The sequence below is a fragment of the Pseudomonas sp. TE31087 genome (assembly GCF_057284075.1).
In genome coordinates, this window is record NZ_JBXVNN010000001.1 from 115,344 (window position 1) to 171,990 (window position 56,647).

General features: G+C 63.1%; 52 protein-coding genes (2 of these 52 only partly in view). 28 read left to right on the plus strand and 24 right to left on the minus strand.

The genetic code is table 11. The features are described 5' to 3' along the window. The 3 genes from ACZ899_RS00505 to fliK all read right to left on the minus strand — a co-directional run. Window positions 1-1,165 carry the 5' portion of a dermonecrotic toxin domain-containing protein gene (locus ACZ899_RS00505; RefSeq protein WP_234560353.1) on the minus strand. The gene continues 1,544 nt to the left of window position 1, outside the view, so the window shows 1,165 of its 2,709 coding nt (coding positions 1-1,165); it begins with the start codon at window positions 1,163-1,165; the stop codon falls past the left edge of the window. 123 nt (window positions 1,166-1,288) lie between these two features. Next, window positions 1,289-1,633, minus strand: a complete 345-nt coding sequence (locus ACZ899_RS00510; RefSeq protein WP_203651676.1) for an EscU/YscU/HrcU family type III secretion system export apparatus switch protein — start codon at window positions 1,631-1,633, stop codon at window positions 1,289-1,291. After that, window positions 1,630-3,192, minus strand: coding sequence for a flagellar hook-length control protein FliK (gene fliK / locus ACZ899_RS00515; RefSeq protein ID WP_234560325.1), 1,563 nt, complete (start codon window positions 3,190-3,192; stop codon window positions 1,630-1,632). The genes ACZ899_RS00510 and fliK overlap by 4 nt, the downstream gene beginning before the upstream one ends. Before the next feature lie 267 nt (window positions 3,193-3,459). Here fliK and ccmA point away from each other — a divergent pair, with 267 nt between their 5' ends. From ccmA to ACZ899_RS00575, 12 genes are all read left to right on the plus strand, one after another. Next, window positions 3,460-4,092 (plus strand): cytochrome c biogenesis heme-transporting ATPase CcmA, encoded by a 633-nt coding sequence (gene ccmA, locus ACZ899_RS00520; RefSeq protein WP_232856544.1) that lies wholly within the window; start codon window positions 3,460-3,462, stop codon window positions 4,090-4,092. Beyond that, a complete protein-coding gene (gene ccmB / locus ACZ899_RS00525; protein ID WP_028691018.1) occupies window positions 4,089-4,757 on the plus strand; it encodes a heme exporter protein CcmB in 669 nt (222 codons plus the stop codon). Before ccmA ends, ccmB begins: the two co-directional genes overlap by 4 nt. Window positions 4,758-4,803: 46 nt before the next feature. Next, the gene (locus ACZ899_RS00530) at window positions 4,804-5,571 is read left to right on the plus strand and encodes a heme ABC transporter permease (protein ID WP_232856545.1); all 768 of its coding nucleotides are present in this window, start codon (window positions 4,804-4,806) and stop codon (window positions 5,569-5,571) included. Beyond that, window positions 5,568-5,744 (plus strand): heme exporter protein CcmD, encoded by a 177-nt coding sequence (gene ccmD, locus ACZ899_RS00535; protein ID WP_011534872.1) that lies wholly within the window; start codon window positions 5,568-5,570, stop codon window positions 5,742-5,744. Before ACZ899_RS00530 ends, ccmD begins: the two co-directional genes overlap by 4 nt. After that, on the plus strand, window positions 5,741-6,196 hold the full coding sequence (ccmE, locus tag ACZ899_RS00540) for a cytochrome c maturation protein CcmE (protein ID WP_028691020.1): 456 nt from the start codon (window positions 5,741-5,743) through the stop codon (window positions 6,194-6,196). Before ccmD ends, ccmE begins: the two co-directional genes overlap by 4 nt. Window positions 6,197-6,207: 11 nt before the next feature. Then, window positions 6,208-8,181 (plus strand): heme lyase CcmF/NrfE family subunit, encoded by a 1,974-nt coding sequence (locus ACZ899_RS00545; protein WP_234560352.1) that lies wholly within the window; start codon window positions 6,208-6,210, stop codon window positions 8,179-8,181. Then, window positions 8,178-8,714 (plus strand): DsbE family thiol:disulfide interchange protein, encoded by a 537-nt coding sequence (locus ACZ899_RS00550; protein ID WP_203651685.1) that lies wholly within the window; start codon window positions 8,178-8,180, stop codon window positions 8,712-8,714. Before ACZ899_RS00545 ends, ACZ899_RS00550 begins: the two co-directional genes overlap by 4 nt. Then, window positions 8,711-9,187 carry a cytochrome c-type biogenesis protein gene (locus ACZ899_RS00555; RefSeq protein WP_232856547.1) on the plus strand — a complete coding sequence of 159 codons (477 nt, stop codon included), beginning with the start codon at window positions 8,711-8,713 and terminating at the stop codon, window positions 9,185-9,187. The genes ACZ899_RS00550 and ACZ899_RS00555 overlap by 4 nt, the downstream gene beginning before the upstream one ends. Then, window positions 9,180-10,367 carry a c-type cytochrome biogenesis protein CcmI gene (gene ccmI / locus ACZ899_RS00560; protein WP_234560324.1) on the plus strand — a complete coding sequence of 396 codons (1,188 nt, stop codon included), beginning with the start codon at window positions 9,180-9,182 and terminating at the stop codon, window positions 10,365-10,367. Before ACZ899_RS00555 ends, ccmI begins: the two co-directional genes overlap by 8 nt. A 12-nt stretch (window positions 10,368-10,379) precedes the next feature. Further along, entirely contained in the window at window positions 10,380-10,802 is a 423-nt protein-coding gene (locus tag ACZ899_RS00565; RefSeq protein WP_203651691.1) for a hypothetical protein, read from the plus strand. 147 nt (window positions 10,803-10,949) lie between these two features. Next, window positions 10,950-11,888 carry an NAD(P)-dependent oxidoreductase gene (locus tag ACZ899_RS00570; protein ID WP_234560323.1) on the plus strand — a complete coding sequence of 313 codons (939 nt, stop codon included), beginning with the start codon at window positions 10,950-10,952 and terminating at the stop codon, window positions 11,886-11,888. 128 nt (window positions 11,889-12,016) lie between these two features. Further along, a complete protein-coding gene (locus tag ACZ899_RS00575) occupies window positions 12,017-12,805 on the plus strand; it encodes a PhzF family phenazine biosynthesis protein (RefSeq protein WP_234560322.1) in 789 nt (262 codons plus the stop codon). Between the two features lie 62 nt (window positions 12,806-12,867). Here the strand turns inward: ACZ899_RS00575 and ACZ899_RS00580 are convergent, their stop codons facing one another. The 4 genes from ACZ899_RS00580 to ACZ899_RS00595 all read right to left on the minus strand — a co-directional run bounded on the left by ACZ899_RS00580 (window position 12,868) and on the right by ACZ899_RS00595 (window position 21,728). Next, the gene (locus tag ACZ899_RS00580) at window positions 12,868-14,916 is read right to left on the minus strand and encodes a hypothetical protein (RefSeq protein ID WP_234560321.1); all 2,049 of its coding nucleotides are present in this window, start codon (window positions 14,914-14,916) and stop codon (window positions 12,868-12,870) included. A 297-nt stretch (window positions 14,917-15,213) separates the two neighbouring features. Next, on the minus strand, window positions 15,214-17,244 hold the full coding sequence (locus tag ACZ899_RS00585; protein WP_234560320.1) for a hypothetical protein: 2,031 nt from the start codon (window positions 17,242-17,244) through the stop codon (window positions 15,214-15,216). Window positions 17,245-17,453: 209 nt separating this feature from the next. Beyond that, the gene (locus tag ACZ899_RS00590; protein WP_234560319.1) at window positions 17,454-19,676 is read right to left on the minus strand and encodes an autotransporter outer membrane beta-barrel domain-containing protein; all 2,223 of its coding nucleotides are present in this window, start codon (window positions 19,674-19,676) and stop codon (window positions 17,454-17,456) included. A 258-nt stretch (window positions 19,677-19,934) separates the two neighbouring features. Further along, window positions 19,935-21,728, minus strand: coding sequence for a hypothetical protein (locus ACZ899_RS00595; protein ID WP_234560318.1), 1,794 nt, complete (start codon window positions 21,726-21,728; stop codon window positions 19,935-19,937). A gap of 255 nt (window positions 21,729-21,983) precedes the next feature. Between ACZ899_RS00595 and ACZ899_RS00600 the strand changes: the two genes are divergently transcribed. From ACZ899_RS00600 to ACZ899_RS00625, 6 genes are all read left to right on the plus strand, one after another. Continuing rightward, window positions 21,984-22,397: a GFA family protein gene (locus tag ACZ899_RS00600; protein WP_234560317.1), complete on the plus strand. Its 414-nt coding sequence runs from the start codon at window positions 21,984-21,986 to the stop codon at window positions 22,395-22,397. Window positions 22,398-22,470: 73 nt separating this feature from the next. Next, the gene (locus ACZ899_RS00605) at window positions 22,471-22,809 is read left to right on the plus strand and encodes an FKBP-type peptidyl-prolyl cis-trans isomerase (protein ID WP_203651705.1); all 339 of its coding nucleotides are present in this window, start codon (window positions 22,471-22,473) and stop codon (window positions 22,807-22,809) included. 213 nt (window positions 22,810-23,022) lie between these two features. Further along, window positions 23,023-23,685, plus strand: a complete 663-nt coding sequence (locus ACZ899_RS00610) for a histidine phosphatase family protein (protein WP_234560316.1) — start codon at window positions 23,023-23,025, stop codon at window positions 23,683-23,685. A gap of 331 nt (window positions 23,686-24,016) precedes the next feature. Beyond that, on the plus strand, window positions 24,017-24,499 hold the full coding sequence (locus ACZ899_RS00615) for a hypothetical protein (RefSeq protein WP_232856557.1): 483 nt from the start codon (window positions 24,017-24,019) through the stop codon (window positions 24,497-24,499). Window positions 24,500-24,508: 9 nt separating this feature from the next. Then, window positions 24,509-24,754, plus strand: coding sequence for a hypothetical protein (locus ACZ899_RS00620; RefSeq protein WP_234560315.1), 246 nt, complete (start codon window positions 24,509-24,511; stop codon window positions 24,752-24,754). Between the two features lie 137 nt (window positions 24,755-24,891). After that, window positions 24,892-26,085: a D-amino acid dehydrogenase gene (locus ACZ899_RS00625; RefSeq protein WP_234560314.1), complete on the plus strand. Its 1,194-nt coding sequence runs from the start codon at window positions 24,892-24,894 to the stop codon at window positions 26,083-26,085. A 96-nt stretch (window positions 26,086-26,181) separates the two neighbouring features. Here ACZ899_RS00625 and ACZ899_RS00630 read toward each other — a convergent pair whose 3' ends face one another. From ACZ899_RS00630 to ACZ899_RS00650, 5 genes are all read right to left on the minus strand, one after another. Continuing rightward, window positions 26,182-26,910, minus strand: coding sequence for an aspartate/glutamate racemase family protein (locus tag ACZ899_RS00630; RefSeq protein WP_203651710.1), 729 nt, complete (start codon window positions 26,908-26,910; stop codon window positions 26,182-26,184). Between the two features lie 17 nt (window positions 26,911-26,927). After that, window positions 26,928-28,463: an NCS1 family nucleobase:cation symporter-1 gene (locus ACZ899_RS00635; protein ID WP_234560313.1), complete on the minus strand. Its 1,536-nt coding sequence runs from the start codon at window positions 28,461-28,463 to the stop codon at window positions 26,928-26,930. Between the two features lie 432 nt (window positions 28,464-28,895). Beyond that, complete coding sequence (locus ACZ899_RS00640) at window positions 28,896-29,372, minus strand: toxin-activating lysine-acyltransferase (protein WP_186715353.1); 477 nt, start codon at window positions 29,370-29,372, stop codon at window positions 28,896-28,898. Window positions 29,373-29,376: 4 nt separating this feature from the next. Further along, entirely contained in the window at window positions 29,377-31,089 is a 1,713-nt protein-coding gene (locus ACZ899_RS00645) for a hypothetical protein (RefSeq protein ID WP_234560312.1), read from the minus strand. A gap of 166 nt (window positions 31,090-31,255) precedes the next feature. Then, entirely contained in the window at window positions 31,256-31,483 is a 228-nt protein-coding gene (locus tag ACZ899_RS00650; protein WP_442799877.1) for a response regulator transcription factor, read from the minus strand. Window positions 31,484-31,726: 243 nt separating this feature from the next. Between ACZ899_RS00650 and ACZ899_RS00655 the strand changes: the two genes are divergently transcribed. The 5 genes from ACZ899_RS00655 to ACZ899_RS00675 all read left to right on the plus strand — a co-directional run bounded on the left by ACZ899_RS00655 (window position 31,727) and on the right by ACZ899_RS00675 (window position 38,725). Then, window positions 31,727-32,980 carry an HlyD family secretion protein gene (locus ACZ899_RS00655; protein WP_234560311.1) on the plus strand — a complete coding sequence of 418 codons (1,254 nt, stop codon included), beginning with the start codon at window positions 31,727-31,729 and terminating at the stop codon, window positions 32,978-32,980. A gap of 10 nt (window positions 32,981-32,990) precedes the next feature. Continuing rightward, a complete protein-coding gene (locus ACZ899_RS00660; RefSeq protein WP_234560310.1) occupies window positions 32,991-35,144 on the plus strand; it encodes a peptidase domain-containing ABC transporter in 2,154 nt (717 codons plus the stop codon). Beyond that, the gene (locus tag ACZ899_RS00665) at window positions 35,141-36,556 is read left to right on the plus strand and encodes a TolC family protein (RefSeq protein WP_234560309.1); all 1,416 of its coding nucleotides are present in this window, start codon (window positions 35,141-35,143) and stop codon (window positions 36,554-36,556) included. The genes ACZ899_RS00660 and ACZ899_RS00665 overlap by 4 nt, the downstream gene beginning before the upstream one ends. A 662-nt stretch (window positions 36,557-37,218) precedes the next feature. After that, window positions 37,219-37,389 (plus strand): hypothetical protein, encoded by a 171-nt coding sequence (locus ACZ899_RS00670; RefSeq protein ID WP_234560308.1) that lies wholly within the window; start codon window positions 37,219-37,221, stop codon window positions 37,387-37,389. 223 nt (window positions 37,390-37,612) lie between these two features. Continuing rightward, window positions 37,613-38,725, plus strand: a complete 1,113-nt coding sequence (locus ACZ899_RS00675) for an SbmA/BacA-like family transporter (protein ID WP_234560307.1) — start codon at window positions 37,613-37,615, stop codon at window positions 38,723-38,725. Window positions 38,726-38,782: 57 nt separating this feature from the next. Here the strand turns inward: ACZ899_RS00675 and ACZ899_RS00680 are convergent, their stop codons facing one another. Next, window positions 38,783-39,220 (minus strand): Lrp/AsnC family transcriptional regulator, encoded by a 438-nt coding sequence (locus ACZ899_RS00680; protein ID WP_023631313.1) that lies wholly within the window; start codon window positions 39,218-39,220, stop codon window positions 38,783-38,785. Window positions 39,221-39,353: 133 nt separating this feature from the next. Between ACZ899_RS00680 and ACZ899_RS00685 the strand changes: the two genes are divergently transcribed. After that, window positions 39,354-40,259 carry a DMT family transporter gene (locus tag ACZ899_RS00685; RefSeq protein WP_234560306.1) on the plus strand — a complete coding sequence of 302 codons (906 nt, stop codon included), beginning with the start codon at window positions 39,354-39,356 and terminating at the stop codon, window positions 40,257-40,259. A 194-nt stretch (window positions 40,260-40,453) separates the two neighbouring features. Here ACZ899_RS00685 and ACZ899_RS00690 read toward each other — a convergent pair whose 3' ends face one another. From ACZ899_RS00690 to ACZ899_RS00725, 8 genes are all read right to left on the minus strand, one after another. After that, on the minus strand, window positions 40,454-41,314 hold the full coding sequence (locus tag ACZ899_RS00690) for a glutathione S-transferase C-terminal domain-containing protein (protein ID WP_051555768.1): 861 nt from the start codon (window positions 41,312-41,314) through the stop codon (window positions 40,454-40,456). Window position 41,315: 1 nt separating this feature from the next. Next, on the minus strand, window positions 41,316-41,963 hold the full coding sequence (locus ACZ899_RS00695; protein WP_023629104.1) for an FMN-dependent NADH-azoreductase: 648 nt from the start codon (window positions 41,961-41,963) through the stop codon (window positions 41,316-41,318). Window positions 41,964-42,169: 206 nt separating this feature from the next. Further along, window positions 42,170-42,607, minus strand: a complete 438-nt coding sequence (locus ACZ899_RS00700; protein ID WP_028692820.1) for a PaaI family thioesterase — start codon at window positions 42,605-42,607, stop codon at window positions 42,170-42,172. 11 nt (window positions 42,608-42,618) lie between these two features. Further along, window positions 42,619-43,695, minus strand: a complete 1,077-nt coding sequence (locus tag ACZ899_RS00705) for an acyl-CoA dehydrogenase family protein (protein ID WP_234560305.1) — start codon at window positions 43,693-43,695, stop codon at window positions 42,619-42,621. 10 nt (window positions 43,696-43,705) lie between these two features. Beyond that, window positions 43,706-44,830, minus strand: a complete 1,125-nt coding sequence (locus tag ACZ899_RS00710; RefSeq protein WP_046856510.1) for an FAD-dependent oxidoreductase — start codon at window positions 44,828-44,830, stop codon at window positions 43,706-43,708. Next, a complete protein-coding gene (gene asnB, locus ACZ899_RS00715) occupies window positions 44,827-46,770 on the minus strand; it encodes an asparagine synthase (glutamine-hydrolyzing) (RefSeq protein WP_234560304.1) in 1,944 nt (647 codons plus the stop codon). Before asnB ends, ACZ899_RS00710 begins: the two co-directional genes overlap by 4 nt. 80 nt (window positions 46,771-46,850) lie before the next feature. Then, on the minus strand, window positions 46,851-47,633 hold the full coding sequence (locus ACZ899_RS00720; RefSeq protein WP_110739294.1) for an enoyl-CoA hydratase-related protein: 783 nt from the start codon (window positions 47,631-47,633) through the stop codon (window positions 46,851-46,853). 5 nt (window positions 47,634-47,638) lie between these two features. After that, the gene (locus ACZ899_RS00725; protein ID WP_062360730.1) at window positions 47,639-48,826 is read right to left on the minus strand and encodes a hydroxymethylglutaryl-CoA synthase; all 1,188 of its coding nucleotides are present in this window, start codon (window positions 48,824-48,826) and stop codon (window positions 47,639-47,641) included. A gap of 94 nt (window positions 48,827-48,920) precedes the next feature. Between ACZ899_RS00725 and ACZ899_RS00730 the strand changes: the two genes are divergently transcribed. The 4 genes from ACZ899_RS00730 to ACZ899_RS00745 all read left to right on the plus strand — a co-directional run bounded on the left by ACZ899_RS00730 (window position 48,921) and on the right by ACZ899_RS00745 (window position 51,413). Further along, window positions 48,921-49,295, plus strand: a complete 375-nt coding sequence (locus tag ACZ899_RS00730; RefSeq protein ID WP_234560303.1) for a hypothetical protein — start codon at window positions 48,921-48,923, stop codon at window positions 49,293-49,295. A 114-nt stretch (window positions 49,296-49,409) separates the two neighbouring features. Beyond that, entirely contained in the window at window positions 49,410-50,312 is a 903-nt protein-coding gene (locus ACZ899_RS00735) for a LysR family transcriptional regulator (protein ID WP_186715378.1), read from the plus strand. A 622-nt stretch (window positions 50,313-50,934) separates the two neighbouring features. Next, window positions 50,935-51,174, plus strand: a complete 240-nt coding sequence (locus tag ACZ899_RS00740; protein WP_234560302.1) for a hypothetical protein — start codon at window positions 50,935-50,937, stop codon at window positions 51,172-51,174. Next, window positions 51,171-51,413, plus strand: a complete 243-nt coding sequence (locus ACZ899_RS00745) for a DUF3077 domain-containing protein (protein ID WP_023630611.1) — start codon at window positions 51,171-51,173, stop codon at window positions 51,411-51,413. Before ACZ899_RS00740 ends, ACZ899_RS00745 begins: the two co-directional genes overlap by 4 nt. 40 nt (window positions 51,414-51,453) lie before the next feature. Here the strand turns inward: ACZ899_RS00745 and ACZ899_RS00750 are convergent, their stop codons facing one another. From ACZ899_RS00750 to ACZ899_RS00760, 3 genes are all read right to left on the minus strand, one after another. After that, window positions 51,454-52,821, minus strand: a complete 1,368-nt coding sequence (locus tag ACZ899_RS00750; RefSeq protein ID WP_050706616.1) for a TolC family outer membrane protein — start codon at window positions 52,819-52,821, stop codon at window positions 51,454-51,456. 78 nt (window positions 52,822-52,899) lie between these two features. Continuing rightward, entirely contained in the window at window positions 52,900-55,977 is a 3,078-nt protein-coding gene (locus ACZ899_RS00755) for a MexW/MexI family multidrug efflux RND transporter permease subunit (protein WP_234560301.1), read from the minus strand. 36 nt (window positions 55,978-56,013) lie between these two features. Next, window positions 56,014-56,647, minus strand: the 3' portion of a protein-coding gene (locus tag ACZ899_RS00760) for an efflux RND transporter periplasmic adaptor subunit (RefSeq protein WP_203651722.1). 470 nt of this gene lie beyond the right edge of the window; the window shows 634 of its 1,104 coding nt (coding positions 471-1,104); the start codon falls outside the window, past its right edge; its stop codon occupies window positions 56,014-56,016.

The window sequence follows — 56,647 nt, forward strand, 5'->3', positions numbered from 1 at the left end:
TGATGGTATTGACGACATAGCCGCGCCAGCGCGCCTTGTTCACCTCCTGATTGCTGGTAACGATGAAGTCAGCGTTGGCATAGCTGCGCTTGCGCTGACGCAGGCTCAGGGCTTCGAACAGATCGCCGTCGAGCTTCGGGCTGTATTTGTCCGGACGGTAGTTGACGTAATCCCTGGGTGACCAGCGGCCGTCGGTGGTGAATCCCGGTCGGTTTGGCGAGCGATAGTGGATGCCCGGGTAGGCGCCCAGGCCTTCGAGGGCGGTGTCCAGGCCGCTGAAGTCCAGTCCATCTGGCGTGTCGGCCAAGTTGAAATGCTGGCGCAGGCGCTGACGTTTATCGGGGTTCTGGCACTGTCTGGCGAACCAGTCCTGAAGCGCCGCCATGTTGGCGAACTCGTGAAGGGGGGAGGCGTTGCCTGGCAGGTAGAGCAGGGTGAGCGGTTGGGATTTGTCGGTGATGCACAGCAGATCGGTGGCACTGTAGCCGTAGACGTTCAGTGGCCTGATTCGCAGGCCAACCGCCCGAGGGGCCAAGCCGGCAGCCTGCCAGGCCAGCTGGCGTGCCCCATCGCTCAATGAGCCTTCGCTTACCTGCTTGTTGCAGGCGGTGATGAAGCTGATCCGCATGGACAGCTGGTGGCCATGCAGGGCGCGCTGCCAGTAGTTGTCCAGCATGGCGGTGAAGCGGGCGTGAAAATCCAGGTTCCAGATGAAGCGCTGCAGGGCTTCGACATCCACGGCAAGATGCGTTGTGCTGTCGTATTGGCCGTTACCGGTCCGGCGGAACAGACCATTGAATACCGAATGATCGGCACCGTTCGCCCATGGCTCGCGAGCAGGCAATCGATCGACGATCTGCAGCGGGCCGGATGGCAGGGTACCGGACCAATGACCAGGGAGCAGTTGGCCGATCAGGTTCTTGTCGGTCTCGCCTTGCCAGTTCGAGAGCACCGCTTCGGTCAGTGACAGGCGCTGGACGATGACGGCCTGGTGGCCTCGGTAGTGCAGGGTGACGACGTCGGTCTGATCCGGATCCAGGTCCGATCCCTGGCGTTTGGCCCAGTCACGGATGGCTTGTGCGGCGTGCTTGTCGGGGCGGGGGATGGTCTGCAGGTGATCGCGAACGAGCTGTACGCCCAGGTTGGTGATGAAGGTTGGAGGCATGATTGAGTCGACCTGTGTGGAGAAACCAGGCACAACGGTGACTCAACCCTTATGTCGGGGAGCGGTAATGAATTATCGCGCAAGCATGGCATTGCCCCTTTGGGAGTGGTGCCACACGCAGGGTCAGCGTGTATCCACGCCTGCCGGCAGGAACAGCTGCTCGGGCGTGATATCCCGTGGCGGCGCAGGCTGGTCGTCGAAGCCCACCGGCACTTTGCCGCGCAATTGCCAGGCGAAGGCGATGATCTCGGCGATGGTCAGGTACAGCGCCTCGGGGATCTGCTCGCCCAGTTCCAGCCTGGCCAGCAGGCGTACCAGCTCGGCGTTCTCGTAGATCGGCACTTCATGTTCACGGGCCAGGGCGAGGATGGCCTCGGCCAGTTCGTCGTCGCCCTTGGCGCTCAGGGTCGGGGCCTGCTGGCCGTCGTAGCTCAGGGCAATGGCCTGGCGTGGCTGCTTGTGCTTCATGCGGTCTCATCCACCCAGCGTTGTTCGAGGCGTGTGCGGGGGCCTTGCGGTGGCGTGCCGGGGTGGCACTCCAGGTCGCCGACATCCAGGCCGCGTGCCAGCAGGCGCTCGCGCAGCGTGCCGAGCTGACTGTCGATCAGGCGGGCGGTCTGTTCCTGCTCTGCCCACAGCTGTCCCGACAGACGTCCTTGCAGCAGTTGCGCCTGGACCTGCAGCGGACCGAGTGGTGACAGGTCGAAGGCCAGTTCGATCCGCCATATGGCCTCCAGCGGATCACGCCCTTCACGTTCGCGATCGGCTTGCTGCTCCGGCGTTTCCTCGCGCTGCAGCTTGACCTGCAGGGGAATGAACTCCTGGCCATGGCGGATGGGGATCTCGGTCTGCCAGGTGGTCTGCTGGTTGCCGTTCTCCAGTGGGCCGGATTGCTGCAGGCTGGACAGCGCATGGCTCTGCAGGCGCGAGATGGCGGCGGCGGCCAGGCGCAGCAATTGCTGCAGGTCGCCTTCGTTTTCCAGGCTCTGCAACAGCCGCGAGGGCAGGGGGAAGGCTCCAGGTTGCGGGCGCGGGCTGACCTGGCCGAGCATGCCCAGGGCGCTGCGGGCGAAACCGGGCAGGGCATGGGCCAACGTACTGGTCTGTGCGGGCGTGAGCATCTGTCCCGTGGGAGGATTGGGCAACTGTGCGATCAGCCTGACCAGTTGCGTCTTCAGGTCGGGCGCCACGCCGCTTGCCAGGCCACCCAGCAGCTTGGCTTCAAGGAAGGCGCCACTGTTGTTCAGGGCCTGGGCCAGATTTTTCGCATCACCCAGTTGGCGGGCATCGGGCAGGCTGGCCAGCAGGCGTTCGGCGCTGGCGCGCAGTTGCGTGCCAGCGTCGCCGGAGGTGGCGACCTGCTGCAGGGCATTGAGCAAGCCAGGCAGCGAGGCCTGGCGGCCTTGCTGGGTCACCAGCTGCTGGGCAATGGCCAGTTGATCCTGGCGGCCGCTCAAGGGAACGAAGCGCAGCGACTGGTCACCTTGTACCAGCGCGCTGAGCAGGCTGCCGATCGGCAGTGGCCGCGGGCTGTCGATGGCCAGGGTGGCGCCGGCCTGGCTGCTGTTGAGCAGGCTTACCAGCGAGCGGAAACTGGCGATCTCGCCGGCGTTCTGAACCAGGGGCTGGCTGGTCAGGACCTTGCCTTGCAGCAGTGTGCCGACTGGAACCTGGCTGGTGTCCAGGCGGGTGAGGGTAGTGATGTTGTTGGCGTTGACCTGCTGCACCATGACCGCCAGGCGGTTGCTTTCAGTCTGCGTGACCGTGATCTGGCTGCCCTGGGGCAGGGGTTGGCTGGCATTGGCCTGCAACTGGGTCTGGTTGCCGTTGCCCTGGGTCAGGCGTAGCAGCAGCTGGAAATCCACGCCGACCTGGCGCATCGACATGACCTCGGCACGTGCCGTCTCGCCCGGGGCCAGCAGGCCGGGTTGCGCTTGCAGCAGGCGCAGCAGCTCGCCGGTCATGGCCGCCTTGGCCGCCTGGGGGCCTGGCACGGTTTGTGCGCCGAGACTATTGATTTCAGTCATGATTGTATACAACCTGTCGAACTCGGCCTCTTGGCAGCGCGGTGACGCGTGTAATAATGCCGACCGCCCATTGTTGCCAGTATAACGGCAGCGCGGCGGGCGACTTGAGACATAGGGGTTTTGGAGCGGCGTTGCCTGCTTCGCGGGTGAACCCGCTCCCACAGGGTCTTGTGCAGCATCTGAAAGCTGCGCCGTACCTTGTGGGAGCGGGTTTACCCGCGAAGCAGGCAACACCGCCCCGAAGCCCTACAAAGATAAGGCGAAACCGTGACCCTTCACCTCCAAGCCGCAGGCCTGGCCTGCGAGCGCGACTGGCGCTTGCTGTTCGAGCAGCTCGATTTCGAGCTGGGCGCTGGCGACATGCTGCAGATCAGCGGCCCCAACGGCAGCGGCAAGACCAGCCTGCTGCGCCTGCTGGCCGGGCTCATGCAACCCACCGCCGGGCAGATCCTGCTCGGCGGCCAGCCATTGGCCGAACAACGCCATGCCCTGGCCAGCATCCTGCTGTGGATCGGCCATGCCGCCGGGATCAAGGACCTGCTTACCGCCGAAGAGAACCTCGCCTGGCTCTGCGCCCTGCACCGGCCGGCCGGCCGCGAGGCGATCTGGCAGGCACTGGAGGCTGTCGGCTTGCGCGGTTTCGAGGACGTGCCCTGTCACACCCTGTCCGCCGGCCAGCAGCGCCGGGTCGCCCTGGCACGGCTGTACCTGGACAGCCCGCCGCTGTGGATCCTCGACGAACCCTTCACCGCCCTCGACAAGCAGGGCGTGGCCCAGCTGGAAGCTCACCTCGCGGCCCACTGCGAGCGGGGCGGCACCGTGGTGCTGACCACCCACCATACGCTCGAGCGCAAGCCATCCGGCTACCGTGAGCTGAACCTGGGGCAATGGGCGGCATGAGCGTATTCCTTCTGCTGTTGCGCCGCGAGGCGCGCCTGTTGTTCCGCCGCCCGGCGGAGCTGGCCAATCCGCTGGTGTTCTTCGCCATTGTCGTCGCCCTGTTTCCGCTGGCGGTCGGTCCTGAGACACAATTGTTGCAAACCTTGTCGCCGGGACTGGTCTGGGTCGCGGCCCTGCTGGCGGTGTTGCTGTCGCTGGACGGGCTGTTCCGCAGCGATTTCGAGGACGGTTCGCTCGAACAGTGGGTGCTTTCGCCGCACCCGCTGGCGCTGCTGGTATTGGCCAAGGTGCTGGCGCACTGGATCTTTTCCGGGCTGGCGCTGGTATTGTTGGCGCCACTGCTGGCGCTGATGCTGGGCCTGCCGAGCGCCTGCCTGCCTGTGCTGCTCGCCTCACTGCTGCTGGGCACGCCGGTGCTGAGCCTGCTGGGCGCGGTGGGCGCGGCGCTGACGGTCGGTCTGAAGCGCGGCGGCCTGCTGCTGGCGTTGCTGATTCTGCCGTTGTATATCCCTGTATTGATCCTGGGCAGTGGTGCGTTGCAGGCGGCGTTGCAGAATATGCCAGCCACCGGCCACCTGCTCTGGCTCGCCAGCCTGACGGCCCTGGCGGTGACACTGGCACCCTTTGCGATCGCGGCCGGCCTGAAGATCAGCGTCGGCGAATAACGAGTCTCGGGCACCGCAGCCCGGCCAATACCCTGGATGTACCCTGATGAAAATGAGTTGGACGTGGTTCCACAAGCTGGGTTCCCCCAAATGGTTCTATGCCATCAGCGGCCGCATGCTGCCGTGGCTGACCGTTTCCTCTGTCGTGCTGCTGCTGGTCGGCATCACCTGGGGCCTGGCCTTCGCCCCCCAGGACTACCAGCAGGGCAACAGTTTCCGCATCATCTATATCCACGTGCCGACGGCCATGCTCGCCCAGTCGTGCTATGTGATGCTCGCGGTGGCGGGGGTGGTGGGGCTGGTGTGGAAGATGAAACTGGCCGACGTCGCGCTGCAGTGCGCGGCGCCCATCGGCGCCTGGATGACCGCGGTGGCCTTGGTTACCGGGGCGATCTGGGGCAAGCCCACCTGGGGTAGCTGGTGGGTCTGGGATGCGCGCCTGACGTCCATGCTCATCCTGCTGTTCCTGTACTTCGGCATCATCGCCCTGGGCCAGGCCATCAGCAACCGCGACAGCGCGGCCAAGGCCTGTGCGGTGCTGGCGATCGTCGGCGTGGTCAACATCCCGATCATCAAGTACTCGGTGGAGTGGTGGAACACCCTGCACCAGGGCGCCACCTTCACGCTGACCGAAAAGCCGGCCATGCCGGTGGAAATGTGGCTGCCGCTGCTGCTCACCGCGCTGGGTTTCTACTGCTTCTTCGGCGCCGTGCTGCTGCTGCGCATGCGCCTCGAAGTGCTCAAACGCGAAGCCCGCGCCAGTTGGGTCAAGGATGAGGTGCTGGGGCAACTCGGACGGGAGGCGGTACGATGAGCTTTGCGTCCTTCAGTGATTTTCTCGCCATGGGCCACCATGGCCTGTACGTCTGGTCGGCCTATGGCATCTGCCTGGCGGTACTGGCGCTGAATGTCGCCGCGCCCCTGCTGGCCCGTCGCCGCTACCTGCAAGAAGAGGCGCGTCGTCTGCGCCGGGAGAGCAAACCGTGAATCCGCAGCGCAAGAAACGCCTGTTCATCATCCTCGGCCTGCTGGCCGGTGTCGGCGTCGCCGTGGGCTTCGCCCTGAGCGCGCTGCAGCAGAACATCAACCTGTTCTACACCCCGACGCAGATCGCCAATGGCGAGGCGCCGCTGGATACCCGCATCCGCGCCGGAGGCATGGTCGAGAAAGGTTCGGTGCAGCGCTCGGCCGATTCGCTCGATGTGCGTTTCGTGGTTACCGACTACACAAAATCAGTGCCGATCACTTACCGCGGTATCCTCCCCGACCTGTTCCGCGAAGGGCAGGGCATCGTCGCCCTTGGCAAGCTCAACGCCGACGGCGTGGTGGTGGCCGACGAGGTGCTGGCCAAGCACGACGAGAAATACATGCCGCCGGAAGTCACCAAGGCCCTGAAGGAAAGCGGCCAGGCCGCCAGCGACGCGGGAGCCAAGCCATGAATGCGGCCCTGGTGATCCCCGAACTCGGCCAGCTGGCGATGATCCTGGCGATCTGCTTCGCCGCCGTGCAGGCCACTGTACCGCTGCTCGGCGCCTGGCGCGGCGACAGCCTGTGGATGGGCCTGGCGCGGCCGGCGGCCTGGGGGCAGTTTGCCTTCCTGGCCTTCGCCTTCGCCTGCCTGACCCACGCCTTCATGACCGACAACTTCTCGGTCGCCTACGTCGCCAGCAACTCCAACAGTGCCTTGCCCTGGTACTACAAGTTCAGCGCAGTGTGGGGCGCCCACGAAGGCTCGCTGCTGTTGTGGGCGTTGATCCTCGGCGGCTGGACCTTCGCCGTGTCGATCTTCTCGCGTCAGTTGCCGCAAGTGATGCTGGCCCGAGTGCTGGCGGTGATGGGCATGATCAGCGTGGGCTTCCTGAGCTTCCTGATCATCACCTCCAACCCGTTCTCGCGCCTGCTGCCGCAGGTGCCGGGCGATGGTCGCGACCTCAACCCGCTGTTGCAGGACTTCGGCCTGATCGTCCACCCGCCGATGCTGTACATGGGCTATGTGGGCTTCTCGGTGGCCTTCGCCTTCGCCATCGCCGCCTTGCTCGGCGGGCGCCTCGATGCCGCCTGGGCGCGCTGGTCGCGGCCCTGGACCATCGTCGCCTGGGCCTTCCTCGGCGTGGGCATCACCCTTGGCTCGTGGTGGGCCTATTACGAGCTGGGCTGGGGTGGCTGGTGGTTCTGGGACCCGGTCGAGAACGCCTCGTTCATGCCCTGGCTGGTGGGCACGGCACTGATCCACTCGCTGGCGGTCACCGAAAAGCGCGGGGTGTTCAAGAGCTGGACCGTGCTGCTGGCCATCGCCGCGTTCTCCCTGAGCCTGCTGGGGACCTTCCTGGTGCGCTCCGGCGTGTTGACCTCGGTGCACGCGTTCGCCGCCGACCCGTCGCGCGGTATCTTCATCCTGATCTTCCTGCTGTTCGTGGTCGGTGGCTCGCTGACCCTGTTCGCCCTGCGCGCGCCGGTGGTCAAGAGCCAGGTGGGCTTTGCCCTGTGGTCCCGTGAAACCCTGCTGCTGGCCAACAACCTGGTGCTGGTGGTGGCGGCCTCGATGATCCTGCTGGGCACCCTCTACCCGTTGGTGCTCGACGCCCTGACCGGGGCCAAGCTGTCGGTCGGCCCGCCTTACTTCGACGCCCTGTTCCTGCCGTTGATGGCGCTGCTGATGGTGGTGCTCGGCGTGGGCGTGGTGGTGCGCTGGAAGGACACTCCCGGCAAATGGCTGGCCGGCATGCTGACCCCGGTGCTGGTCGGCAGTGCAGTGCTGGCGCCGGTCGCCGGGCTGATCGTCGACGACTTCGACTGGCCGGCCCTGAGCGTGTTCGCCCTGGCCGCCTGGGTGGTCCTGAGCGGCGTGCGCGACATCCTCGACAAGACACGTCACAAAGGCCTGGTCAAGGGGCTGGCGGGTCTGAGCCGCAGCTACTGGGGCATGCACCTGGCGCACCTGGGCCTGGTGGTGTGCGCCCTGGGCGTGGTGCTGTCGAGCAACAACAGCGCCGAGCGCGACCTGCGCATGGCGCCGGGCGAGACCGTCGAGCTGGGCGGCTATCACTTCCTGTTCGAGGGCGCCAAGCACTTCGAAGGCCCGAACTTCATTTCCGACAAGGGCACCGTGCGGGTTTCGCGCGATGGCCGCGAAGTGTCCGTGCTGCACCCGGAAAAACGCCTGTACACCGTGCAGCAGTCGATGATGACCGAGGCCGGCATCGACGCCGGTTTCACCCGCGACCTGTATGTCGCCCTGGGCGAGCCGCTGGAAAACGGCGCCTGGGCGGTGCGGGTGCATATCAAACCCTATGTCCGCTGGATCTGGCTGGGCGGTCTGCTGACCGGCCTGGGCGGCTTGCTGGCGGCCTTCGACCGACGCTACCGCGTCAAGGTCAAGACCCGGGTGCGTGAGGCCCTGGGCGTGTCTGGAGCAACTGCATGAAGCGTTGGATCATGGTGGTACCGCTGGCGGTGTTCCTGCTGGTGGCGGTCTTTCTCTACAAGGGGTTGTTCTTGAAACCCGACGAACTGCCTTCGGCGATGATCGGCAAGCCGTTCCCGACGTTCGCGCTGGCGAGCGTGCAGGGCGATCGCAGCCTCACCCAGGCCGACCTGATCGGCCGCCCGGCGCTGGTCAACGTGTGGGGCACCTGGTGCCCGTCGTGCAAGGTCGAGCACCCGTACCTGAACCAGCTGGCCGAGCAGGGCGTGGTGATCCACGGGGTCAACTACAAGGACGACAACGCCGCCGCGCTGAAGTGGCTGGCTGAGTTCCACAACCCATACCAGCTGAACATCGCCGACCAGCAAGGCTCGCTGGGCCTGGACCTGGGCGTGTACGGCGCGCCGGAAACCTTCCTGATCGACGCCAAGGGCATCATCCGCTACAAGCACGTGGGCGTGGTCGATGCCACGGTGTGGCGCGAGCAGCTGGCGCCGCTGTACCAGGGTCTGGTCGACGAGGTCCGGCCATGAGGCGCTGGCTGGCGGCCGCCGTGCTCGGCCTGAGCCTGGCCGGCGTGGCCAAGGCGGCCATCGACACCTACCAGTTCCGCGACGACGCCGAGCGCGAGCGCTATCAGCAACTGACCAAGGAACTGCGCTGCCCCAAGTGCCAGAACCAGGACATCGCCGATTCCAACGCGCCCATCGCCGCCGACCTGCGCCGCGAGATCTTCCGCATGCTGGGCGAGGGCAAGGACAACCAGCAGATCGTCGATTTCATGGTCGATCGTTATGGCGACTTCGTGCGCTACAAGCCAGCGCTCAGCGGGCGCACCTGGCTGCTCTGGTTCGGCCCGGGGATCCTCCTGGTCGCAGGCTTCGTGGTGCTGGCGCTGATCGTGCGCCGTCGCCGTGGCCAGGCCGTGGCCGGCAATACCGAACTGTCCGCCGACGAACGCGAGCGTCTGGCCAAACTGCTGGATAAAGAACGTACCCATGACTGAATTCTGGCTTAGCGCGGGCCTGCTGCTGCTCGCCGCCCTGGCTTTCCTGCTGTTGCCGATCCTGCGCGGTCGTCGCCGTCAGCAGGCCGAGCAGGATCGTACCGCCCTCAACGTGGCGCTCTATGAAGAGCGCGTTGCCGAACTGGTTGCCCAGCAGGCGGCCGGCGTTCTTGATGAACAACAACTGGCCAATGGTCGTGACGAGGCCGCCCGTGAGCTGCTGGCCGACACCGAGCGCGGCGAGCTGACGCGTCAGGGCCACCTGGGCAAGGCCGTGCCGCTGCTGGCGGCGGTGCTGGTGCCGGCCATGGCCCTGGGGCTGTACCTGCACTTCGGCGCCGCGGACAAGGTCGAGCTGACCCAGGAGTTCGCCAGCGCGCCGCAGTCGATGACGGAGATGACCACGCGTCTGGAGCGTGCGGTGCAGGCCCAGCCCGACTCGGCCGAAGGCCTGTACTTCCTGGGCCGGGCCTACATGGCCGAGCAGCGCCCAGCTGAGGCGGCCAAGGCCTTCGAGCGCGCCGTGGCCCTGGCCGGGCGTCAGCCCGAGCTGCTCGGGCAGTGGGCGCAGTCGCTGTACTTCGCCGCCGACAAACAGTGGTCGGCGCAATTGCAGGCACTCACCGACGAAGCGCTCAAGGCCGACCCGCAAGAGGTCACCAGCCTTGGCCTGCGCGGCATCGCCGCCTTCGAGGGTGAGCGCTACCAGGAGGCCATCGACTACTGGCAGCGTCTGCTGGCGCAGTTGCCGCAGGGTGACGCGTCCCGCGACGCGCTGCAGGGCGGCATCGACCGCGCCGCCGACAAGCTCAAGGCCGGTGGCGGCAAGGTGACCGAGACGGCGCGACTGAAGGTGCGGGTGGAGCTGGCCGCGGCGCTCAAGGACAAGGTGCGTCCGGACGACACCGTGTTCATCTTCGCCCGCGCCAGCAATGGCCCGCCCATGCCGCTGGCGGCCAAGCGGGTGACGGTGGCGCAACTGCCGATCGAGGTGGAGTTGTCCGATGCCGACGCGATGATGCCGCAGATGAAACTGTCGGACTTTGCCGAAGTCCAACTGGTTGCCCGAGTCTCGCGCGCCGGGCAGCCCACCCACGGTGAATGGAAGGGCCAGAGCGCCCCGCTGGCCACCGGCACCCGGGGCATCCAGCATGTGACCATCGACAGCCCCGACTCATAAGAGAGCACCCCCATGAACAGCACCGTCCGCCTGACCCTGATCACCCTGGCCCTGGGTCTTTCCGCGTGTACGGTGCATCAGCCCGGGGAGCGTGAGCCGCTGCCGCCGATCGAGACCACGCCGCCGCACAAAGGACCGGTGGTCAAGCCCTTGCCGGGTGGCCAGCCCGGCACCCAGCCGAGCAAGCCGGCGGCGATTCCCAAGCCGATGCCACGCACCTCAGCCAGCTTCGCGCCGCCGCCGGGGGGCGCCAGCCACTGGGACCCGAAGCTTGGGGTCTATGTGCTGGAGAAGCAGCCCAACACCTTCTACCGCCAGCGCACCTATTACCGTTGGAACAACGGCTGGAGCTGGTCGCTGAGCCCCAACGGGCCGTGGCAGGACACCGACAGCAGTGGCGTGCCGGGCGGGTTGGGCAGGGCGTTTGGGCAATAATTGCCGTTGAGGCCTTATCGCGGGGCAAGCCCGCTCCCACGCCAGTAATGCTCATCGTCAATTGCGTGGGAGCGGGCTTGCCCCGCGATAGGGCCGGCCGCGCCAACAGCTGGCATAATCCCCCTTCGCATTCAACCGGAGGGTGGCATGAGCAAGACAGTCCTGGTGCTGGTGGAAACCGTCGATGACTACCTGCCGCTATTGGAACGGGCCGGCTACCGCCTGATCCGCGCACCGTCGCCGCAACTGCGCGCCGACGCCATCGCCCGTCATGCCGGGGAGATCGATGCCGTGCTCACTCGTGGTCCGCTTGGCCTGACAGCCGGCGAAATCGCCACATTGGTCAACCTGCGGATCATTTGCGTGATCGGTGCCGGCTACGAACAGGTCGACCTGGCCGCCGCCGCCGCCCGCGGTATCACTGTGACCAATGGCGCCGGTGCCAATGCCGCCGCCGTGGCCGACCACGCCCTGGCCCTGCTGCTGGCCCTGTTGCGCGACATTCCCCGTGCTGATGCCAGCACCCGCCGTGGCGAATGGCAGCGGGTGATCAGCCCGTCGGTGAGCGGTAAACGCTTGGGCATCTTGGGGCTGGGCGCGGTGGGGTTGGCAATCGCCAAGCGTGCCAGCCTCGGCTTCGACATGCCCGTCAGCTATCACAGCCGTACTCCGTGCAACGATGTGCCCTACACCTGGTACGACAGCCCGCTGCACCTGGCCGATGCCGTCGATATCCTGGTCGTCGCCACCCCGGGCGGGGCCGGCACCCAGCACCTGGTCGACGCGCAGGTGCTCGACGCGCTGGGCGCCGAGGGCTATCTGGTGAATATCGCCCGCGCCAGCGTGGTCGATACCCAGGCGCTGGTCGCCGCCCTGGCCCAAGGGCGGATTGCCGGCGCCGCGCTCGATGTGTTCGATGACGAACCCGGCGTGTCCGATGCCCTCAAGGCCCTCGGCAATACCGTGCTCACCCCCCATGTCGCCGGCCAGTCCCCCGAGGCCGCCCGCGACACGGTCAGCCTGGTGCTGCGCAACCTGCAGGCGTTCTTTGCCGGTGAGCCGGTGCTTACACCGGTGCGCGGATAGCCTGATACCCGTCACCGGCAGGCCAATTCCCACAGGCCATCTCTATTCCCTGTGGGAGCCGGCTTGCCGGCGATGGGCTGCAGAGCAGCCCCAGTCAGCCCATAACTCTCACTTGAAGGAGTGCATGCATGCAACTCGAGATCTTCCAGGTCGATGCTTTTTCCGCCAAGCCGTTCGGCGGCAACCCCGCGGCGGTGATCCCTTTGGATAGCTGGCTACCCGATGCGCTGCTGCAGCGTATCGCCGAAGAAAACAATCTGTCCGAAACTGCCTATTTCGTTCGCAACGGTGAAAGCTACGACCTGCGCTGGTTCACCCCGACGGTCGAAGTTGATTTGTGCGGCCACGCCACCTTGGCGTCGGCCTGGGTGCTGTTCGAGCAGTTGGGCGAGCAGCGCGAAGAGCTGCGCTTCAACACCCGCAGCGGTGAACTGCGGGTCAGCCGCGGCGCCGAGGGCCTGCTGGCGATGGACTTCCCGGCCAAGCAGCCGCTGGCAGTGGAGACGCCATCGGGGTTGCTGGAGGCCCTGGGCGTGGCCAGTGCGCGAGGCTTGTATCGTACCGACGACTACATCGTGGTGATCGATGACCCGGCGGAACTTGCGGCCTTGCAGCCCGATTTCGTCGCTTTGTCTCGCTTCGACGTGCGTGGCATCGCGGTGACGGCGCCGGGCGGCGGGTTCGATTTCGTCACACGTTGGTTCGGGCCTCGGGTCGGGGTCAATGAAGATCCGGTCACCGGCTCTGCGCATACCTCGTTGGTCCCTTACTGGGCCGAGCGGCTCGGGCAGGCACGGCTTCATTGCCAGCAGGGTGGTGCGCGCAAGGGGCAGTTGGTCTGTGAGTCACCGGGCAATGGCCGGGTAATCATCTGCGGTCATGCTGCATTGTATTTGCGCGGCATAGTGAATCTGTAACGAAGAGGGCGTACCCCCGAAGGGGTACGCTGATGGTGCAAGCTTGCCATTGTCTACTGTAGTCAGGACTTGTTTTCAGGCTCAGCGTTATCGCCGCGGGTGTCGACAATCACCAGAGGAGTCGTGGTATTTGACACAAGGCCAGATTCATTTCTCGCGGTCCATGTGGCATGCATATGGCAAAAGTCATTTGGGACCAACAGGTGATGTGCCGGGATTGCAAACTCTGTTTCTATGTCTTTATCGTCTTCGCCAACGGGTTTCGAGAAGGTGTACCTGCTCTCTTCGATAGGCGTTTCGTTGTCGTCATGCTTATCTTTGTCAGCCTGGTATACAGTGATCGCGATGGTGTCGCCCGGCTTCTTGTTCTTGTAGTGCGGCGTAATGAACTTGACCCCTCGACTGATCTCGTCCCTTGTGATTCTGCCGGAGGCATTGAGAGGGACATATTCGCCATCGTCGAGGCTTCCTTCGCCCGGTAGTTCATCGTTTCCGTGCACCGCGATCGGTTGTTCATAGGACAGCGAAGTATTCTCCGCCCCCCCTGTGATCTCTCGGGTTACCATGAAGTAGAGCGGTTGTGTACCAGAGCCTTCTTGCGCGATCTGGGCGGCAGTCAGGGTGAACTGCAGATCGGCCGTGCCGTTCGCTTCCAGGTCAGTGACGGTATGTGCAGGGAACGCTATTGCACCATAAACGACGGAGACCTTGTCGCCCTTCTCCAAGACCTTCCTGGGTGGAAACTTTCGATCGTACAACGGTATATAGATCGTGGCGTCCTGGTCGAATTCATCACTGGGGATTTCATTGTATTGTTTGCTTGCGGTCTCCAGGTAAGGGGGGCGCAGGTTCGGATGCACCGGATCTTCCGGATCTGGATTTGGATCGCCGCCAACCTGAAACAAGTTGACCGCCACTGTGGTGGTCTGCGAGGTGCCGGCAACAATATCGTTTCGAATAATGCGGTAGAACACGTCGATACTGGCGACCTTGTTGTCACCTGCCGTTGCCTTCTTCCACGTATCGTAGAGGGCTGCATAGGAGGGATTCAAAGTCTGCGGATTGAGTTCTTCGCCACCAGGGATAGGCACCAGTTCATGCACGGCGTCACCCCACACCAGTTCGATCTTGTCACCCGGCTGGATAGCCGGCGTGCCAGTGTGGGCGGGTACGACCAGTTCCAGAGGCTCGCGTGCCTCTGCATCGATGATGAGACCGTCATTGTGTGCAGCAATCAGCGGGGCGAGCAGGCCTTTCAGTTCCCCCTTGAGGAGTACCTTCAGCGTCAGTGGGAGGGACATCTGCGAAACATTGCCTGCCCGATCCGTGACGTTGTAGGTGAAAACGAGGGTACCATCCCCCAAGGCCTCGATATCTGCCCGTGAGAAGCGCAGCGTCAATCCGTCCTTGGGACGACGACGCATGCTTCCTCGGGCTCTGCGTCGAGGACGTAACGTGCTGTTGATCGTCCCCTCGATGATGTCGCCGGGCGCTATGCCGCCATAGCCGGCAAGGGTGCATTCCAGGTATTGCTCGCCGTCCTCTTCCTTGAGCTTGTCCGAGGTCAGCCCGTTCGTTTTGATTAGCTCATCAACAATCAACTCGGCCAGCAAGGGTTCGCCAGGTTTGGTCAGGTCGACAATGAAGGATTGTGCTGGGCCGCTCTCGTTCCCACTGCCGGAGTATATGACTTTGTAGATGATCGTGTGGGTGCCTTCCGTGCGAACAGCTGCAGGCAGGTCGATTTCAAAAGTGTCTCCAGGATTTTTACCTTTGAACGTGACGGGCGGATCCACTGGAACACCATCTACTACCAGTTGCACGCTATCGCCGTCCGGGTCCTTGATCAAGTCCGGCACTGGAAATGTGAGCTTGAGCGGGTCGGAGCTGACGCTTGCCAACAGTAAATTGTCTGCAATGCCGGACGGCGGCAATTCCGCCAGGGCGTTTTCCGGGAACACCAAGGGATCAGTAAAACCCAGTATGCCTGGCGACCGTTTGCGTGTTGGCTTGTAGGACATAGGGCACTTGCAACGCCCGGAGTGGGCAATGGATTGGCTTGGCACCTTGCCGGGTGTGTGCACGTCGATGCGAGAAGATTGGTCAGACATGGTTGCATTCCAGTGGCTAAGGGATTCACAGGGTTGCTGCTGGGCGACGTGCCCCGTCAGGCACTGCCACAGCAGTCCTACTGGCTGTCCCGGTACCTGGCGCAGCCGATGCGATCGCAGAGTCATGGTCGGAAAAAAGCGCGCGCTTGTAACCTGACAGAATTGCCAGGTCGCCACTGGCGGGTGTCGATCATCGAAGGGGGAGGCGCAAGGAGAGTGCGCTCATCGTGCGTGTTGTGGGGCCCTCGGCGTCAACCGAAGGGCCCATTGGAGGAGAACTCGTGCACTATGCAGTGCTCACTGAGTACCGCGGGAGTCTACGATCAGCTTGGCGGTGGTGTCGTTCTTCACCGTTTTCCCATTTCTGGTAACTTGCCATATGGAATGAATATGGCAACGTTTCTTGGGTGCGAGCAATTTGGCCGTTTCAAGGGGGAATTTGTACGCCTCGGTCTCCTCACTGGCATCGAGGACCGTATATGCCATGGTGATTCTTGACTCCTCCAAGGGCGACTCGTTATCTGTGTGTTCGATACCCTCTACCTGGACCAGATCGATTTCAATCAGGTCGCCACTTCGCTTGTGCTTGTACGGCGGCGTCACGAAATACACGATCTTGCCATCCTCGAGATCAGCCGGGATGATGCAGCAGGCGGACTTGAGGGGCGCGTACTCACCTTCTCCCAGGTCGCCATCGCCAGGCAGTTGCTCATCAGCGTCCACGAGCACTGGTTGGACCGGCCCCTGTGACGTGTTGTGGGTCGGGCCTTGGACAGGGCGCTCCACCTCATAGACCAGGGCTTGTGTGCCACCCGCTTGTTCTGCGATCAGGTCGGCCGTGAGGGCAAATTCGAGGTCAGCCTTCTTGCCGACGTCAGCGTCGCTGACGGTCCGTGGGGGAAACGCATAGGTACCGTATTTGAGCCGGACCACATCGTCCTCGATCAGCACCGGTGCCGTCGGTGAGTGCCGGTCGAACCATGGCACGAAGAGCCTGGCGTCCTTGGCATAGTCATCTTTGGGGATGTAGTTGAGCTGCCCTGACCAGGACATCAGCACGGCTGGACGCAGGTTCGGGTGGGTCGGTACCTCTGGTTCTGGATCGCCACCCACCTGGTGCAGGTTGATGACCACGTCCAACCCTGCGGAGGTGCCGGCCACCATGCCTTCGCGAATGATCCGATAGCTTACGGTGATGCGGGCGGTTTCATCGTGCCCCTGCGATTGCGCCTTCCAGGTGTCGTAAAGGGCTGCATAGTCCGGGTAGATCGGCAGGCGAGCACCTTCCTCGCCATCGGGGATGGGTAGTGGTTCGTGGTGGGCATCGCTCCAGATCAGCTCGATCGCGTCGCCTGGCAGAATGGGTTTGTCCGAATAGGCGGGGATGATCACTTCCAGCGGTTTGCGCGCCTCTTCATCGTTGATGATGCCATCGGCGCTGTCTGCCACTTCTGGTGCCGGAAGATTGGTCAGCTCGCCGTCGAGCAGTACCTTGAGAGTCACGGGGCGCGAAGGGAGCGAAATATTTCCGGCGCGGTCGGTGACGGTATAGGCGAATGTTTTAAGGCCATCCCCTGCACGTTCGATGTCCTCCCTCAGGAACCGCAAGATGATCTCGTCTCCAGGCCCGTATTCTTGCTCGACATCCGTTGTGCTACCGAACCCGTCGAGGTCGGCGATCACGCCACGGATCCTGTCGCCTATTCCAAGGCCGTTGTAGCCATTGAGGGTCGTTTTGAGGTAGTGCTTGCCATTGTGGATTTCGAGGGTGGCCGAGGTGACCCCGCCTTTGATGATGTCGCTATCAACGTTCAATTCGGCCAGTGACGGCAGGCCAGGTGCAGTCAGATCGACCTTGAAGGATTGGAGGGGACCGTCCTCCGATTGATTGTTCGAGTAATGTATGCGGTACCGGATCGTATGGATGCCTTCTTGGCGAGCGCTGGCGGGCAGTTCGATGGAAAAGATGTCCCCCGCCTTGTAGTCCTCGAAGGTGATGGGGATGCTGAACGCGCTCCCGTCCACGAGAAGCAGTACGGCATCCCGGGTTGGGTCGACAACTTTAGCCGGGATCCTGAACCGTAGCGTGATAGGGTAGTTCCTGAAGTCTGCCAGCAACAGGTTGTCTGCCTCGACACCCGGGAGGGTCGGAGCGAGCGCATCCTTGGGAAACACCAGTTCCTCATCAAAGCCCCACGTGGCGTTAATGCGAGCAGGTTTTCGAACCGCCTTGTAGGCGTGCCGGCTATGGCAACCACATTGCGAGGCAATGGATTTGGCCGGCAGGGTGGCAGGCCGATACTCGGCGATGAAATAACGTTCAGACATGGTTGTTTTCCTGTGCTGTCAGGGCTTCAGGTTTGGGGCTGGCGGTGACGGGCCTCGGCAGTGTTCCAAGTCGTTCCGATACCGGGTACGGTGCAAACGAACGCAGGTTCATAGTCGGGAAAAAGCGCGAACTTGTAAGCTGACAGAATTACTAGGTCGGGCTGGCGGGAGGGGGCATGCGTCGGTTTGGCCGACGCATGCCCAGGCGATCAGAAGGACAGGCGCACGGCCAGTGAAGCCGCGGTGTCGGAGAAGTCGTTGCTGCCCACTTGCTGGGCCAGCGACGCGGTGATCGTGAGGTCGCGGTTGATGCGGCCTTCCGCGCCGACCTTGAATTCGGCGATGTTGCGGGTGCCGGCCTGGGTCACGCTAACGCCGTCGAGGTTGACGCCGGCCTGGCGATTGTTGTGAATCCAGTTGGTTTCGACGAAGGGCTTGAAGCTGTCGGCCAGGGTGTCATCGCCGGTGTAGTTCAGCTTGAGCGAGGCGCGGGCGCCGACACTGACGCTCAGGGTATCGCTGCCCTGGGTGGAGACGACGGTGCCGTTGTCTTCGCGGTGATCGTCGGGGGTCACACCCGACCAGACCACCTTGGCCTTGGGTTGCAGGTACCAGGCATCGCCGTCTTCGAAGCGGTCGCTGAACACATAGCCGGCTTCCAGTGACGTGGAGACGCCCTTGGCACTGTAGCGCTCGGTGGCCACGTCGTCGCCGGAGACCTGGGCGTCGAACCAGCTGTATTGCAGCACAGCGTCGGTGTACAGGCCCTGTTCGCTGTTACCGTTGGCAAACCAGGTGCCATAGACACCGGTGGTATAGCCCTTGACCTGACTGCTGGCGGAGTGATTGGTCAGCTGCGAGGTGCTGTTGCCATGGCTGTTGCCGTAGCCGGCAAAGACCCCGGTGCGCCAGGCGCCGCCGGCACGGGTCGAGCCGCCGGCCAGGTCGGCGCCGAACAGCGTGGCGTTGCGGCTGACGTGGGTGTTGAGTTGCCCGCTGCTGTCGGTGCTGCGCTGGTGCCCGCCGCTGTGCTTCATCCACAGGTTGGTCGAACGGCCGTCGGCCGCCAGGGTGTCGGCACGTTCGGTGTCGCCGCCGCGCTGGCCGACACTGGCGTCGAACAAGGTGCTCATCGCGTACAGGTTGGCCGCGTAGGCGCCACCTTCGGGACGGACGATCAGGATCGGCGCTCCAGGGTTGCCCGGATCGATCAATTCATTTCGCAGGTACCAGTTGCCGCTGTTATCGCCTTCACCCCGTACCAGTTGATAGTCGTAGGCTCCGGCAACGATACGACCTGCCTGGGTGAATTCCCCGTTGGAGGCGCCGCCGACGGTGATCAGTTCGATACCATTCAAGGTCTTGGCACCGGACCCGCCGAGGTTGTTGACGCTGACTGACGTGGTGCCGCTGGTATCGCCTTCGATGATCAACCTGTCGGTTACCGAGGCATCGCCCTCCAGCTTGGTGTTGAATTCTATGCTGCCGCCATCGCCGACATAGTCGCCATGCACGGTCAGAATCCGGCCGGCTTCGTCGCCTTCCCTATCGCTTTGAAAGGTGATCCTGCCACTGTTGGTGAGAAGCTCGTCGATGGAGGAGTCAGCGGTGACGATCCATTGCGCGGAGGCGCCGACATCGAGCTGGTCCACACCCTGCATTGCGCTACGCAAGATGGCTTTTTCACCGAGTGCCACATGGGTTATGGCGGTGTCGGCAGAGATGATATCGCCTTCGATTTCACTGGTCTTGATGGTCAGGAACACGCTGGCGTCGTCCTCCACCTCGAGCAGGGTGCCATTGTTCGCATGCACCACGGTGCCATCGCGCAGGGTGATATGGGCTGTCGGGGCAATCGGCTCCGCGTCGAAGGCCTTGCCGACATGGATGGCGCTGCCGGTGGTCGAAATCAGCTGGCTGCCGGCGATATCCAGGGTGGCCACCTGATCACCGGCGTTGTCGCCCCGGCTGTCCGAGCTGATGGCAATTGCATGGCGGGCACCATCGAGCACCGAGCCCACGACGGTGCTGGTGCCGCCGTACATCTCCAAGGCGACGCCGGACAAGGCACTGGTGCCATCATCGGTGGCGGTCACACGGCTGCCGACCAGGGTCACGTTGCTGTCGTTGTTGAGAATCGCACGCCCGGCGGCACTGATGGTGGCGCCCGTGGCGTTGAGGTGGCCGCCTTGGGTCAGTGTGATCGCGACTCCCGAGAACGAGTCCGAGGCATCGGCCTGGCTGCCTGTGTTCATGTTCAAGGTGGCGCCATTGTGCACTTGCCAGGACTCTGCAGGGCTGCCGGCCTCGACAGTAGCCTGTTCACTGCGGCCATCGAGGACGCCCGCTGTGGCCAGGGGCGTGCAGCCGAGCAGCAGGACACAGGTAAATCGATACGGTCTGCGGAAACGCAGGCGCAGGTCTTTTTTCATCGTGGACTCCGACGCGAATAAGTAAGTGGGACAGGCATTCGGGGAGCGCTGAAGAGTGCGGGAAGAAGTAAACTGAGACTGTAGGAAAAGTCTGAGCATGGTGCGGGAAAAGGTGAACATGGGCGTCACTTCCTGGCTCATGCGTGCGGGTAGCTTGAGCCAAGGGTGATGGGAAGTAACCTGACAAAAATGCTAGTTTTCAGGTGCCAGGAAATCGGCATGGGGTACCAGGGCCCGGCTTGGGCCCTGGTTGGTAGTTCAGAGCTGAATGAGCCCGGGAGGTGAGAAGAGGAAGGTCGTATCCTTGTCGCGCCGGATACCGTAGTTGAACAAAGCGGCGCCGCCTCGGTTTTCAGCTATCCAGGAGTCTAGTGCCAGAATTGTGGCTCTTTCAGGTTCATCAAATCGCTGATAACTAGTAGAGCGCTTTGCCACTCGTCCATTAATTATGAGGTTAACCATGTCGCTATCTTCCCATTTTGGGAACTCGATATCGGCAGTGTACTTATCACCATCAGAGGTGATCTTGATGGCCGGAGTTTCCACCGCTTGAGGCTCAACGGCCACCCTGCGTGGTGTGGAGGCTATGCCATTTACAAAGCTGGTCACGGAGACCTCACTCGAGTAGCCCCCCATTGCCAGCGAGTCCGGCAGCAAGAAATTCAGTGTCCCCGGTGAACGGACTGTTTTCTCCTCGCTGCGCCATTCAATCACGCCCGATGCCTTCCACACTACAGTGACCTTTTGTCCAGCTCGCATACCGGGGTAAGCCTCCACGTCGACCTTGAGATGCTGATCGGGCTGCACATCGCGTTGGTAATCCAGCTTGTCGTTCTTGGCTTGGGGAAGTTTGGGGGCTGCAATGACAGTGTGGGTGACCGGCCGGGAAGTACTTTTCGAGAGATGTTGACCGTCCACGTGGTAGGCGACACGGATCGAACCCTTTACCAATGCTTTTACGAAGCCATTGGGAATCTTGAACAACATGTCTTCAATCGGAGAGCCGACGTTCTGGGGTTCACTTGTAAAAGGCATGTCTTCGCCGTCGGCGTTCCGACCGTATGCCTCGACGACGACAGCTTGTCCCGGCCGCAGATTCTCATTCGCAGGCACCACCACCGTCAGGTCGTCGGTCAACAGGTACCTCATGTCGATCTCTTCGTCTTCATGTCCATCGACAAGAAGGCGCGGCGCGGCGGGCTGTTCGGGATAGTCGAAGTCGACATCCACCGTCGTGGACGGGGCCAGGAGGGAGTAATTGCCTGCGTCGTCGGTAATACTGTAGCGCAGCGAAGTTCTACCGCCTGGGATTTTGGACTTCACGTCGTCCAGAACGATCACCGTGTCGTTATCGGTATCATCAATTCGGATGCTGCATTCATATCCGGACCAATGTATCGTCAAGGTGTCGTAGCCGGATTGATAAGTCCATTTGGGGACCGTTATGGTGACCTTCTCGGTGTCTCCTGCCAGCCATTCAGGGATGATTGAGGCTTTTTCCAGCTTGTAGTTTTCCTCTGGGAGCGGCAGGTCTTTATCAGGGTCCCCGGGGATCGTGGTCTTGATGAGTAGTGCGGTTTCATCCGAGGGGAATTCTATTCCGCCTGGGAAACTTATGAACTTGTACCAGAGTCCATGCAAGCCTTCTTTTGTATTTATAAAATGTTCTGCAGTAGGTTCTAGCACTATGACGCCGGTCTCGTCTTTTTTGACGAATCGACTGTATATCATGGTGTCGTCCAGAAATAACTGAATGTCATCGCCATCCGCTACGTCGAGGTACGGGCCAACACGCGTTTCAAGAATCTTCTTCGGATTGTGCAACAAATCATAATAACCGAGTCCACCATTCCCCTGGCCATCGTCGTCGGCATCTACCATTTTCGGAGGCATCAAGTTGGCGTAGGGAGTGGGGTTGGTGCTGGTGTCAGTTGTGGTGGTTGTAGTTGTGGTTGTAGTTGTGGTTGGTGTTGACGTCGTTGTCGTTGTCGTTGTGATATGAGTGGCGGATGTTGTAGTGTTTTTCGCGGGTGTATTGGACGTGCTGCTCATAGGTGCTTCTCCTGGCCGGCGCGGGGGACAGGCATTGCCGGAGCTTCCAAGTTAGGAATTGTGCTGCTATGTAACAACTGGCAAAAATGCTAGGTCGAATGGGCACGAGCGGGCCTGAATTATCCGGGGTACGGCCACGCACACTTGCCTACGAGCGCCTGGCCAGGATGCTGGGCTGAGGCAGGGCGATGCCGGACATGCCTGGAGCCTGCGCCTATACTGCAACTCCCCGGAACAACCGCAAGGAGCCCTAAGATGCCCGTGGAAAAACAAGGCAGTTGCCTGTGTGGTGCAATTCACCTGAGTGCAACAATCGACAACACCCATGTCAGCGCCTGTCATTGCAGCATGTGCCGAAAATGGACCGGTGGCCCGCTGCTGGCGGTCCATTGCACCGAGCCCCCGCAATTCGAGGGCCCAACCCCGAGCGTCTATGATTCCTCCCCTTGGGCCCAGCGCGGCTTCTGCGGCCGGTGCGGTACGCACCTGTTCTACCGCTTGAAAGAGGGCAACCTCTATGTCGTGCCGGTCGGCCTGCTGGACGGCACGGAAAACTGGACCTTCACCGAGCAGATCTTCATCGACGAAAAACCCGCCTGGTATTGCTTCGAGAACGAGACCAAGAACCTCACCGGCCAACAGATCTTCGAACAGTTCGCCCCGTCCTGAGCCGACCAGCCTTGCCAAACTCAAGCATTCCTGAGAAAAGGGCGCCCACCAAAACCGTCTCGAGGAACCTGCCATGAGCAGTGAGCTGCAAGTCATCGATCTACACGAAGGCGACGGCAAGTCCGTGGTCAAGGGCGCGCTGATCACCACCCAGTACCGCGGCACCCTGGCCGACGGCAGCGAGTTCGATTCGTCCTGGTCGCGCGGCAAGCCGTTCCAGTGCGTGATCGGCACCGGCCGGGTGATCAAGGGCTGGGACCAGGGCCTGATGGGCATGCGCGTGGGCGGCAAACGCAAGTTGCTGGTGCCGGCGCACCTGGGCTATGGCGAGCGCTCGGTCGGTTCTATTCCACCGAATTCGGACCTCACCTTCGAGATCGAGTTGCTGGAAGTACTGACCCGCGACGATTGAGCTGCGAGCAATAATTCAGCAACACACAGGCGTTAACGTGGCCTTGTCCATGGAACGGCATGTGCGCCCAGGGAGGAACCAAACGGGTCGAAGGCACTCTGAGCCTCACTCGCTGCCACGGATGGCATTCACGACAGGGACGACCAGCAGCCAGGGCTGCCGGACCATGTGGCGGGGCAACCCAGTACCCCTTGCCACAAGAGTCCGTCCCAGATGAAGCTGCCCACCTTCCTTCGCCGTCGTCGTCACCTGTTGTTGAGCCTGACGCTCGCCGCTGCGGCCGTACCATTGGCCTTGGCAGTGGTCGAGAGCCGCGCGCAACCCGTGGATGGCACCCAGACCCTGGTTTTCCTGCGCCACGCCGAGAAGCCCGGCGAAGGGCTGGGGCAGTTGAACTGCCAGGGGCTCAACCGCGCTCTGGATCTCGCCACCTTGCTGCCCGAGCGTTTTGGCGAGGCTGACTACGTATTCGCCGCCAACCCTTCGCGGGGTGTCGAGGAAGGTAGCCTGGATGAGCGCTACAGCTATATCCGCCCGCTGATGACCATCAGCCCCAGCGCCATCCGCCTCGGCTTGCCGGTGAACATCGACTATGGCGCCAACGACACCGACGATCTGGCCGACGAGCTGCTTAGTAGCAAATACCGCAATGCGACGGTCTACACCGCCTGGTCCCGCGGTTATCTCCCGGAACTGATCAACACCGTGGCCGGCAAGGCCCTGGGCGAAGAGCGAGTGCTCACCGAAGACTGGCATCGCGACGACTTCGATACCTTGTACGTGCTCACGCTGACCTGGCGCGATGGCAAGGCGACCCTGCTCAGCCGTAACCTGCGCCAGGGGCTCGATCACGGCGAGTCTGGCTGTCCGACCTGACCTGCTGTTACTGTCTGGCCATCAGGCCTGGACGGGAACGGATGCATGAACCAGCGGGTGACAGTGGCGTTGGCTGGCGGTCTTCGGTATAGCCAATGCATTCCTACCGGTTGAACAAAAGGTAGAAAATCTGGGGCATCCAGCCCTTCAATGTGCGCCATGCCAAGGAACCGGGTTATGAAGGCCTGGCGCCGCGGTGCTAATTGTTTGATTTAGGAAGTTTCCCACCGGAATATCAGACGTCAACTGGTGCCTTAAGAGGTATGTCCGGAGCTATCGTCGCAAGTTCACCTGGATCGTTGTCCAGAGCCTTACGCAGGAAATGCTCCGCATGCCATTTGAAAGGACCTATCACGTCGTCGCACACCACGGCGTGGCATTCAATATATTCGAGTTCACCGTAAAACCTCTTGAGCGTTGTCGACTCAATGAGCTGTGCTTTTCGACAGCACGTCAGCACAACTATCAAATCGTCAGAAAGGTGATGGAGGTGTATGACCGGATGCAAGCGGGAGTACTTCCGTGTTTCGTCTCAGTCGCTATATCGCTGCCTCTGAACCGCATTCAGGGCGATGCGTTGAATGCTCAGCGTTGGACTGTAACCGGGTTGGTGTCGGCGGCCGTGGGTTCGACGGTCGGGTTGCTCGCGGGCGGTTTCATATCGGGTGGTCTGGCCAAAACCGCTACTGCGGCATTTGTGGCGGATCGTCTGCCAACCTATCACTCGGGTGATGTTCTGGTTTCAATCGATGCCAAGGTCAAAGGTGGTATTGGCCCTCAACACACTTCGATCTCGATGATCGTCACAGCGTGAGAATCGTTAATGTACGAGGATCCTGTTCAGATCATCCTGTCGCTATTCATAGGCTTCGCCATTGATCGTTGGCTGAGGTCACCCCGGCTGCGTACCTGGCTTGGCGTGAGTCTGCTCATTGCTGGGGCGCTCGGCATGCTGTTCTTGCATTGTGAAACGCTCAATGGGGTTGATGTGGTGTTGTGGAAGTCCTTCGCCATCGTGCTGGGTGTGTGCCTGGTTGTCTATCGTGACCGCTATAAGCATGTGGAATGACAGCGTTCGCGCAGTGCGCTGATTCAAGCCTTCGCGTCGCTTCCGCGGCATTTTCTATTGTCCAAGGATGCAAGCCTGGCTGTCCGACCTGACCTGCTGTTACTGTCTGGCCATCAGGCCTGGACGGGAACGGATGCATGAACCAGCGGGTGACAGTGATCGGCGGCGGGGTGGTCGGCCTGGCGACGGCTTATGCGCTGGTGCGCGACGGCTGGCAGGTCGACCTGGTCGAGGCCCGCGACAGCCTGGCCAGCGCCACAAGTTTTGCCAACGGCGGGCAGCTTTCGTACCGCTACGTGGCGCCACTGGCCGATGCCGGTGTGCCGTGGCAGGCGCTTGGCTGGTTGTTGCAGGGGGACTCGCCGTTGCGCCTTCGGTTGCGTCTGGACCCAGCGCAGTGGCGTTGGCTGGCGGCTTTCGTCATGGCCTGCCGTACCTCCGTCAATCGCCGTAATGCCGCTCGGCTGCTGAGTCTGGCGCTCGAAAGCCAGGCGGCTTTGCAGCGCTGGCGCGAGCAGGACGGCCTCGATGATTTCGCCTGGCGGCGCAATGGCAAGCTGGTCGCATTCCGTACCCAGCGTGCATTCGACCACGGGCGCCAAAACTTGCTTGATTCCCACAGCCAGCGAACACTGGATGCCGCCGAACTGCGCGAACTCGACCCGGCGCTTTTCGATGCACCGTTCGTTGGCGGCGTGTTCACCCCGGACGAAGAGGTCGCCGATTGCCACCGTTTTTGCCTGCGTCTGGCCGAGCGCCTGGAGGCGTCGGGACAATGCAGGTTGCTGTTGGGGCGACCGGTGACACGGCTGATAGCGCACGATGATCAGGTGCTGGCCCTTGAGCTGGGCAACGAACGGCTGGAAGTGCAGCACCTGGTGCTCTGCGCCGGGCACCGTAGCGCCGGCCTGGCATTGCCGGGCTTGAATTTGCCGGTCTATCCCTTGAAAGGCTACAGCCTGACCGCGCCGATTGGCGCCGCGCATCGGGCGCCCGATGTGAGTATCACCGACTACGAGCGCAAGATCGTCTATGCCCGGCTGGAGGATCAGCTGCGTGTGGCGGCGATGGTGGACATCGTCGGTTACGACGAGTCGGTGGATGCCGGCAGGCTCGCGAGCATGCGACGGCTGGCGCGCGAGACCCTGCCGGAGGCCGCTGATTACAAGCAGGCGGTGGAGTGGGCTGGGATGCGGCCGGCGACGCCGACCGGGGTGCCGATCATCGAGGCCACACGGTATCGCAACCTGTGGCTGAACCTGGGGCATGGTGCGCTGGGGTTCACCTTGGCGTGTGGCAGTGGCGAGCGGCTGGCGAGGCTGTTGCGCTGACCTTGTTGGCCTCATCGCGGGGCAAGGCCGCTCCCACGGATTGCTTTTGACGCCAGGGGAGTGGGCTTGCCCTGCGACGGGCGCGCTGCTGGTAGATCAGTGCCCGAAGCGCATCGGCCAGCCCACCACCTTCTTCGCCCGCGGCGTGGCGTAGGTGCGCACCTTGGAGGTGCTCAACCCCAGCCTCACCAGTGATTCGGCAATGGTCACCGCCGCGCTCACACCGTCCACCACCGGCACCCCGGTGCGCTGGCGGATCTGCTCGTCGAGTCCGGCCATGCCGCCGCAACCCAGGCAGATCACTTCGGCCTTGTCCTCGCGCACGGCGCGCTCGGCCTGCTCGACGATGGCTTCCACCGCACGCCGTGGGTCGCTTTCCAGCTCGAGCACCGCCAGGCCGCTGGCGCGCACCGAGGCGCAGCGCTCATACAGTCCGGAGAGCTTGAGGCGGTCCTCGATCAGCGGTACGGTGCGGTCCAGCGTGGTCACCACCGAGTAGGCGTGGCCCAGGTACATGGCAGTGCTGGCGGCGGCATCGGTGATGTCCACCACCGGCACGTCCAACAGCTCCTGCAGGCCTTCGCGGCCATGCTCGCCGTAGCCGGCCTGGATCACGGCATCGAAGGGTTGATCGTAGGCCAGCACCCGGTCCATCACCGCGATGGCGGCCAGGTAGCTCTCGAAGTTGCCCTCCACCGACTCGGCGCCGAACCACGGGGTCAGGCCGACGATCTCGGTACCGGGCGCGGCCACGCTGCGCGCTTGCTCGGCAATGGCTTCGGTGATGGCTTCGGTGGTGTTGACGTTGGCGATCAGAATACGCATGACGGATCTCCCTGAAATCAGTGGCTGCTGTGGTCGACGGCGATGCATTCGCCGCTGACATCGAGGTATTGGCGGTTGCGTGGCGCGATCAGCAGGTAGACGGCGGCGGCGATACCGGCACCGATCAGCCAGGAGAACGGCGCGATGCCGTGGAAGTTGGGCACCAGGGCCAGGACGATGGCCAGCAGCGCGGCCGGGATGAACGCGGCCAGGGCGCGCAGGTTGATGCCGCGGGTGTAGTGGTAGGCGCCGGCGGGATTCTCGCTGTACAGCTCGGGCACGTTGATGCGGCCCTTACGCAGCAGCCAGTAGTCGGCCATGATCACGCCGTACAGCGGGCCGAGCAGGGCGCCCAGGCCTGAGAGGAAGTACACGATCACCAGAGGGCTGTTGTACAGGTTCCAGGGCAGGATCAGCACCGCCAGGGTGGCGCTGATCAGCCCGGCGCGGCGGAAGTTCAGGTGGCGCGGCGCCAGGTTGCTGAGCACGAAGGCCGGGGCGACGAAGTTGGCCATGATGTTCACCGCCACGGTGACGATCAGGAAGGCCAGGCAGCCCAGCACCAGGAACGCGGTGTCGGGGATGCTGGCGACGATCTGCGTCGGGCTGTCGATGACCTGGCCGTTGATCTGGAACTGTGCGCCGCACAGCACCACGGTGATCGCCGCGAACACCAGGATGTTCACCGGAAGGCCCCAGAAGTTGCCGACGCGGATGGTTTTACGGCATGGCGAGGAGCGGGCGAAGTCGCAGAAGTTGAGCACCAGGGTGCCGTAGATCGCCAGCCACAGCGCGCCGCCGGCGAAGATATTGCGCCACATTTCGTAGCCGCTCAGGGGCTCGGCGACCGACCAGGCGATGCGCGCATCGGCCTTGAAGTACATGAACACCGCCAGGCTCGCCACGGTCAGCAGGATCACCGGGCCGGCGAAGGCCTCGTAGCGGCGCACCATCTCCATGCCGTAGGCGAGGATCACCAGCTGCACCAGCCAGATCGCCACGAAGCACACCCAGCCCAGGCTCGACAGGCCGAGGATGCTGTCGTGGTCGTAAGCGGCCACCTGCGGCCACACGGCGGTCAACAGCACCCGCAGCACCACCGAGGCCAGGTAGGTCTGGATGCCGAACCAGGCGATGGCGATCACCGCGCGGATCAGCGCCGGGATCTGCGCGCCATGGATGCCGAAGGCGATGCGGCTGATTACCGGGAACGGCACGCCGGTCTTCTGCCCCATGTAGCCGGACAGGTTCATGAAGAAGTACACCAGCGCCGCGCCGATCGCCAGCGACAGCAGGATCTGCCAGCCACCCAGGCCGAGGGCGAACAGCCCCATGGCGAAGGAGTAGTTGGCGATGTTGTGCACGTCGTTGGTCCACAGCGCGAAGATGCTGTAGCCGCCCCAGCGGCGGCCTGCCAGTTTGGTCGGGGCGAGGTCGCGGTTGTGCAGGCGCGGGCTCAGTTCGAGATCGGCGGGTTGGCCTTCGAGGGTGGTGGTCGAGGGATGGGTGCTGGCAACGGAAAGTTCAGGGGCAAGGGGGAGGCTGCTACTCATTCCGGCGGCTCCTGATGCGTGTGACTGCGATGAGCGGGCGCTGGCGCACGGGCTCGCCATCTCGTCGGTGCAGGCGTTGGCATCACTGGGTTCTGGGCGCAACGGTCGCCGGTGGGGCGACGCTGCGGGTTCTTGTGTATTTATGTTTCGTAAAACTTGTATACAAAACACAAACACACAAAAGCCAGTTCCATGCCAGCAGGAGTGGGAATGCTAGTTAACCTTTATTTCGAATCTATCTATGTAAAAGGTAAGTAAATGAAAATATTGAATTATAAATTGACCGAGTGAACAGGTTTAAATTTTATAGTGTTGATTTAGTTGATCGTTTGGTCAATTTTCCTGATGAGGGATGTGTAACCTATTGGGGCGTTACCCCGATAAAGTGCACACAAAAATGGCACTAAACGTGACATTTGTGTGTACAAGTATTCATCTGGTTTGCTTCTCTGTCCTGCAGCTCCCGATTCGTCGAATCGAATAGTCTGCGCGCCTGCGCACCCAGGAAATCTGGTCGATGCCAGCCTCGCGCAAATGCTGTCTCAGCATGGAAAGCGCCTCTTTGACAGCGCCCCCCGGGAAACAGAAATCGATGACCCAGGCGCGTCCACCCTCATTCCATTCACTCGGGTGCAGCAGGAAGTTCGGGTCCTGGAGCAGACGTTGCTCGGTGTCGGGCGCCAGGTGCGCCCAGATGAGAAAGCCCCTCGGCGCACAGGTCGAGTCGAAGAGCATGATGATCTGTGCGTGCTCGATAGCGGGTGCGAGCCAGTAGTACAACGTGCGTATCTGGAAGCCTGAAGAGCGTCGGCAGCCGGCCATGACCATGGCGGCATGGCCCAGCATCGTTGCCTTGTCATTGAGCTTGGCGTCTCGGCAGCTGGTCTGCAGAGTGTAATGTTTGTTCATCTGTTTACCTCACGAGGCCAGGGTAGAAGTTCAATGCCTGCCTGATTTCTTCATGGCCTTCGGCTTTTGCCGACAACGCCTCCAGCGTCAGCGGGGTTGTAGCGCGCTCCGACAGGCTGAACCGGCCGGTTTGCGGGTTGAAGCAGATGGCTAGCGTGGCACTTGACCAGAACGGCAGGGCATTCGGCTGTTCGTGGCCGAGATTGAAGCGACCAGCCAGCAGTGCGTGGTCTTGCAGTGCATGCAAGGCCACTCTTCGGTCGCCGACCGGTTCTGCATCAATAGCCTCGATAATGCTTTGCAGCTCATGCAGCACACGGTGGCTCCGGTTCAGCCGGGTGGCATTGATCAGCAGGGTGAGCTGGAGGTTATGGCGGTCTATGTTGTACTCGCCAGCCGCCTGCGCAACCCTGGTAAACAGCTGGTCGTAGCTTGAGCACAATGGGCCGGTCAGCGTGGCATCGCTCCCCAGCCAAGCCAGATCGCCATCTTTGCCGTTGCGCGACAGCAGCGCGTGAAAGAGTCGTCCACTCCAGCGTTGATAACCGTCCCAGCCCGTGGTGTCGGCGATGGCGGTAACAGTGAAATCGTCAAGCGCCAGAATGCGCTGCAGTGCAGTGGCAAAGGCGTTGAACTCCGGGGTGTTCTCCAGGCGGCGCAACAACCAGAGTGGGAATCCGGCCTGGGCGACCTGATACAGATTCAGGTAATGGCTGTAGCGTTGGTTGAATTGCTCAAGGGTCTTTTGCCAGAGGTGTAGCGACACCTCGTTGTCCACGACTGCGTACTTGCCCAGGTAGTAGCACAGGCTCTGCAGACTCTGCAGGGCGGGCAGGTATTCGCTGTTGAAGCGGTCGATGCTGGAGCGGTCGCCATTGATGAAGTGAGTGAACAGGCAAATGCCGCTCAGGTCCAGCCAGCCACCGGTCAGGGAAACGTTGGATGCACTGACATTGAAATGGATGATGTGTTTGGCGCGCGCGGCCGCGAACTGCTCGGCGTAGCGCCCGGCCAACTCGACCAGGCCATTTTCCAGGCGTTGTTCGAGTGAGGGTATTGGCGTTGTCGAGGCTCGTGCTTGGGGAAGGAACTCGACGAGCCGTTGAATGGCCTGTTTCACCCGTAGGGCATCTTCACCCAGGCCATCCAGGCGCTGCTGTCTGAAGTAGATGGACCTGATGAAATGCGCCGGGCGCACAACCGGCTGGCGAACCAGCAGGCCGCGTTTCAGCGTCCCGCGCCAGGTGTCATAGGTCAGGCCGGTGTCGAGGATGGCAATGGTTCTTGTCGCCCCGAAAGGCAGCACCGACGCGATGATTTCTGCCCACACCGACTCATAGAGTGCGGTGGTCAACGACAAGTTGCCATCACCATGTCCCGCATCCACATCGTGACCTACCAGCGGATTGGCCCCAATTCCCTTAAGTTGCCACACTCCATCAAAACCACAGCGTGCGCCGCCGCCGTTGCTGAGAATGCCGTCGCCGCCGTAACGTTCAGCCATGAAGGTCTTGCGTGTTGCATTGGCGCGCCGGGGCACGGTATCGGTCCGGATCATGTAGCTGTAAGAGGCCAGCAAGTCAGTCGAGTTCTGCCGTTCACACAGCGCCTCGTTAAGATAAATAACTTCACAGCCCTCGATATATTCCGTTTCAAAAGGGACGAATACTTCGTGCAACTCGTTGAGTTGCGCCACTTCATTGTCTGGGGCGATCATCTGGACGGAATAAGTTCTGGCGATTAGTCGAGGCGTGTCAAGGCCGGGGAGGCCCGCTACGGCGTGCGGCTCTGCAAGGCGGGCATGTTGACGTTTATACTCTGTGGGTATGTCAAAGTGCCACCCTACAGGTGTAGGATGGCCAGCGCTTCAAGAATGTGAATAATTACGTATTGCCTGCGGCTTTGTGTTGAAGCGAGGGCGGGTGTTCGTTTGATGTACTGAACAGTATGGCCAGTTCAATGCGGCTGCCAACATTCAGCTTTTTGAATACCGAGGACAAATGGTCCCTGACGGTGTGTTGGCTGATACCCAGTTGTTGTCCGATTTCCTTGTTGGTCAACCCTCTCGATAAGCAATGAATAACGTCGTGTTCTCGTTCCGTGATGTTCAACGCATGTTTCCTTTGTATTGCGGTTGCCGAATGTCAGGCGGCGGATGACAAAGTCAAGTGGCTCTGTGTGCTGTCCTGTACATGGTGGGGGAGGACGAGCGGCGGCGTCAAAAATTTAGTTGGGCCGCACATTATTTTTGTCCGCTGAGGGCACCTTCGTAATCAAGCCGACCCGCTGAGGTCGGGCCCGGGGTGAAGTCTCCCGGCCAGGTAAAGGATAACTGCGTGACAGGTAAGGCCCCCTTGTTCAGACCCGAAGCGCTGGCCGCGCGACAGAGCACCTGGTTGGGTGACATCGTGCTGGTCAGGCCTGTGTCCTTCACGGTGATGACACTGGTGGCGTTGTTGCTCGCGGTGTTGGTCGTGAGTTTCTTTTTCTATGGCAGTTATACGAGGCGTAGCACCGTCCCAGGTCAACTGGTGCCATCGTCCGGACAGTTGAAAATTCATTCGCCGCAGTATGGTGTCGTGCTGGAGCGTTACGTCGAGGAAGGGCAGCAGGTAGAGCAGGGCGGGCGGCTGTTCCTGATTTCCAGTGAGCGCTCGGTCGACTCGGGGCCTGTCCAGGCAGGGGTCAGCGATCAGCTTCAGGGGCAGCGTCGTTCCCTGGAGGAGGAGTTGCGCAAGCAGCAGCAACTGCAGGTTGAGGCGCGGCAGAGTCTGGATAGCAAGCTGCGAAGCCTCACTCAGGAGCTGGACACGCTGGCGCAGCAGATCGCCAGCCAGCAGCGGCTTGTGCAACTGGCCGGCAATGCGGCCGAGCGCTATCAGGGGCTCATGGACAAAGGCTATATCTCCATGGACCAGCTTCAACAGCGCCAGGCCGAGCTTCTGGGGCAGCGCCAGAGTCTTCAGGGCCTGGTGCGCGAATCGACCGTGCTCAGGCAGCAGTTGGTCGAGCGACAGCATGAACGGGCAGGGCTGGAGGCACTACATGGTAATCAGCTGGCCAGCATTCGCCGATCGCTGTCGTCGGTGCAGCAGGCGTTGATCGAAAGCGAAGCCAAGCGCTCGCTGGTCATTACGGCACCCCAGCCAGGCGTGGCCACCTCCATCCTGGTGGGGCCGGGGCAGGTGGTGGACAGTTCGCGCACGCTGATGAGCCTGGTACCGGCGGATGCCAATCTGCAGGCAGAGCTGTATGCCCCCAGCAAAGCCATTGGCTTTATCCAGGCGGGCGATGCGGTGCTGCTTCGCTACCAGGCCTACCCCTATCAGAAATTTGGCCAGCACCATGGTCAGGTCGTTTCGGTGTCCAGGACCACGCTTTCGGCTGCCGAGCTTGCCAATGTGGTCGGGAGCGTGCCCGGCCTGGGAGGCAATGGTGAACAGATCTATCGCATTCGCGTGGCGATCGATAGGCAGTCGGTGCAGGCGTACGGGGAGTCCCGGGCATTGCAGGCCGGCATGCTGGTCGAGGCGGATGTGCTGCAGGAAACCCGGCGTCTTTACGAGTGGGTGCTCGAACCGCTCTACAGCCTGACGGGCAAACTCTAGGAATGGACGCATGAACTACATCGACGCCATCACCCCGAGCCTGGGGCGCCGTCTTCCGCTGATCCTGCAGACCGAGGCAACCGAGTGCGGACTGGCCTGCCTGGCCATGATCGCAGGCATGCACGGCCATCATACGACCCTGATGGAGCTGCGCCGGCAGTTCAGCGTTTCGCTCAAAGGCATCACCCTCAGGCAACTGATGCAGACTGCCGAGCGCCTCAACCTGGGCACCCGTGCGGTCAGGCTGGAGCTGAGCGATCTGAACAAGCTCAAGCTGCCATGCGTGCTGCATTGGAACTTCAACCATTTCGTGGTGCTCAAGGCTGTCCATGGGCAGCACCTGACCCTGCATGATCCCGGCCAAGGGGTGCGCCAGCTGAGCTTTGCCCAAGCCAGTGAAAGCTTCACCGGCGTTGCCCTGGAGGTATGGCCCGAGCAGGGCTTCGAGGCGCAGGCCGCCAAGCCCCGGTTGGGCTTGACCAAGATGCTCGGGCGTGTGAGCGGGCTGTACCGTGGCTTGGCCCAGGTGCTGCTGTTGGCGCTGGTGCTGGAAGTGTTCTCACTGGTCAGTCCGTTCCTGTTGCAATGGACCCTCGACAACGTCGTGGTCACCCAGGACCGTGATCTACTGACCACGCTGATGATCGGCTTTGGCCTGTTGCTTTTGATGCAGCAGTTGGTCAGTGCCACGCGCGCCTGGGTCATGATGCACATGAGCACGTTGCTCAGCGTGCAGTGGCGGGCAAACCTCTTCAGTCATCTGCTGCGTCTGCCGATCCAGTACTTCGAGAGGCGTCACCTGGGCGACGTGGTGTCTCGCTTCGGGGCTGTCGATCAGATTCAGCATACGCTGACTGCGGCGTTCTTCTCGGCGATACTCGACGGCCTGATGACTGTCGCCACCCTTGCCTTGATGTTCCTCTACAGCCCGTCGCTGGCGATGATCGCCGTGCTGGCGATGGTGGCCTATATCCTGGTTCGCTGGATGTGGTATGGCCCACTGCGCCGTGCCAGCGAGGAGCAGATCGTTCATGCGGCGCGCCAGCAGAGCCATTTCCTCGAAACGCTGCGAGGGGTACGCACGCTCAAGTTGTTCCAGCGTCAAGGTGAACGGCGCTCCACCTGGCTCGGATTGTTGGTTGCCCAGATCAACGCCGGATTGCGCACGCAGAAACTGCAGTTGCTCTACACCCAACTCAACGCGCTGATCTTCGGGTTGGAAAACCTCTGCACCATCGGTCTAGGTGCATCGCTGGTCATGAGCAATCACTTCACGGTCGGCGTGCTGATGGCGTTCATGGCGTACAAGGGGCAGTTCGTCAGCCGTGTAGCCAGCCTGGTAGACCACCTGTTCGACCTGCACATGTTGCGTTTGCAGGGTGAGCGGCTGGCCGACATCGTCACCCACCCTCCCGAGGAACAGCGGGATACCCCCCAGGGCGCGGACTGGCCAGCGCGCCAGATGACCATCGACATCCAGAACCTGAGCTATCGCTACTCCGAGCATGAGCCGCTGGTGCTCGATGGCATCGACCTGCACATCGCGCCCGGGGAGTCCGTTGCCATCACCGGTGCCTCGGGATGCGGCAAGAGTACCTTGGTGAATGTGCTGCTGGGGATATTGCCGCCCACCAGTGGCCAGATTCGCATGGGTGGGCATGAGCTGCGCCAGCTGGATCTGGAGTCCTGGCGCGGACGGATCGGCACGGTGATGCAGGATGACTGCCTGTTCGCCGGCTCGCTCGCAGACAACATCACGTTCTTCGAGTCGAGCCCCGATCTGGAATGGGCCATGGAATGCGCGCGCATGGCGGCCATCGATGCCGAAATCATGGCCATGCCAATGGGCTACAACACCTTGGTAGGCGACATGGGCACGGTGCTGTCCGGAGGCCAGAAACAGCGCTTGCTGCTGGCCAGGGCACTGTACAAGCGGCCGGATATCCTCATCCTCGACGAGGCGACCAGCCATCTTGATGTGGCCAGTGAGCAGCGGGTCAATGCTGCGGTGCGTGCGCTCGCCGTGACCCGAATCATCGTTGCCCACCGCGCCGAGACGATTGCCTCGGCAGACCGGGTGGTACACCTTGAAGCAGGCCGAGTCAGGCTCGATCTGCCGAGGGTGGATTCACCGTCCTGCCCAGGCGGGGCGGTCACATCGTGAGCGCTGGCACTTTCTTTGGCTGTCTGCTCGGCATGCTGTACGCGTGGTCGTCCGGCGTCGTTGCGCTGGATGTATTCTCGACCGATGAGTCCGTGGCGGTCATGGTTGCGCGCAACGATGCCGAAGCAGGTGCAACCTGTATTGACCCTGTGCAACCAGGGGGGCTTACCCTCGATGTCATGATCGAGCGTGTGTTATGTCGTGACCCCAAGGCCCGACGTGCCTGGGCTGAGGCCAAGTTCCAGGCCGCGCAGGTGGGAATAGCCCAATCGGCCTACCTGCCAAGGCTTGATGCTAGGTCCTCGTTCAGTCGCAGTCGCAATGACAGCCGTTACGACAACCGAGAGGATCACTCGATCCAGGGCAGGCAGCGTCAGCTCGAAAATCGACTGGGCCTGAGCTGGGTGCTGTTCGATTCCGGTCGACGAGAGGCCGACCTGCGTCATGCGCGGCAATTGCTGGTGGCGGCCAATGCCGATCAGGACGAGCGCTTGCAGCAGGCATTTTTGCAAGCGGCCCGTTTGTACTACGACACCTTGGCGGCCCAGGACAGGCAGCGGCTTGCAGAACAGGTTGCCGCACTGGCGGCCGAGAATCTCAAGGATGCGTCCGCCAAGTACGAAGCGGGCGCGGCCGCGCTTTCAGATCGTTTGCAGGCACAGACCGCCTACACACAAGCCAGCCTGAACGAAGTTCGGGACCGGGGGGCGGTACGCAGCGCCCAGGGGCAGATTGCCCTGCTTGCAGGGTTGCCGCTGCAGACGACGCTGACGCTGGCGGGGACGCTGGCCTGGCGCCCGACCACGTCTTTCGTCCAGGACCTGGATGCGCTACTCGAACAGGCGGGATTGGACCATCCCGCAGTCATAGCCGCAAAGGCCCGGCTGGATGCGGCGAAAGCTGGTATCGCCGAGCGCGAGGCTGCCGGTCGCCCGTCGCTGTCGCTGATCGCTTCGCTTTCAGATATGCAGGCACATCGGTCAACCGACTTTGATGGCGACAGCCGCGCCCGTGACAGCGTTGTCGGTCTGCAACTCAACATCCCGCTGTTCGAAGGATTCGAGCGCACCTACCAGGTGCGTGGTGCCCGGGCCAGGATGCAGGCCAGTGAAGCAGAGCTGGCGGATGTCGAGCAGCGCGTATCGCTGCAGCTGTGGGACAGCTACCAGTCCCTGGGTACCGAAACCCAGGCACTTGAAAGAACCGCCGAGTGGGTGGAGCAGGCAATGCTTGCCCTGAACGTGGTCCAGGGCCGTTATCGCTCTGGGGTGGGCAGCATGATCGAGCTGCTCAATGCTTCTTCCGCCTATGCAATGGCGGAGCAGGAGCATATTGCTGCATTGAACCGTTGGCACCTCGCGCGTTTGCGACTGGTGGCGAGCCTGGGGCGCCTGGGATTCTGGGCGCTTTGATCGCTGCTATTCGAAAAGCGCTTCGCGCGCGTGTAGCCGAAGGGTAAACGCTGAACATCTTTTAATAAAACCATAGGGAATTGTAATAATGCGCGATATCACAGTAGAAGAACTCGAGATGGTGGCAGGCGCCTTTGGTCCTATTGGGGCAGTCGGTGGTGCAGCCGTTGGCGTTGCTACTTACCTCGGTAGCCAAACGGGTGGTGGCAGCATCAATGGCGCTGACCTGGCATTGGCGGCTGGGGCTGGCGCGCTGGTAGGTGCTATCGCCGGGCCTGCGGGCATCGGAAGTATCGCTGCGGGTACGACAGCAGGTTTTGGCGGCGGCGTGATTGCAGGTAATGGATCCCGGATGTGGGGCAGTGCTTCGACTGGCGCTTAAGCGTTTAACGCTGTTGATCGTCCATCACCAGGGCGGGCAGTCTGGTCAATTTTGATCGGTTGTCCGCTTGCAAGGTCGGAAGAGGCTGAAATAGCTCAGAATTCGCTGGGTGTTTGAGCCTCTTTTCGACTTGGGGAGTCAAGTGGTCCGGCGCCATCCCTACACATGTAGGGTGTCGGGCGCGGTACGCGGACGCTAGACTGAGTGTCAGTAGTGGCTTCAAGCCATTCTGCCGACGTAAATACTCGGCGTCAGAGGGTAGGTGATCTGGAATGTATCCATGAATTCTTTCGTCGTCATGGCCGTGACGATCTCCATCGGAATAGCGGTGGGGACAGCGGCCGACTATTGGATGATCAATGTTTACATCAAGTACGCGTTGATGGCGTTGGCGATAACGCTGTCGCTTCGTGTACTGGGCGAAAAAAAGGGTAAAGTCAAACGCTCCTGAGGGATGTGGCGTGCGTTAGGACCTACGTCGTCAAGGGGCAGTTGGCGGGTGCCGGCGTCATCGGAGCGATCGCTGATCGCGCCAGCGCAACGCGTGGTTGTTTTGTATTGAGATGCACGTTTAGTGTGATGACCCTGTACGCGACGGTCAGACGGTCCGTTCAGAGTGACTATAAGGAGCGATACACGCTCCGCTCATAATTAAATTATATTCCGTGATGTCAATGAATTCGAAAATTTCTAGCGGGAGTGATGGCGCTCCCGAAGATTCGTCATTCTTTCGTAAAACTTTTTATTTGGTGTCGTTGTACTGGAAGAGCGAAGAAAAGCTATTCGCCTGGTGCTCACTGGTGGCATTGGGGGGGCTGTCCCTTCTGGCGGTGGCCACCGCACTGGCGATCAATGAATGGTACAAGCACTTCTATAATGCCATTCAAGAACTCGATGCTTACTCCTTCTATCGGCTGGTAGTGGTGTTCATTGCCATTGTGCTGTTCTCGGTATTTCGTTCGGTATTGATCACCTATTGGGTCGACGTCTTCGCGCTGAGATGGCGTCGCTGGTTGACCAATCACTACCTGTCGGCCTGGGTCGTCGAGTCGAATCACCCCGATCAGGTCGAGCGGCAGGTCGACAATCCCGATCAGCGCATCGCCGAAGACATCAACAAGTTCACGTTCGAGACCATTGACCTGGCCTGTGGCCTGTTCTACACGTTGGCCAGCGTCGTGTCGTTCAGTGTGGTATTGATCGGCATTTCCGGTAGTGCGCAGTTGTGGGGCCTGAACATTCCCGCCTATATGTTCTGGGCCGCCTTACTTTATGCGTTTCTGGGAACCTACATCAGCCAGAAAATCGGTTTCAAGCTGGTCTCCTTGAGCAACAATCAGCAACGCTCCGAGGCGGACCTGCGTTATTTCCTGATCCGCTTTCGCGACAGCTCCAGCGACCAGGCGGCCTCTTGTGGGCGTCATGGCGAAAAACAACGGATCAGTGAGAAGCTCGATGTCAGCCTGGCCAACATGCGTCGTACCATCAATGTGAAAATGCGTCTTTCCCTGTTCACCGAGAGCTACAGTCAGCTGTCGCTGGTGTTCAGCAGCCTGTTGGCTGTTCCGCGATTCTTTTCCGGCGCCATCATGTTTGGCGACGTCATGCAGATCAACTCTGCATTCGGCAATCTTTGCGGGAACCTGAGCTGGTTCATCAATGCCTATCACCGCCTGGCCGACTGGAAAGCCACGACGGACCGCTTGATCTCGTTCGATGGAGCCTTGGCCGAGCGTTGCGAAACCCATGGCGCAGTACGAGGGCATGGAACTGTCTTTGCGAAGTAGCCTGAACCTGAGAGGGCTTGCGTCGGCTGACTGCTGCAACGCTGCTGCCAGGTCTGCTCACTCCATCGGCGGCAACCGCCGCTTCACCGGCGTCTTCTTGATGATCGCCGTATTGGTTTCGGCCAGCACGTTGAGGCGGTCGAGCAGCGTGTCCAGCTGCTCCATCGAGCGCACATGCAGGCGGGCGATGAAACAATCCTCGCCGGTAACCTTGTCGCACTCGGTGAACTCGGGAATGGCCACGATTTGCCGCTCCACCTCCTGCAACTGCCCCGGTAGCGGGCGAATGCGCACGATGGCCTGCAACTGGTAGCCGAAACAGCGCGGGTCCACCTCCACCGTATAGCCGCGCAGTACGCCGCGCTCTTCCAGGCGGCGCAGGCGCTCGCTGACGCTGGGCGCCGACAATCCGCTGATCTGCGCCAGGGCCTTGAGCGAGCGGCGCGAGTCTTCCATCAGGGCGTTGATCAGCAACTGGTCGATGGCATCGGTCATGGCAGCCTCGTTAGGTGATTTTCAAGATATGCCTTGATAGTAAAGGCGAGATCACAGATATGCCTTGGTTATCCGCTGGAAGGTCGCCCTCGACCCTCCGCATACTGTGCCCATCATCGACAGGAGGTGTGAGATGGACAATTCGCTGCGCCGTGGCTCGCTGGAAATGATCGCCGCCATGCTGATATCCGGGACCATCGGCTGGTTCGTGCTGGTATCCGGGCAGCCGGTGCTGGAAGTGGTGTTCTGGCGCTGCGTGTTCGGCGCCGGCACCTTGCTGCTGATCTGCGCGGCCATGGGCTTTCTCAAACCGGGTGTGCTGACCCGCGCCACCTTCCTGCTGGCGGTGGCCAGCGGCGTGGCGATCGTCGGCAACTGGGTGCTGCTGTTCGCCTCCTATTCGCGGGCTTCGATTGCCATCGGCACGGCGGTGTACAACGTTCAGCCGTTCATGCTGGTGGGCCTGGCCGCGCTGTTTCTCGGCGAGAAGATCACCCCGGCCAAGCTGACCTGGTTGAGCGTGGCGTTCCTCGGCATGCTGGCCATCGTCAGCGCCCATGGCGCGGGGCAGGCCAGTGGCGACGAGTACCTGCTGGGCATTGTCCTGGCATTGGGCGCGGCGTTCCTGTACGCCGTGGCGGCGTTGATCATCAAGCGCCTGACCGGCACGCCGCCGCACCTGATCGCGCTGATCCAGGTGAGCACCGGTGTGTTGCTGCTGGCGCCGTGGGTGAAGCTCGGTGGATTGCCGGGTGAACTGCCGGCGCTCGGCAGCCTGGTGACACTGGGGATCGTGCATACCGGGTTGATGTACGTGCTGTTGTACAGCGCCATCCAGCGCCTGCCCACGGCGTTGACCGGGGCGTTGTCGTTCATCTACCCGATCGCGGCGATCCTGGTCGACTGGGTGGCCTTCGACCATCGCCTGGCGCTGGTACAGTGGCTGGGTGTGGGGCTGATCCTGCTGGCGGCGGCGGGCATGCAGCAGGGATGGTGGTTCCGGCCGGCCAGCGGCCGCGGCGTGGCAAGGCCTGAATGAGGTTCAGTTTGTAAGATCGGCGTGGTCTTGGCGTGTAACAGCCTCAAGGTGTTGAAGTCGTCCGGAGTCGGTATTCGGCTTCAACCGCCGGGGCTGCGAGGCAGCCCTTTCGCGGCACAAGGCCGCTCCTACAGGGGGATGCGCTTCCTGTAGGAGCGGCCTTGTGCCGCGAAAAGACCGCAAACGCCGACTGCTCAGTTCAACCAGCTCAACGCCGGCCCCTGGGGCACGATCCGGGTCGGGTTGATGTGGTTGTGCGAGTAGTAGTAGTGCAGCTTGATATGCGCCATGTCGATGGTGCGGTAGATCGCCGGGATCTGCGTCAGGCGCACCAGGTACTGGTACAGTGCCGGGTACTCGGCCAGGGTCTTGTGGTTGGTCTTGAAGTGCACGTAGTACACCGCCTCGTAGCGGATCAGCGTGGGCAGCAGGAACAGGTCCGACAGGCTCAGCTTGCCGCCCACCAGGTACGGCTGCTTGCGCAGCCGATGCTCGAGGGTGTCCATGGCCGCGAAGAACTGCTGGAAGGCCTGGTCGTAGCTCTCCTGGTCCGGGGCGAAGCCCATGTGGTAGACCATGCGGTTGATGTTGGTGTGCAGCCACTGGTTGAGCTCGACGATGTCGCAGCTGGAGCGGTCGGGCACCAGGTCGATCGGGGTCTTGGCCAGGGGCAGCAGGCGGGTCGCCATCTGCAGCGCCAGCTCCGCCGAGTCGTTGTGCACGATACGGTTCTGCTGACGATCCCAGAGCACCGGCACCGACTGGTTGCCGGTGAAGCCCGGGCGCGAGCGCTCGTACAGGCTCGACAGCAGGGTGACGTCCTTGTGCAGCGGGTCCTGGTCGTGTTCGTCGAACTCCCAGCCCTGGTCGTGGCGGCGGGCCGCCACCGAGGTGACGTCCAGCGCGTCTTCCAGGCCCAGCAGGCTCTGCACCAGGTGCACCCGGTGCGAGAACGGGCAGGCGTGGGAGATGTACAGGTGGTAGCGGTTGGGCTCGGCCACCAGTTCGCTGAGGAACAGTTCCTGGACCGATGGGTTGTCTTGGCTGCGGGTCATCTTACCTCCCTACGGCGGTGGCCAGGCTTGGGCATGGGCGTTCGCCGAGGGCGGCGATGCTGTGCTGGATCTTCAGGTTGGCGGCGGCCAGGCCCGCGGCCAGGCTTTCTTCGCCCATGCCCAGGCCTTCGGCGTAGATGAACTCGACGCTGTTCAGGCCGACGAAGCCCAGGGTCTGCGACAGCCAGCCGGCCAGGGTGTCGGTGCCCTGGCTGTAGACGCCGCCGCTGGCGTTGAGCACGTGCACCGGCTTGTCATCCAGCAGCCCGACCGGGGCGCCGTCGACATAGGTGAAGGTGACGCCACCACGCACGATGTAGTCGACCCAGGTGTGCAGGATCGACGGTGCGCCGAAGTTGTAGCGTGGCAGGCCGATCACCACGCGGTCGGCTTCCTGGATCTCTTCGATCAGCTCGTTGGACAGCTTCAGTGCCGCGGCCGCCTCGATGCTGCTGGCGTCACCGCCGAACAGGGCGTCCATGGTCACCGCATTGAGGTGCGGGATGGGCTGGGCGTGCAGGTCGCGTACCGCCACCGAAGCTTCGGGGTTGACCTCTTTGAGCTGCTTGAGGAAGTTGTCCACCAGTTGGCCGGAGAAGCCGCCATCGGACTTGATCGAGGAGCGGATGACCAGGACCTTGTGATTCATTGCGAGAATCCTTTCAGTGATGTGTGTGACAGCCAGTCTTGAGCAATCGGGCGGGAGTGAAAAGCGCAGATAATCAGGGTATTACCCTTAAGGTTGTCATGTATCGCCAGGGGCTCTGTGCTGAAACGATCGCGGGGCAAGTCCGCCCCCACATATCACGTGGGAGCGGGCTTGCCCCGCGAAGAAGGTGATGGGTGATTACGCCGTCACCACTCCCGCTTGAGCCTGAACTTGCTCAGCTGCGCGCTGGCGATGCGCGTCTGGCTGCCGTCGGCGTTGACCCGCCAGGCCTCGGCCTGGGTGAACATCAGGTTGCGTCCATCACGGATCACCTTGGCGTGGAACAGCACCTCGGTGTCCCGCGGTGTGGCCGATAGCAGCAGGGTGTTGAAACTGTTGGTCAGGGCGTACTCGTCAGGCCCCAGCAAGGGCAGGGTGGCGAGCATGCTGGTGACGTCGAGCATCGAGTAGATCACCCCGCCGTGCAGGGTCTGGCTGAGGTTGTCGATGGCATCGGTGACGGTCAGCCGGCAGGTGCACTGGCCGGGGGACTGTTCCAGCATTTCCAGCCCGCAGTAGCGCTGGTAGGCGTGTTCGAGCAGCGCGCGCGAGTGCGCGGCGGCGTGGTCGCTGATGGTGCTCATGGTGTGATCCTTCACAGGTGCCGGGCAATGATTTCCAGCATGATTTCGTGGGTGCCGCCGCCGATGGCCAGCAGGCGGGCGTCGCGGTGGATGCGTTCGACCAGCGAGGGCTCGACGCAGCCGTGGGCGCCATGCAGTTGCACGGCATCGCGGGCCAGGGTTTCCAAAGTCTGTACGGCGCTGTTCTTGGCGATGGCCACCTGGTGCGCGTCCAGGGTGCCTTCGGCCTGGCGGGCCACGCAGGTGTCGACGAACTGGCGGCTGACCGTCAGCTGCGCGTAGTGCTCGGCCAGGCGCTGGCGGATCACCGATTTGTCGAACAGTGCCTTGCCGCCGACCTGGCGGCTCTTGCACCAGTCGATGGCGGCCTGCAGGGTCATGTCGGCGCTGGTGATGGCCATCACCGCCAGGTTCAGCCGCTCCTGCTGCAGGCTGGCCTGCAGCAGACGGCCGACACCGCCCTTGCCGGTCAGGCGCAGCGCTGGCACGTCCACAAGCTCCAGGTCGGCCAGCGGCAGGCAGCGCCAGCCCAGGGCCTGGCGCGGGGTGTGGCGGATGCCGGCGGCGGAACCCTCGACCAGGAACAGCGCCAGGCCGTCCTCGCAGTGGCCGACCATCAGCAGCCAGTCGGCACGGGTGGCGTTGCAGATGAACGCCTTGTGCCCGTTCAGCCGGTAGCCGTCGGCCAGACGCGTGGCCCGGCACTCCAGGGCGCGCAGGTCGGAACCGGCCTGGCGCTCGGTGATCGCCAGGGCGATGCTCTGGCGGCCGTCGAGCACTGCCGGCACCAGGTCGTGGACGATCGGGTGGCCGGTGGCTTGCACCGCCTTGAGGCTGACGAAGTGCGAGCCCAGGCCCATGGTGATGCCCTGGGCGCCGCTGCGGGTCAGTTCCTCGATCAGCACCGCCACGGCCCGCGGGTCGTCCGGCAACTGGCGGTGGTCGTGGCCCAGGCCGAGCAGGCCGGCGGCGCCGGCCTCGCGGTTGAGCGTGGCCGGGTAGGCGCCGAGCTGCTCCCAGGCCGCCACGTTCGGCGTGATGCGCTCGCTGACGAAGGCCTGCAGGCGCTGGCGGTATGCGTCACTCATGGCGATCTCCTCAGAACACCGTGGTCAGGGCCAGGTCGTGGAAACGCTCGACGATCGGCCGGATCCGCGAGGAGGTCATGGCGCTGTCCTCCTCGAAGTAGTACAGGTCGGTCATGTCGCGCATCACTTCCAGCATCACCCGCGAACGCTCGGCGGCGCGGATTTCGTAGCGCTGCAGGGCGCTGTCGAGGCGCTCGTCGCAGCAGCCGACCAGGGCCTGGGCGAGCATGAAGGCGTTCTCCAGGCCCAGGGTCAGGCCGTAGCCGAGGGTCGGCAGCATGGCGTGGATGCTGTCGCCGAGCATCACCACGCGGCCGTTCTGCCAACAACCGGCGCCGGTCAGCGCCATCATCTTGTGGGTGAGGATCTGCTCGTGCTCGGTGGCTTCCATCATCCGCACCACGTCCGGCGGCAGGTCGGCAAACAGCTGTACCAGGCCGTCACGGTCGAGCAGCGGCTGGTTGCGGTGCTGGTAGGCGGCGAACCAGTAGCGGTACGGGCGGTCGGCGGCCAGCGGGTAGGTGACCACCCGCGAGAACTCCGAGGCGAAGATCTGGCAACGGTCGGGCAGCAGCAGCGGCGAGTCGAACTCGACCATGCCGCGGCTGGCCACCAGGCCCGTGTCGTAGGGCGTCAGGCCCGGCTCCAGGCACTGGCGCACGGTGGAGCCGACGCCGTCGCTGCCGATCACCAGGTCGAAGTCTTCCTGTTCGCCGTTGCTGAAGGTGACCCGCGCCTGCTCGCCGACCTTCTCCACCTTCTCGCAACCCATCTGGTAGCGGATCTGCCCGGGGGCCAGGCGTTCGCGCAGCAGGCCGAACAGCTCGGGACGCGGGAACATCACCGCCGGCGCCGGGATCCCCAGGCCGTCCGGGCGCACCGGCTGGCTGTGGATCAGGCGACCGTCGCGGCCATGGGTGTCGAGGAACTCGATGGCCTTGCCGCGGCCGATGAAGCCGGTGTCGTTGAACAGGAAGCGCAGCACCTGCACGCCCTGGGGCCAGACGTAGATGCCGGTGCCCGAGTCGCGCGGGCCATGGGCCCGCTCGTACACCGTGGCCTCGAGGCCGAAGCGCTTGAGAATCAGGGCGCAGGCCAGACCATTGAGGCCGGCGCCGATGATCGCGATCTTCATGCGGCCACCTCGCTCAAGGTGTTCCAGCTCTGGCCGCTCATGCGGTAGCGGCGCTGCAGCAGGCACAGGCTGGTCAGCTCCATCAGCATCGGGTCGAGCAGGCCCTGTTCCTGGGCGCTGAGGGTCGGCAACTGCTTGAGCAGGGTGCGTACCTTGGCCGCGTCGAAGAACGGCAGCGCGTCCAGATCACGGCTGTGCAGGGTGTCCTGCACCAGCTGCCACAGGCGGCCTTGCTGCTGCAGGGTGGCCGGCGGGGCGCGGAAATAGTGCTTCTTGCGCTCGTACAGGGCCTTGGGCAGGTAAGGGCGCATGGCTTCGCGGAACACGAACTTCTCGGTGGCGCCGCGCACCTTCATCCACACCGGCAGCTGGCAGGCCAGTTCGACCACGTGGTGGTCGAGCAGCGGCACGCGGCCTTCGATGCTGTTGGCCATCTCCATGCGGTCGCCCAGGGTGGTGAGGACGAAGTTCGGCAGGTACGACTTGGCCCACAGGTACATGGAGTTGTGCACCGGGTCGCGGTCGGCGAGCTTGCCGTGGTCGAGGCGGTCGAAGAACTGGCGGTACGGGTCGACACCGCTGAAGTGATCGCGGAAGTCGCCGCGGTACAGGCTCTCCAGGGCCTTGAACCAGCCGGCCTGGTTGTCCAGCCACGACACGCCGTGCTTGAGCTGCTCGACCATCCAGTGGATGTCGTGGGGCATGTGCGCGTTGGTGTAGCCCTGCTCGTTGGCCTGGATGCGCTGGCGCAGCAGGTCGATGACTTTCGGGTCTTGTTGTTCGTTGTTGTACAGCAGCATGTCGCGGCGGAAGTGCGGGTAGCCGGCGAACACTTCGTCGGCGCCTTCGCCGGTCAGCACCACTTTCAGGCCGGCCTTGCGCACTTCCTTGCTGAGGATGTACTTGGCCACGCCGTGGGCGTTGAAGAATGGCGTCTCGTTGTGCCACACCGCCTGCTCGAAGTTGTCCGCCAGGTCGTCCTGGGTGATCTCGATGGTGTGGAAGCGCGCGCCATTGTGCTCGGCGGCCATGCGCGCGAAACGGTTCTCGTCGTAGTCGTCCATGTCGGTGAACGACAGGTTGAAGGCGTCCAGCGGCTCGCCCTTGAGGGCGGTGGCCATGCCCAGCATCGCCGAGGAGTCGATGCCGCCGCTCAGGTAAACGCCCATCGGCACGTCGGCGCGCAGGCGCAGGCGCACCGCTTCCTCGATGGCGGCGCGCACGGATTCGATCATGCCGGCCTCGTCGCTCGGCGCCGGGGTGTCGCGGCGGGCGAATTCCATGTCCCAGTAGCGGCCGCTGTGCAGGCCGCCGTGGTCGACCATCACCCAGCAGCCCGGCTGCACGCTGCGCACGCCTTCGAACAGGGTGTGGTCGCGCAGGTAGAAGGCGCGGCTGGCGTAGGCGTTCTCGTCCCAGGTCGGGTTGACGCCGGCGGCCAGCAGGGCCTTGATCTCGGAGGCGAAGTACCAGTTGCCTTCATGCTGGGTGTAGAACAGCGGCTTGATGCCCAGGCGGTCGCGTACCGCCAGCATCAGGCGACGACGGCGGTCGAACAGGACCATGGCGAACTCGCCGCGCAGCTCCTTGAGCCCGGCCATGCCGGAGCGGCGGTACAGGTGCAGGGCGATCTCGCTGTCCGAGGCGGTCTTGAAGATCGCGCCTTCGGCCTGCAGTTCGGTACGGATGCGTTCGTGGTCGTAGAACTCGCCGTTGACGATCACCGCCAGGTCGCCTTCATCGGCGACGATCGGCTGCATGCCGTTGTCCAGGCCGATGATGCTCAGGCGGGTGTGGCCGAGCACGGCGCGCTCGCCCGGGTCACGCCACAGGCTGTGCTCGTCGGGGCCGCGGTGATTGATGGCGGCCAGGGCGTCGAGGATCGACTGGTCGCTGATGCTGTTGCGTTTGGACTGGTAGACACCGATGAAACCACACATGGCAAAATCCTTTTCTCATAGGTCGGGCGTCGTCGGCGACGCCGGAACGGCGCGGGCTTCGTGGTCCGCGCACCCAGGGTTCATTGCGCCCAGTCGGGGCGGCTGCGTTCGAAGAAGGCGGCAAGACCGTGCTGGCCCTCGCTGGAGGTGCGCAGGCGGGCGATCAGCTGCAGGTTGCAACCCTGCTCGTCGAGCAGGTGGTCGCGGCCTGCCAGGCGCGCCAGCATCTGCTTGATCTCGCGACTGGCCTGGGGGCCGGTCTGCAGCAGGGTGGCCAGCCAGCGGTCGCGGGCCTGCTCCAGCTCGGCGGCGGGCACCAGGCGGTGGACCAGCTGCAGGCGCAGCGCATCCTCGGTGCCGAACACCTCGGCCGAGAGCATGTAGCGCCGTGCCTGGCGCACGCCCATGGCGCGCACCACGTAGGGGCTGATCAAGGCCGGGGCCAGGCCCAGGCGCGCCTCGCTGAAGCAGAAGCGCGCATCCTCGGCGGCCAGCACGTGGTCGGCGCAGCACAGCAGGCCCAGGGCCCCGCCGAACACCGCGCCGCGGGCCAGCATCAACACCGGCACCGGGAAGTCGTCCAGGCGCTGCAGGACGTTGGCCAGCAGGCTGGCGTCCTCCAGGTTGCGCGCATGGTCGAAGTCGCGGCTGCGGCGCATCCACTCCAGGTCCGCCCCGGTGCACAGGTGCTCGCCGGCGCCGTCGAGCACCAGGGCGCGCAGCCCCGGGTGCTCGGCGAGGGCCTGCAGCTGCTCGTGCAAGGCCCCGAGCAGGGCCTCGTCGAGGGCGTTGCCGGCATGCGGACGGTTCAGGGTCAGGCAGGCGACCGCGGGTTGCGGCCAGCTCAGCAGCACGTCGCTCATGGTCGTCAGCTCGCCATCTTCAGGGACAGGGCGGTGCTCTCGTACTGACGGCGATAGCCCTCGCAACCGCCGTAGCGGAACGCGCCGCCGGTGACGTACGGCGTGCTGTAGTCGGCCACGGCCGGGTGGTTGTCGCCATAGAACCAGCTGCTGTACTGCTCATGGCCCAGGCGGGTGCGGCTGGCCAGCATGCGCGCATGCGCCTTGCGCCGCGAATGGGCCTGGTAGCCCGGCACCACGGTGGCGCTGAAGAACTCGCCGACGCTGCCCGAACCGTAGCTGAACAGGCCGATGTTGCGGCCGGTCAGGTCCTCGTCGCTGTTGTCCAGCAGCGACAGCAGGGCGATGTACAGCGAGGCGGTGTAGCAGTTGCCGATGGCCTTGCCGTACAGCTGGCTGGTGGAATAGGCCTTCTCGCCCAGGGCCTTGGCTGCTTCAGGCTCGATCGCCTCGAACACCGAGAAGGCTTTCTTCGCCATCTTGGTGAACGGCTGGTGGAAGCACAGGAAGCTCATGTCTTCCAGGCCCAGGCCGCCGTCGGCGCGGTAGCTCTGCCAGGCGTTGCGCAGCGACTCCAGGTAGACCTCGATCGACAGCTTGCCGTCGACCAGCGCGGTGCTGCGCAGGTTCGGCCGCCAGAAGTCCGAGACGTCCAGACTGTAGCGGCCCTGGTGCGGGTGCAGCTCCAGCAGGCGCGGGTTCTCGGCCACGATCATGGCCACGGCGCCGGCGCCCTGGGTGCATTCGCCCTCGGAGTTCTGCTCGTAGCGGGCGATGTCGGTGGCGATCACCAGCACCTTCTCGTGAGGGCGCTGGGCGACCAGTGCGCGGGCCATCTGCAAGCCGGCGGTGGCGCCGTAGCAGGCCTGCTTGAACTCCACCACGCGGCAGTCGGCGCGCAGGCCGAGCAGGCTGTGGACGAACAGGCCGGCGGCCTTGGACTGGTCGATGCCGCTCTCGGTGGCGAGGATCACCGTGGCGATCGAGGCGCGGGTGGCGTCATCGAGCAGTGGCAGGGCAGCGTTGGCCGCCAGGGTCACGATGTCTTCGTCCGGTGCCGGCACGGCCATGAACTCCTGGCCGATGCCGACCAGGTATTTCTGCGGATCGATACCATGCCGTTCGGCAAGTTCTTCCAGTGCGAAAAAGTGTTGCGGTACAGACAGCCCAATATCATCAATGCCGATTTTCATGTGTATGCCCAATTATTTTTCACTGTTGAAAAAATCCCAAAATACACAACCGGTCTTGTTGTTCCGGTGCCAGGCCCTGCTGGCCATTTAATTATTGCGGCTGAAGCTTTTGGCAAAAAAAGCGAATAATTCCGATGGGATTGATGACGCCAGTTCATGGTTTTTTGAGGGTGGAAAGTTCGGCGTTTATTTATCGCGCGCAGGCGTGCGCCCCGTGATTCCACGAGGCTTGCGCAAAGGGGTGATGAGCGAATTGTCTAACAATAGGGCAATTAAAATTTTCAATGGTTTTAATATGAAAATTTTATGGCGGTGTTGTCGCCGTATTGACCTGTTGTTTCGGCTATATATTTATGCCGTATCGCTTGTGCATATCTGCATGATCGGGACTTCCTTGTCCATTATTCATCCATTAGTGCCGGGCACCGTGAGGGAGGTTGTTGTCGCACGAACCGCGCCGGGCGAATAGTGACAAAAAGTGCGTGCATCGCGGCATGGTCTTCATGTGTCGTACGCAGCTGTGGTACAACGCCGCAGGACAAAGGATTCGTCGCCCGGCTTTCGGGTACACAAGGAGGTAGTGGTGTTTTCCAAGATCAGTCTCGATCAGTGGCGCGCGTTCGTCTGCACGGTCGAGTGCGGCGGTTTCCAGCAGGCCGGCGAGCACATGTACAAGTCGCAGTCGGCCATCAGCCACTCGGTCAACCGCATGGAAATGCTCCTGGGCCAGGAGCTGTTCATCATCGAAGGCCGCAAGGCCGTGCTCACCTCCCTGGGTAAGGCCCTGCTGCCCCAGGCCAAGCACCTGCTGGGGGCGGCGCAGAAGCTCGAGCACCTGGCCAACCAGTACCAGCCCGGGCTGTTCACCGAGCAGGCGCTGGCGGTGGATGTGCTGTTCCCCATCGAATTGCTGCAGCAGGCGTTGCAGGAGTTTGCCCTGGAGTACAAGGATCACCGTATCCGCCTGTACGAAACGGCGTTGTCCGGGGCCCGCGAGCTGCTCGAAGACGGCAAGGTCGAGCTGGGTATCGCCAGCAGCCTGCCTTCCGGCTACCTGCAGGAGTTCCTGCTCAATGTCTCGCTGGTCTGCGTGGTGGGGGCCAGCCACCCGCTGAGCGAGGCGCAGGGGGAGTTGAGCCTGGACGACATGAAGAACCACCGGCAGGTGGTGATCCGCGATTCCGGCACGCGCAATTCGCAGAACAGTGGCTGGCTGGGGACCTCGCAGCGCTGGACGGTGAGCAGCCTGGCGGCGGCCGAGAGCTTCGTCGAACGGGGGATGGGCTTTGCCTGGTTGCCGGAGCATCGGGTGCAGCAGGGGTTGGCGCAAGGGCGGCTGGTGCGGGTCAACCTGCAGCATCAGCGTGAGCGGGAGGTGCCGATGTACATGGGTTATCCCGAGGAGTACCGGCACAGTCCCGAGGTGCGGTTGCTGGCGCAGATATTGCGGGAGCGGTGTCGGGAGTATCGGCCGGTTGTTGCTTGATGGATCGTTGGAGCTGGTTTCGAGGGATGTAGGCGCATTCATTTGTGATGTCGACGCTTAGTCACCTTTCCGCCCTTACGGCGGGTCCCTTTTTGAAGCATCAAAAAGGAACCAAAAAATGCTCGCTCCATTCATCCGGCCCTCCGCTTCGCTCCGGGTCCCCTCACTCCGGCCTCCTGAAGTCGCGAAGTTACGGGCGGCGCCTGGGCTGGTGCAGCTATCGCTAGTTGCTGTTTGGTGAACTCTTGATCGCCATCGCGGGGTTGCTCGCAATCCGGGTCTTGCCCGGCCATGCTTGCTCATTTTCCAGGTAAGACATTTCCGAACCTGAAACCAAATGCTTCATCCAGCAAAGCTTGGGAACTATCCTACGCGCTTGCCGGAAGCTGCTGCGTTGTCGGGGAAATACCCCACGGATAACTTCACGGGGTCGCCACATCAGGTGACCGGGTGTGAGAACCCGACTTGCACTGCCAAGGCTATTGCTTCATGGCAGCCCTGCGCGGGCAGACTTCGGTCTGGCCGGCTTCAGTGCACCGGTTTCTCACCCCGCGTACGGCTGCCACCTTTGTCCGTGAGAAAGATCGAGATGGCCGCTCCTGTCCCGCACTGGAGTTTCATCATGAAAAAGATCGTCCCAGACCCACCCCGTCTAGCCCCCTTCATCGCTATCCGCCCGACCCTCACTCGCGAAGAAGCCATGACCGCCGCCGTCGAAGTGGCCACGGCCATTTCCGATGTCCTCGATATCTACTTCAAGACCGAACCTGGCGAAGTCCAGGACCGTCTGTTCACTGCCAGCGACTACCTTGGCCAGCTTGCCTGTGCCTTGCTCGAATACAAGCCGGAGGTGCGGCCATGACCAACGCACGTACCGCAGGCCGGACCCGTTGCATGGACCTGTTCAAGGTCGAGCCGGGCATTCCCTTCGCGGATGCCTTCAGCGAGTTGTCGGTGCTGCTTGGCTGCATTCGCCACCTCACCTGCGAGGCCGAGATGGAAGGCGACCTGATGGCGGGCAGCGCAGCGCGCATGTTGAGCGCCATGGCCAAGGCGTTGATTGATGATATGGAGTTGGGGATGAATAACAGGACTCGATAAAGCGTTGGGGCCGCTGCGCGGCCCCGACGATTCCAATGCTTCACCCGCGCAGATCACTCGGCAGGAAATCCCGCTCCGGCTCGTAATCCAGCTTCAGATACCCCGCCAGCTCGCGCAGGTCATCCGGGCTCAGGCTGCCAGCCTGTTGCTTGAGCCGCAGGCTGTCGACGATGTACGCATAGCGCGAGACGTTGTAGTCACGCACCGCGTTGTACAGGTCGCGCTGCGCATCGAGGATATCGACGATGTTGCGGCTGCCCACCTCATACCCCGCCTCGGTGGCCCGCAACGAGCCCTGGCTGGAGATGATGCTCTGGCGTCGCGCCCGCACCTGCTCGACATCGCTGACCACCGCGCGGAAGGCGTTGCGCGAACCTTCCAGCACCTCGCGCTCGAGGCTGGTGCGACCGTACTCGGTGCGCGCCAGCTCATGGGTGGCCTGGCGCACCCGCGCGCTGGTGCCGCCGCCGCTGAACAGCGGCAGCTTCATCTGCACCATCACCGAGCTGTCGCGCTGGTTGCCGGGGCGCTGGCCGAAGTGCGCGCTGGAGTCCATCAGGTCGCTGTCGCCCTCGGTGTAGCCCATGGCCAGGTTGAAGGTCGGCAGGTGATCGGCCTTGCTGCTGCGCAGGGTCTGGCCGGCCTGGCTGACGGCGGCCTGGCTGGCGCGCAGGCGCAGGTTCTGCGCCATGGCCTGCTCGACCCAGGCGTCGGCGCGCTCGGGCACCGGCGCCTGCACCGGCAGGCTGTGGCGGATCCCGGCCAATGCCGGTTGCGCCTGGCCGGTCAGGCGCATCAGCGCCTGGTAGGCGTCTTCGCTGCGGCGCTGGCTGTCGATCAGGTTGGCGCTGGCGCGGTCGAAGCTGGCCTGGGCCGAGAGCATGTCGTTCTGATCCGACAGGCCGGCGTCGTAGCTCAGCCGGGTCTGCTGCAACTGGCGGTCGAAGGCGCGCAGCTCGGCCTTGGCGGTGGCCAGGTTGTCCTCGGCCAGCAGGGTGTCGAAGTAGCTGCTGGCGGTGTCGAGGATCAGCTGTTGCTGGAACGCCGAGAAGTCCAGTTCGGCCTGTTCGTTCTCGGACTGCGCGGCCTTGAAGTCGAACCAGCGGCTGAGGTCGAACAACGGCTGGTCGAGGCTCAGGCGGTACAGGCTGCCGCTGCGCTGCTCGACCTGGCGGCGGTCGCTGCGCACGTCGCCGGCCTCGGCATCCAGGGCCACCTGCGGCAGCAGGCGGGCGCGGGCCAGGGGCACGGCCTCGCGGCGGGCCAGGTAGTTCTCGCGGGCGGCGGCCATGTCGCTGTTGTGCTCGACCACCTGGGCGTACACCGACATCAGCGTCGCACGCTCGGCGGCAACGGCCTGGGCCAGGGGCGCCAGGAGCAGCAGGGGCAGAAGGGTCTTACGTAGCATGTCGTTTCTCTTAATTCGGGCCGGCCGCTCCCAGGGGCAGCCGATCACGGCTGCCACAGGGGAGGGCGGGCGAAGGGGTCAGGCCGGCTGGGTGTAGGCGGCCAGTTCCTGCAGGCGTGGGTCTTCGCTGGCACGGTGGTCCTTGGCCAGCAGCGAGTACACGGTGGGCAGGATGAACAGGGTGAACAGCGTGCCGACCAGCATGCCGATGACGATCACCAGGCCCAGGCTGAAGCGGCTGTGGGCACCGGCGCCGCTGGCCAGCAGCAGCGGGACCAGGCCCACCACCATGGCCGCGGTGGTCATCAGGATCGGCCGCAGGCGAATCTGCGCGGCGCGTTCGATGGCCGTGCGGCGGTCGAGCTGGTCGGCCTGCTGCAGTTCGTTGGCGAACTCGACCATGAGGATGCCGTGCTTGCTGATCAGGCCGACCAGGGTCACCAGGCCGATCTGCGTGTAGATGTTCACCGTGGCGTAGCCCAGGTACAGCGGGATCAGCGCGCCGCACACCGACATCGGCACGCTGACCAGGATCACCAGCGGGTCGCGCAGGCTTTCGAACTGCGCCGCCAGCACCAGGTAGATGACCAGGATGGCGAAGATGAACGTCACCACCAGGGCACTGCCTTCCTGGACGAACTGGCGGGCATCGGACAGCCAGTCATGGCTGAAGCCGGTGGGCAGGGCATTGGCTTGGGCGGCGAGGAACTGCACCGCGTCGCCGATGCTCACGCCCGGCGCCGGCACCGCTTGCAGGGTGGCGGAGTTGAGCTGGTTGAACTGGGTCAGCTTGTTGGGCTCGATCGACATGTCGAAGCTGACCAGGGTCGACAGCGGCACCTGGGCGCCGTTGGCGGCCTTGACGTACTGGCCGACCAGCATCTCCGCCGACAGGCGCTGGGCTCGCGCCACCTGCGGGATCACATCGTAGGAACGGCCGTCGAGGGCGAAGCGGTTGACGTAGTTCTCGCCCACCAGCACCGCCAGGGCGTCGCCGATGGCCTGCATGCTGATGCCCAGGTCGTTGGCCTTGCTGCGGTCGATGTTGATGTTGACCAGCGGGCTGTTGAAGTCCAGGTCGGAGTCGACCACGGCGAACAGGCCGCTGGCCATGGCCGCCTGCTTGATCTTGTCCATGGCGTCGAACACCACGCGGTGGTCCTGGGAGCTCTGGATCACCATCTGCACCGGCAGGCCGCCGGTGGAGCCGGGCAGCGGTGGCAGCTGGAAGGCGAAGATGGCCACGCCCTCGATCTCGCCGACGGCTTTCTGGATCTCGGCCTGCAGCTGGTCGGCGCTGCGCTGGCGTTTTTCCCAGGTGCTCAGGTTGGCGCCGCCGAACGCGGTGCGTGGGCCGTCGTTGCCGTTGACCACCCAGGTGATGTCGGTTTCCGGGAAGGTGGCGAACAGGCGGTCCATGCGGTGCGCGTACATCTCGGTGTAGTCGATGTTGGCGTACTGAGGGGCCTTGGCCACTGCCAGCACCTGGGCCTGGTCCTCGACCGGCGCCAGTTCGCGCTGGGCGCCGAGGTAGAAGATCGGCAGGCTGACGAACACCGCCGCGGCAATCGCCAGGGTCAGCCAGCGGTGGTGCAGGGACACGTCCAGCACACGCCCGTAACCCTTGCCCAGCCACTGGAAGAAGCGCTCGGCGCCACGGGCCATCGGCCCTTCGCTGGCCTGGCGGTTGAGCAGGAAGGCGCTCATCACCGGCGACAGGGTCAGCGCCACCACGCCGGACACCACCACGGCGCCGGCGAGGGTGAAGGCGAACTCCTTGAACAGCGCGCCGGTGAGCCCGCCCATCAGGCCGATGGGTGCGTACACCGCGGCCAGGGTCAGGGTCATGGCGATCACTGGGCCGGCGATCTCGCGGGCGCCGACCAGCGCCGCCTGCAAGGGAGACTTGCCTTCCTCGATATGGCGGTGGACGTTCTCCACCACGACGATGGCGTCGTCCACCACCAGGCCGATGGCCAGGACCATCGACAGCAAGGTCAGCAGGTTGATGCTGAAACCGAACAGACTCATGATCGCCGCCGCGCCGATCAGCGACAGCGGGATGGTCACCAGCGGGATCAGCACGCTGCGCAGCGAGCCGAGGAACAGGAAGATCACCACGGCGACGATCACCACGGCCTCGACCAGGGTCTTGACCACCTCGTCGATGGACGCCTGGATGAAGCGCGCCACTTCGAACACGATGTTGGCGGTCATGCCCGGCGGCATGGTCTCGCGGATCTGCGGCATCATCTCCTGCACCGCGCCGACGATGGTCAGCGGGTTGCCGGCGGGGGTGGCGTGCAGGCCGATGAACACCGCCGGCTCGCCGTCCATGATGCCGCTGGTGTCGTAGGAGGTGGCGCCGAGCTCGGCGGTGCCGATGTCGCTCAGGCGGATCAGCGTGTCGCCGTCGCGGCGCACCACCATCTGGCGGAACTGGTCGACGCTGGTCAGGTCGGTGTTGATGTTGATGTTGGCCGAGACGTACTGGCCCTTGGTCTGCCCGGGGGCGGCCTGGAAGTTGTTCTGGCGTATGGCCTCGGCCACGTCGCTGGCCGACAGGTTGCGCGCGGCCATGCGCGCCGGGTCCAGCCACAGGCGCATGGCCAGTTTCTGGCCGCCGAGGATCTGCGCCTCGGCCACGCCATCGATGGCCGCCACGCGTGGCTGCACCACCCGCGAGATGTAGTCGGTGATCGCCGGCAGGCCGATGTCCTTGCTCGAGAAGCCGATGTAGATCACCGCCGTGCCTTCACCGGAGGACTTGGCCACCACCGAGTCGTAGGCGCCTTCGGGCAGGCGGTACTTGACCTGGTTGACGGCGGCCATGATCTCGGTGAGGGCCTTGTTGGAGTCGGCGTTGAGCTTCAGGCGCACGCTGATGACGCTCTTGCCCTGGGTCGAGGTCGAGCTCAGGTAGTCGACACCGTCGACCGAGGCCACGGCTTGCGAGATGGGTTGGGTGACGAAGCCCTGCATCAGCTGCGAGCGGGCGCCGGGGTATTCGGTGGTGATGGTGATGGTCGCGCTTTCCAGCTGCGGGTACTGGCGGATCGGCAGGTTCAGCAGCGCCAGCAGGCCAAGCATGACGATCATCGCGCAGACCACCAGGGTCAGTACCGGGCGGCGGATGAACAGGTCGGTGAATTTCATGGTGCTACAGGTCCTTTTCAGTGGCACGCAAACCCATTACTGCTGGGCCAGGTCCGGCTTGCGCGTGGTGCTGGCGGCCAGGGTGTCGTCGGTGACCCGCACCGGCATGCCATTGCTCAGGCGGATCTGCCCGGACACCACCACGCGGTCGCCCGGTGTCAGCGCGTCGAGCACCACTACACGGTCGTCGCGGCGGGCGCCGAGCTTGACGAACACCTGCTCCACGCGCAGCGCGCCGTCCTTCTCGCGCAGCACGTACAGCGAGTTGCCGTAGGCGCTGTAGCTGATCGCCGTTTCCGGCACGCTGAGCACGTCGGCGTGGCTCGGCAGCTCGATGCTGACGTTGGCGAACATGCCCGGCTTGAGTTGCTGGCCGGGGTTGTCGAGGGTCGCCTGCACCAGCATGGAGCGGGCGCCCGGGTCGATCTGCGGCTCCAGGGTGGTCACTGCGGCGACAAAGCGCTGCTGCGGCCAGGCATCGACCTTGAGGGTGATGGCCTGGCCGGCCTGCAGGGCGGCGGCGGACTGCTCGGGCAGCGGGAAGTTGACGTGCAGGCGCGACAGCTCGGTGAGGGTCACCAGGCTGTCGCCGGGGCTGACGTACTGGCCGAGGTTGACCTTGCGAATGCCCAGCACGCCGGCGAACGGGGCGCGGATGGTCTTCTGCGCG

Excerpts from the sequence above, each read along its gene's own strand:
- ACZ899_RS00510 (WP_203651676.1), bottom strand. The coding sequence starts at position 1,633 with ATGAAGCACAAGCAGCCACGCCAGGCCATTGCCCTGAGCTACGACGGC.
- fliK (WP_234560325.1), bottom strand. The coding sequence starts at position 3,192 with ATGACTGAAATCAATAGTCTCGGCGCACAAACCGTGCCAGGCCCCCAG.
- ccmB (WP_028691018.1), top strand. The coding sequence starts at position 4,089 with ATGAGCGTATTCCTTCTGCTGTTGCGCCGCGAGGCGCGCCTGTTGTTC.
- ACZ899_RS00530 (WP_232856545.1), top strand. The coding sequence starts at position 4,804 with ATGAAAATGAGTTGGACGTGGTTCCACAAGCTGGGTTCCCCCAAATGG.
- ccmD (WP_011534872.1), top strand. The coding sequence starts at position 5,568 with ATGAGCTTTGCGTCCTTCAGTGATTTTCTCGCCATGGGCCACCATGGC.
- ACZ899_RS00550 (WP_203651685.1), top strand. The coding sequence starts at position 8,178 with ATGAAGCGTTGGATCATGGTGGTACCGCTGGCGGTGTTCCTGCTGGTG.
- ACZ899_RS00555 (WP_232856547.1), top strand. The coding sequence starts at position 8,711 with ATGAGGCGCTGGCTGGCGGCCGCCGTGCTCGGCCTGAGCCTGGCCGGC.
- ccmI (WP_234560324.1), top strand. The coding sequence starts at position 9,180 with ATGACTGAATTCTGGCTTAGCGCGGGCCTGCTGCTGCTCGCCGCCCTG.
- ACZ899_RS00565 (WP_203651691.1), top strand. The coding sequence starts at position 10,380 with ATGAACAGCACCGTCCGCCTGACCCTGATCACCCTGGCCCTGGGTCTT.
- ACZ899_RS00570 (WP_234560323.1), top strand. The coding sequence starts at position 10,950 with ATGAGCAAGACAGTCCTGGTGCTGGTGGAAACCGTCGATGACTACCTG.
- ACZ899_RS00575 (WP_234560322.1), top strand. The coding sequence starts at position 12,017 with ATGCAACTCGAGATCTTCCAGGTCGATGCTTTTTCCGCCAAGCCGTTC.
- ACZ899_RS00580 (WP_234560321.1), bottom strand. The coding sequence starts at position 14,916 with ATGTCTGACCAATCTTCTCGCATCGACGTGCACACACCCGGCAAGGTG.
- ACZ899_RS00585 (WP_234560320.1), bottom strand. The coding sequence starts at position 17,244 with ATGTCTGAACGTTATTTCATCGCCGAGTATCGGCCTGCCACCCTGCCG.
- ACZ899_RS00590 (WP_234560319.1), bottom strand. The coding sequence starts at position 19,676 with ATGAAAAAAGACCTGCGCCTGCGTTTCCGCAGACCGTATCGATTTACC.
- ACZ899_RS00595 (WP_234560318.1), bottom strand. The coding sequence starts at position 21,728 with ATGAGCAGCACGTCCAATACACCCGCGAAAAACACTACAACATCCGCC.
- ACZ899_RS00600 (WP_234560317.1), top strand. The coding sequence starts at position 21,984 with ATGCCCGTGGAAAAACAAGGCAGTTGCCTGTGTGGTGCAATTCACCTG.
- ACZ899_RS00605 (WP_203651705.1), top strand. The coding sequence starts at position 22,471 with ATGAGCAGTGAGCTGCAAGTCATCGATCTACACGAAGGCGACGGCAAG.
- ACZ899_RS00610 (WP_234560316.1), top strand. The coding sequence starts at position 23,023 with ATGAAGCTGCCCACCTTCCTTCGCCGTCGTCGTCACCTGTTGTTGAGC.
- ACZ899_RS00615 (WP_232856557.1), top strand. The coding sequence starts at position 24,017 with ATGCCATTTGAAAGGACCTATCACGTCGTCGCACACCACGGCGTGGCA.
- ACZ899_RS00620 (WP_234560315.1), top strand. The coding sequence starts at position 24,509 with ATGTACGAGGATCCTGTTCAGATCATCCTGTCGCTATTCATAGGCTTC.
- ACZ899_RS00625 (WP_234560314.1), top strand. The coding sequence starts at position 24,892 with ATGAACCAGCGGGTGACAGTGATCGGCGGCGGGGTGGTCGGCCTGGCG.
- ACZ899_RS00630 (WP_203651710.1), bottom strand. The coding sequence starts at position 26,910 with ATGCGTATTCTGATCGCCAACGTCAACACCACCGAAGCCATCACCGAA.
- ACZ899_RS00635 (WP_234560313.1), bottom strand. The coding sequence starts at position 28,463 with ATGAGTAGCAGCCTCCCCCTTGCCCCTGAACTTTCCGTTGCCAGCACC.
- ACZ899_RS00640 (WP_186715353.1), bottom strand. The coding sequence starts at position 29,372 with ATGAACAAACATTACACTCTGCAGACCAGCTGCCGAGACGCCAAGCTC.
- ACZ899_RS00645 (WP_234560312.1), bottom strand. The coding sequence starts at position 31,089 with ATGATCGCCCCAGACAATGAAGTGGCGCAACTCAACGAGTTGCACGAA.
- ACZ899_RS00660 (WP_234560310.1), top strand. The coding sequence starts at position 32,991 with ATGAACTACATCGACGCCATCACCCCGAGCCTGGGGCGCCGTCTTCCG.
- ACZ899_RS00670 (WP_234560308.1), top strand. The coding sequence starts at position 37,219 with ATGAATTCTTTCGTCGTCATGGCCGTGACGATCTCCATCGGAATAGCG.
- ACZ899_RS00675 (WP_234560307.1), top strand. The coding sequence starts at position 37,613 with ATGAATTCGAAAATTTCTAGCGGGAGTGATGGCGCTCCCGAAGATTCG.
- ACZ899_RS00680 (WP_023631313.1), bottom strand. The coding sequence starts at position 39,220 with ATGACCGATGCCATCGACCAGTTGCTGATCAACGCCCTGATGGAAGAC.
- ACZ899_RS00685 (WP_234560306.1), top strand. The coding sequence starts at position 39,354 with ATGGACAATTCGCTGCGCCGTGGCTCGCTGGAAATGATCGCCGCCATG.
- ACZ899_RS00690 (WP_051555768.1), bottom strand. The coding sequence starts at position 41,314 with ATGACCCGCAGCCAAGACAACCCATCGGTCCAGGAACTGTTCCTCAGC.
- ACZ899_RS00695 (WP_023629104.1), bottom strand. The coding sequence starts at position 41,963 with ATGAATCACAAGGTCCTGGTCATCCGCTCCTCGATCAAGTCCGATGGC.
- ACZ899_RS00700 (WP_028692820.1), bottom strand. The coding sequence starts at position 42,607 with ATGAGCACCATCAGCGACCACGCCGCCGCGCACTCGCGCGCGCTGCTC.
- ACZ899_RS00705 (WP_234560305.1), bottom strand. The coding sequence starts at position 43,695 with ATGAGTGACGCATACCGCCAGCGCCTGCAGGCCTTCGTCAGCGAGCGC.
- ACZ899_RS00710 (WP_046856510.1), bottom strand. The coding sequence starts at position 44,830 with ATGAAGATCGCGATCATCGGCGCCGGCCTCAATGGTCTGGCCTGCGCC.
- asnB (WP_234560304.1), bottom strand. The coding sequence starts at position 46,770 with ATGTGTGGTTTCATCGGTGTCTACCAGTCCAAACGCAACAGCATCAGC.
- ACZ899_RS00720 (WP_110739294.1), bottom strand. The coding sequence starts at position 47,633 with ATGAGCGACGTGCTGCTGAGCTGGCCGCAACCCGCGGTCGCCTGCCTG.
- ACZ899_RS00725 (WP_062360730.1), bottom strand. The coding sequence starts at position 48,826 with ATGAAAATCGGCATTGATGATATTGGGCTGTCTGTACCGCAACACTTT.
- ACZ899_RS00740 (WP_234560302.1), top strand. The coding sequence starts at position 50,935 with ATGAAAAAGATCGTCCCAGACCCACCCCGTCTAGCCCCCTTCATCGCT.
- ACZ899_RS00745 (WP_023630611.1), top strand. The coding sequence starts at position 51,171 with ATGACCAACGCACGTACCGCAGGCCGGACCCGTTGCATGGACCTGTTC.
- ACZ899_RS00750 (WP_050706616.1), bottom strand. The coding sequence starts at position 52,821 with ATGCTACGTAAGACCCTTCTGCCCCTGCTGCTCCTGGCGCCCCTGGCC.
- ACZ899_RS00755 (WP_234560301.1), bottom strand. The coding sequence starts at position 55,977 with ATGAAATTCACCGACCTGTTCATCCGCCGCCCGGTACTGACCCTGGTG.